Here is a 57,671-nt window from a genome sequence, read left to right on the forward strand (position 1 = left end):
TGATGGAGTCGTTGACGGCGCGTCTCGCGGATCGGGCGCGCGCGATCATCGACGAAGTCGAGGCGCTCGGCGGCGCATTCGAAGCGATCCGCACGGGCTGGGCGCAGCGCAAGATTCGCGAGCACGCGGCGGCGGCGCAGATGCGTATCGATGCGGGCGAGCAGGTCATCGTCGGCGTGAATGCGTTCCGCGCAGCCGAAGCCGATCAGGATGAAGATAACGACTCGCCCGCGTGCCTCGCCATCGACGGCGAATGCGTGCGCATGCAACAGTCGCGCAGACTCGCCGACGTCAAGCTGCGCCGCGACGATAGACGGTTGCGCGCAACGCTCGCGGCATTGACGCGCGCCGCGCGTGAGGACAACGGCAATTTGCTCGCGGCGACGATCGAGTGCATGCGCGCGCGGGCGACAGTCGGCGAATGCACGCGCGCGCTCGAGGCCGTCTGGCCGCGTCATGCGCAGGACACGAGCGATTCGCCGCACGCGCACGAAACGCACGTTCGCGAAGATGTGCAATGGCGCGCGGCGTGCGTGGAAGTTGCTCGGCTGCGTGAGAAGCTAGGCAGAAAGCCGTGCTTGTTGATGGCGAAGCTCGGACTCGACGGGCACGATCGCGGCGCGAGCGTGGTGTCGTCTGCATTGAAGGACGCGGGCTTCGACGTGACGATGACCGGCCTCTTCGCTTCGCCGATGCATGCCGCAGACCTCGCCGCGCAACTCGCCGCGCAAGAACGTTGCGACGTGATCGGCGTTTCTTCGCTCGGCGGCGCGCACATGCCGCTGGTGCTTCAGTTGATGCGCGAGCTTGAACGAAAGGGCGTGCGCGCGCCCGTGGTCGTCGGCGGCATCGTGCCCGATGCACACGCTTGCGCGCTGCGCGATGCAGGCGTGGCGGACGTCTTCGCGCCGGGCGCCACGATGCACGCGATCATCGAGCGGCTCGTGCAACTGATCGAAGTCCGCTTTTCATCGCAGCACGCCGCGCGCTATATGGCGTCCAGTGCCTTCGCGAGTCTCGCCACCGTGCCTTCGATATCGTGCAGCTTGTCGAGTCCGAACAAGCCGATGCGAAAGGTGCTGAAATCCGCGGGCTCGTCGCATTGAAGCGGCACGCCGGCCGCGATCTGCACGCCGGCGTCGGCGAACTTCTTGCCGGAGCGGATGCCGTCGTCGTCCGTGTAGCAGACGACGACGCCCGGCGCCTCGAAACCCTGCGCCGCCACGCTCCTGAAGCCTTTTTCGGCCAGCAGGGCGCGGATACGCCTGCCGAGTTCGAGCTGCTCCGCTTTGACCTTGTCGAAGCCGTATGCGTCGGTTTCCTTCATCACGTCGCGCAGCGTCGCGAGCGCGTCCGTGGGCATCGTGGCGTGATACGCGAAGCCGCCTTTCTCGTAGGCTTCCATGATCTGCAGCCATTTGCGCAGATCGCAGGCGAAGCTCGTGCTCGTCGTGGCGTCGATTCGTTCGCGCGCGAGCGGGCCGAGCATGACGAGCCCGCAACACGGCGACGCGCTCCATCCCTTTTGCGGCGCGCTGACGAGGATATCGACGCCGCTCGCTTCCATGTCGACCCAGGCGGTGCCCGACGCAATGCAATCGAGCACGAACATGCCGCCGACGGCATGAACCGCGTCGGACACCGCGCGAATGTAGGCATCGGGCAGCATGATTCCGGCTGCGGTTTCGACGTGCGGCGCGAAGACGAGATCGGGCTTGTCCCGCGAGATCGCGGCAACGACTTCCTCGATCGGCGGCGGGGCATACGCGGCCTGCCGTCCTTCTTCGACGGGACGCGCCTTCAGCACGATCGATTCGGACGGGATGCCGCCCATGTCGAATATCTGCGACCAGCGGTAGCTGAACCAGCCGTTGCGGATGACGAGGCACTTCTTGTTCGTCGCGAACTGCCGGGCGACGGCTTCCATGCCGAACGTGCCGCTGCCCGGAACCACGATCGCCGCTTTCGCGTTGTAGACTTTTTTCAGGCCGTCGGAGATGTCGCGGAGCACGCCTTGAAAGCGGCGCGACATGTGATTGATGGACCGGTCGCTGTACACGACCGAATATTCGAGGAGCCCCTCGCGGTCGACGTCGGGAAGTAGGCCTGGCACGTTCGCCTCCGGTAATACCGAATTTAGGAATCGAAATCCGATTCTGGCGAAAGCCGCGTGCGGCGGCAGAAAGGCCGCGCGCCGCTATGCAGGCACCACGCTCATGCGCGTGACTTCGTGCTTGCGAATGAGATCGTAGACATAGGCGCCGGGCACCGTCTCGTTCTTCGAAAGCGCGAGCGTGACATCGTGCAGGATCGCACGATTGCGCCTGAGTAGATCGAAGCAGCGTTCGTTCATGTCGTTCAGCAGCGTGTTGGCCTGGTCGATCGCGCGGTCGAGTTGACGTCCGGCACTCTCGCGCGGCAAGGCGGCGAGGCTGAACAGGTTGCCTTCGCGGCCGAAACCGAGCCGCGACACCATCTCGAGACTGATACGCGATGCTTCCTGCAAGTCCTGCGCCGCGCCGCTCGATGCCTCACCGAACATCAGCAGTTCCGCGTTGCGCCCGCCGAGCAGCACCATCAATTCTTTTTCGAGTTCGCTTTGCCGATAAAGATGCTTGTCCTGGGGCTTGGTGATGAGCGCCATGCCGAGCGCGCCGCCGCGCGGCAGCACGGTCAGTTCTTCCAGCACGCCCGCGCCCAGCAGCGCCGCGACGATGCCATGCCCGGCCTCGTGCACGCCGACGCGCCGCACTTCGTCCGCATCGAGCGCTTGCTGCGCGCCGCTCACGTCGCCGATACGCACGACCTTGACCGCTTCGCGCAGATGCGCCGCGCACACCGCGCTCGCGCCTTGCCTGCGCGCGATTAGCCCGGCCTGATTGACGATCGTCGACAGCGACGCGGGCGAAAGGCCCACCGTCAGCCGCGCGAGCTGATCGCAGTCGATATCCGTCGCGCGCGACGGCAGCTTGCCGAGGTAATACTCGAAGATCTTCACGCGATCCGCTACGTCCGGCAGACGCACCTGCACGATGCGATCGAAGCGTCCCGGGCGGCGCAGCGCTTCGTCGATATTCTCGGGAAAGTTGGTCGCCGCAACGACGATCACGCCTTCGTTCTTCTCGAAGCCGTCCATTTCCGCGAGCAGTTGATTGATGATGCGGTTGCTTTCGGCATCGGCGGAACCGGATGCGCCGCTCGTGCGCGCGGCAAGGCCGTCGGCTTCGTCGATGAAAATCACGACCGGGCCGCGCTTGCGCGCCGTCTTGAAGAGATGCTTGACCTTCTGGATGCCTGCGCCGTAATACTTCGCGCTGAAAAAACTGCCCGTGATCGCGATGAAATGCGCGCCGCATTCGCCCGCCAGCGCCTGCGCGAGCCGCGTCTTGCCGACGCCCGGACCGCCCGTCATCAGCACGCCGCACGGCGGCCGAATCCCCATGCGCGTGAACGACTTCGGATCGCGCAGATACGCCTTGATGTCTTCGAGCGCGGCCTTCGCTTCGAGTGCGCCGATCACGTCGTGAAAACGTATGTCGGGCGGCTCGGCGATCAGCGTGGCGTCGCCCTTCGTCTCGCGGCGGATGAACCAGAACATCAACGCGAGCATCAGCAGCGACAGCAACATGCTGGCCGAATCGCGCAACATGCCGAGCAATGCGCCGATGCCCGTCTGCGCACCGATCGATACGTTCGGCAGCCACGCGATCTGATAGTCGGGCGCGCTTTCGCCCTTGTTCGGCGCGAGCAGCAGCGACTGTGAGAACACCGCGAAGCGATCGGTGACAAAGTAGCGCGCGCCGCTTTTCGTCGATACGAGCATGGCGTCGAGCGTCACGCCGATCGCGGACACGCGCTTCTCGCGGATATCCGCGAGCATCTGCGAGACGTCCTTTTCGGTATGCGCCCACGGCGACGGATCGTGCCGCATCTGATAGACGATGCTCGCCGCCGGCAACGGATCGGCCCGCCGGTTCGCCGTGCCGTGACGCAGCGCCGCCGCGCCGACCGCGATCAGCACGGCGACGAGCGCGGCGAATGCGATCAGCCGCCGCCCGCGCGGGGTCCATCGTCCGTTCTTTCCCGGTTTCATGGGTTCGTCCTCGTATCGCATCCGTATGCGTGCCCGCGCGGCCAGCGGCATCGCACGATGCTCAGGCTACGGATGTTGCCCGCGTGGAGGATTCGCGTCCGTGCGTATAACCGCTTTGCGCGGGCGCGCCTATTCGGCGAGGCCCGACGACTCGCGGATCACGAGTTCCGGCAGCGCCGGCGATACGGACTGCGCGCCGCCCGCGCCGCCGAGATGCGCGAACAGGAGATCGACGGCCTGCGAGGCCATGTCGTCGAGATGGAGATCGACGGCGGTGAGCGGCGGGCGGCAACTGCGCGCGCGCGTGCCGTCGTAGCGCGTGACGACCTTGATGTCGTGCGGCACGCGTTTGCCCGCCTGCGCGATGGCATCGACCGCGCCCACGGCGAACGCGTCGACGAGCGCGCACAGGCCGTCCACTTGCGGATGCGCGCGCAGCAGGTCCGCGCACGCCGCGCGGCCCGCGTCCTCGCCGCCGGATTCGTCCGCCGTCGCAATCACCGGCGTCATGCCGTGCGCCTCGCAGAAGCGCTCGTAGGTCGCGCGCGCCTCGACGTACGAATTGCGCTGTTGCGCGCCGACGAGCAGCGCGATGTGCCCGCTGCCGCGCTCGCGCAAGTGGTCGAGCAACAGCGAAGTCGTTGCGGACGAATGGATATCGACGTAAGGCACGGCATCGTTGCCCGTCTGACGTCCGAGGCATACGACAGGCAGGCCGCGCTCCTGCAGATGCGCGACGTTGGCGTCGTCGGCGGTGGGTTCGATGACGATCGCGCCGTCGATATCGAGCTGCTCCAGCGGCAGGCGGCCCGCCATCACCGGCGGCACGAGCACCAGCGCGAGTCCGCGCGTGAGTGCGGCGGCGGCGGCGACGGCGGCGACTTCCATCAGGAAGCCGAGCCGCGACGCGCCGCCCGCGATCTCGAACGGCATCGACGAAATGAGCGCGATGGTATGCGCCTCGCCCGTGCGCAGCCGCTGCGCCCGCACGCTCGGACGATAGCCGAGCGCGCGCGCCGCCGCCTTCACGCGTTCGCGTGTCTGCGGGTCGACATAGCCCTTCTCGTTGAGCGCATGAGAGACGGTCGTCGTGGAAACGCCGGCCGCGCGCGCCACATCGGCGATCGTCGGGCGCTGTCTGGGCGGCGTTGGGCTCGGCATGCGGGTTCCTCGCGTGTGGCTCGATTCAGTGATGCGGGATTCTCGCACGCGGACGGCTGGCCATCCCGATGACGACAGGGCGAGCGAAAGCGCGTCCACATTAGTCGATTCCCTGTCTTGACAAGCGATAAATGACGCACCATTCTACGATCACAAATCGATTTGGGGCAGCCGCCCATTTTATTTATCGCTTTCCCAAATCGATTTGGGATGCGCGAATATCGAAACGACCGAACGGTCGTTCTCACGGCACATAGGAGACAAACCAAATGGTCCACCATCCGCCGGTACACGCTGTCGACGAGCGCCTGCCGCTCGCGAAACTCATGCTCTTCGGCTTGCAGCACGTGCTCGTCGTCGCCGCTTCGCCGATCACGGCGGTCTTTCTCGTCGCCAAGGCGCTGGGGCTGTCGTCGGCGCTGACCGTCGATCTCATCAGCGCGACATTTCTCGTGTGCGGGCTCGGCACGCTGCTGCAATCTTTCGGGCCGCTCAAATTCGGCGCGCGCCTGCCGTTCATCATGGTGCCGGGCGGGGCGCCCGTCGTGCTTTTCGTCCTGATCGCGCAGCAGACGGATCTGCAAACCGCCGCGGGCGCGACGATCCTCACCGGCTTCGTCTACTTCCTGCTCTTGCCGGTCTTCGCGCGCTGCCTGCGCTTTTTTCCGCGCATCGTGATCGGCACGATGCTGATTCTCGTCGCCGTCAATCTGATCCGGATCTACGGCGTCGTGATCGTCGGCAAGCCGGGCACGGCGGAGTTCGGCGCGCCGCTCGGCATCGGGCTCGCGCTCGCGACGGTCGGCTTCACCGTGCTGTTCGCGAAGCTCTGCAAGGGCATGCTCGGGCAGCTCGCCGTGCTGCTCGGCCTGCTCGCGGGCGCGGCGCTCGCATGGGCGCTCGGCGCGATGAGTTTCGCGGATGTCTGGTCCGGCGCGATCGTCACGGTGCCGACCCCGCTGCCTTTCGGCATGCCGCGCTTCGACGTGCTCGCGGCGCTGCCGCTGCTGATCTTCAGCGTCATCTCGATGGCCGAAGCCACCGGCCAGACGGTCGCGATCGCGGAAGTCGTCGGCAAGGAAATCGATCCGCAGACCGAAGTGCCGAAGACCATTCGCGGCGATGCGGCGATGTCCGTGCTCGGCGGCCTGTTCGGTACGTCGCTCATCATCACGAGCAGCGAGAACATCGGCATCGTGCAGGCGACGGGCGTGCGCTCGCGCTTCGTCACGGCGGCGGCGGGCGTGCTGCTCGTCGTGATCGCGCTGCTCGCGCCGCTCGGCCGTCTCGCGAACGCGATTCCCGCGCCGGTCGTCGGCGGCTCCGCACTGATCGTGTTCTCGATCATCGGCGTGATGGGCATCAACCTGCTGCGCCAGGTCGATCTTCGCTCGCGCGCCAACATGTACACGCTCGCCGCCGCGCTGACGATGGGCGTGCTGCCGATCGTCGTGCCCGGCGTCTACGGGCGCTTTCCGGGCGCGCTGCAGATCGTGCTCGGCAACGGACTCGCGATGGGCGCGCTCACCGCCGTCATCGTCAACGCGCTTTTCGAGCATCTGCACTTTCACTGGCGCGGACATGCCGCCGATCCCGCCGCGCATCTCGAAGCCGCCGTCACGACAACCGCTCCTGCCACTGAAAAACCATCATGAAGAACGAACAATTCGCGCCCGCCGCGCTTCAAGCCGACGAACTCCTGCTCCTGCCCGCGTTCGTCCTGCTCGCCGACGGACCGCAAGCCGCTCACGCCGTCGTCGTATCGAACGGAACGTTCACGGACGTCGGCCCCGCCGATGAAGTCATCGCGCGGCATCCGCATCTCGCGCCGCTCGCGCTGCCCGGCAAGCTCGTCATGCCGGGCTTCATCGACGCGCATCATCATCTGACGCAATCGTTCGGCAAGGCGCTGGCGTTCGGCGAGCCGTCGGAGATTTATCGGCGCATCTGGGTGCCGCTGGAAAACTGTCTCGACGAAAACCTCGTCTATCTGTCCGCGAAGCTGGCCGCGCTGGAGGCGTTGCGCGGCGGCTTCACGACCGTCTGCGATGCGGGCACGCGCGCGAGCGGCGATGCCTCGACGATCGCCGCCGCGACGCAGGAAGTCGGCGTGCGCTGCGTGCTCGGCCTCATCTGCAACGATCTCGCGGAGGACATCGACGCCCGCGCGCGCGCTGCCATCGTCGTGCGTGCGCAGCAGCATCTGGCGCGCTGGGACGGGCACGCGCTCGTGCATCCGTCGCTCGCGATCTCGGTGCCGGAAGCCGGTTCCGACGGCATGCTGCAAACCGCGTCCGCGCTGTGCGCCGAAGCGGGCGTGATCTTCCAGACGCACGCGAATGAGCATCTCGCGGCGGTCGAGCGTTCGATCGTGCGGCGCAAGATGCGGCCGATCGAGCATCTGCATTACGCGGGCGCGCTCGGGCCGCAGACGCTGATCGCGCACGCGACGCTCGTCACGCCGTCAGAGTTGAACCTGCTCGCGCGCACGCGCACGGCGATCAGCTACAACCCGGTTGCGAGTTCGTGGAAGGGCAATGCGGTCGCGCCGGCGTTGCAGATGGACGCGCTCGGCATCCGCTTCGGCCTCGGCACGGACGGCACGCGCAGCGACGCGTTCCGTCTCGTCGATGCCGCCGAGACCGCGCAGCGTTTCGCCTTCGGACTCGCGACCGGCGATTCGTCGTGCGGCGCGGGCGAACTGTGGCTCGATCGCGCGTTGCGCGGCGGCGCGGATGCCTTGCGGCTCGATGCGCGCATCGGCGAGATCGCGCCGGGCAAGGCGGCCGATTTTCTGCTCGTCGATCTCGACGTGCCGGAGATGCGGCCATCGTGGGATCTGACGTGGGAACTCGTGCGGCTCGCGGACCGCAGTCAGATCGACGCCGTGTTCGTCGCCGGAAAGCTGCGCCTCTGGCAAGGCTGGCCGACGCAGTGGGACGCGCGCGCGTTTCTCAGGGAAGTCGACGAAGTCGCGCGTGAAGTGGTCGCGCGCGCGCCGATCCAGCGTGTGCACGCGACGCCTTCACTGCGATCCGCGTGCGGCGCGCCTCTTTCCGCCGTGGAGTGAATGCCGTGAGTCTGACCATCTTTCTCGTTCTCGCCGTCACCGTCGCGATTGCGGCGTTCATCCAGGGCGCGGTCGGCGTGGGCTTCGCGCTGATCTGCGCGCCCGTCATCGGACTGATCGAGCCGGAATTGCTGCCGGTGTCGCTGTTGATCCTGATGCTGCCGCTCAACGTCTATCTCGCGTGGCGCGAGCGTCCCGCGCTCGACTCGAAAGGCACGTTGTGGATCACCGTCGGACGCACGGCGGGCGCGGTCGCGGGCGTCTGGATCATCACGCGCATTTCGGCGCATGACCTTAACGTGTTCATCGGCGCATCGACGATCGCCGCTGCGCTTGCGACGCTGTTCGCGCCCAGCTTCATGCCGGGGCGCAATGCGCTGATGGCGGCGGGCGCGGTGACCGGCATCACCGAAACCGCGACGGGCATCGGCGGCCCCGCGCTCGCGATGGTCTTCCAGCATTACCGCGCGCCCGCGCTGCGCTCGACCATCGCGCTGTGCTTCGCGATCGGCGAGGCGCTCTCGCTCGTGATGCTGAGCGTGACCGGCACGATCACCGCCGCCAAGTTCATGTCGGCGCTGTGTCTCGTGCCGCCGGTGATCGTCGGGGCGTTCGTCAGCCAACATGTGCATCGGCGTCTGAACGCGCGTCTTCTGCGCATCAGCGTGATGGCGTTCGCGATCGTGTCGGGCGCGGCCATCCTGTATCAGACGCTCGTTTCCTGAAGCCTTCGCCGGCCCGCAGGCCGGCTCGTCCACTTTCCGAATTCGAGACCCTTATGAAGAAGAGTCGGTTTGCGCTCGTCCTTTCGATGCTGAGCGCCGCGATGAACGTCCACGCGCAAAGCAGCGTGACGCTGTACGGCAGTGTCGATGCGGGCGTCGGTTACGTGAGCAATCTGCGCGGCGCTCGCGCGTTCATCGCGCAGCAGGGCACGTTGCAGGCGGATCGCTGGGGCATCACCGGCGTCGAGGATCTGGGCGGCGGATTGAAGACCGTGTTCAAGCTGGAGTCCGGCTTTTCGACGATCAACGGCGCGATGGCGAGCGCGAACACGCTGTTCAACCGGCAGGCGTATGTCGGACTGAGCGACGAGCGCATCGGCACGGTCACGCTCGGGCGGCAGACCGACTTTCACTTCGAAATGCTCGGGCCGTTGTCGACGGCGCAATCGCTCGGCGACTTTTCCGCGTTCCATCCGGGCAATATCGACGGACTGGGCAATACGGTGCCGGTCGAGCTGTCGAACACGGTCAAGTTTCGCAGCCGGACGATCGCGGGCCTGACGCTCGGCGCGATGTACGGCTTCACCAATCAGTCGAGCAGCACGACGGGCCGCACCATCAGTTTCGGCGCGACGTACGGCTACGGTCCGCTCAATCTCGCGGCGGCGTACTCGGAATATCACGATCGCGCGTTCAATCTCGCGAACGCGCTCGGGCTCGCGAGCTTTCAGGGCGTGCCGGTGACGGCCGCGGCGCCGGTCATTGCGGACAGCGTGCGCAATGCGGGCATCGGCGGGAGCGTGCAGATCGGCCGCGTGCAACTGCATGCGCTTTTCACGCAGGTGCGCATCGAGGAGCGCGGGCAGGCCGACAACTTCCGCACGATCGACGGCGGCGCGAACTTCCAGGTGACGCCCGCGTACATGATCGGCGCGGGCGGGTGGACCACGACGTTCGTCGGCAAACGCTGGACGCAGGTGACGATCGCGAACGTCTATTCGCTGTCGAAGCTGACGCAGATCTACGCCGATGTGATGGTCGAGCAGGCGTCGTCGGGTGCTGTCGCGAGCACGCTCGGGATCGGGCCTTCATCGTCGAACCGGCAGACGGTCGTGCTAGCGGGAATTCATCATCTCTTTTGAGCGCGATGCGAGCCGCGTCGGCGGGCTCTGACCGGCGAGTGGACGAATGCCCGACCTTCCTTCGCGCATTTCGCGCCACAATCCGGTTATGTTTCCACACGGACAGGCCATGGAACGTCGCACACAGCTTCCTCCTTTGAATCCGACGCGCGCGTTCGAGGCGACCGGACGCCTGCTGAGCATCTCCAAGGCCGCCGACGAACTCGCCGTCACGCCCGCCGCTGTCAGCCGGCAGGTGCGCACGCTCGAAGCGTATCTGGGCGTCGATCTGTTCGAGCGCGTGAAAGGGCGGCTCGAATTGACATCGGCGGGGGCGCGCTATCTCGCGGAACTGATGCCGCTGTTCGCGGCGCTGCGCGATGCCACCGGCAGCCTGCGTTCGTCCGAGCGGCGCGCGCGCGTGCTCAAGATCCGCTCGCCCGCCACATTTGCGGTGCGCTGGTTGATTCCGCGCCTCGCGAGCTTTCATCGGCTGCATGAAAACATCGACGTGCAACTGACGACCTCGCCGGCGCCGCTCAACTTCGCGCGCGAGGATATCGACGGCGGCATCCAGCTCGGCGACGGCAAGTGGCCCGGCCTGCGCGTGCAGCGTCTGATCGCAAACGAACTGGTGCCCGTCGCCGCGCCCGCGAGACAGGTCAAGGCACGTTCGCAGTTGCAGGGCGAAACGTTGCTGCACACGCTCGCGCGTCCGGAAGACTGGACGCTGTGGTTGAAGGCGGCAGGTTTTCCGTTGAACGCGCGACGCCGCGAGATGCGCTACGAAACGTCGCTGCTCGCGTATCAGGCGGCGATCGAAGGGCATGGCGTCGCGATGGCGCAGAAGGCGCTCGTGCGCGGCGAACTGGAAAGCGGGCTGCTGGTCGCGCCGTTTTCGTTCGAGCTGGATCGCGGGCGTCACACGTATTACTTCGCGTGGCCCACGGCGCGTCCGCAATCGGATGCACTGAAAATTTTCCGCCGATGGCTGCTCACGTCGCTCGACGAATGACGCTCGCGTGCCGCGGACCTTTTAACAAAAAGTCAACGGCGCCTTTCCAAAATGTCGATTGTCCGCGAGGCCGGTGAGTCCGTAATCTCGTCAGCATGATTCGTCGCAGTGGCGAGTCACGAGACAGGACAATCACAATGCCAAGAGACAGCCTCAACGGCGTGCGGGTGATCGATTTCTCGCACGTCCTCGCCGGCCCGGTATGCTCGATGACGCTCGCCGATCTCGGCGCGCACGTCGTGAAGATCGAGCCGCCCGGCGGCGAGATCGGGCGGCGCATCGGGCCGCCGTGGATCGGCGGCGAGAGCCCGGCCTTCATCAGCGTGAACCGCAACAAGTACAGCGTCGCCATCGATCTGAAAACGGATGCGGGGCGTGAGGCCGTGCGACGCATGCTGCTCGACGCCGATGTGCTGGTCGAGAACTTCCGGCCTGGCGTGATGGCGTCGATGGGCCTCGACTTCGATACTTTGCGCGAACTGAATCCGCGGCTCGTCTACTGCTCGATTTCCGCGTTCGGCCAGACGGGCGCGAATCGCAAACGTCCCGGCGTCGATGGCGTAATCCAGGCGGTCAGCGGTCTCATGAGCACGCTCGGCACGTCGAGCGCCGAGCCGCTCAAAGTGCCGATTCCCGTCGCGGACATGATGGGCGGCTATCTCGCATCGATCGCGATTCTCGGCGCGCTGCATCACGTGCGCGCAGGCGGCGGCGGGCAGCATCTCGACGTCAGTCTCTATAACGCGACGCTGATGTTGCAGCAGATTGGCTTCGCCGCGTTCTTCGCGTCCGGGCGCGAGCCGGAGAAGACGGCGAGCGCCGCGCCTTATGCGTGCCCGAACGAAGCGTTCCCGACACAGGACGGCTGGATGATGGTCGTCGCCTACCATCCGGAACGATGGCACGCGCTATGTGACGTGCTCGCGACGCCCGCACTCGAAGCCGATCCGCGCTTCGCCACCAACGACGACCGCGTGCGTCATCGCGCGACATTGCATCGCATGCTTGCCGCGCGTTTCATCGAACGCACGACTGCGGACTGGATGGAACGGCTCGCCGCGCGCGACATTCTCTGCGCGCCCGTCGCAACTTATGGCGATGTGATCGAAACGGCGGAATATGCGGAGTCCGGCCTCGCGCAGACGATCGATCATCCGGTCGCGGGCCCCATGCGCACGCACGGCTTCGCGCTCGGTCCGTCGGATCGGGCGAGCGCGCCGGACATGCCCGCGCCGCTGACCGGCCAGCACACGCTGCAGATGCTGGAACGATACGGCTTTGCCGAAAGCGAGATCGCAGGCTTGCTGAACGCGGGCGTGATCCGCGTGAGCTGCGCGCCGCGCCACGAAGACCGCAAGGTGAGCGCATGAGCGCCGCGATGATTTCGAGCGAACGGCGCGGGCGCGTCGCGCTCGTTCGGCTCGCATCGGACAATCCGCTCAATCCGCTGACCGATGCGCTGATGGATCAGCTCGTCGACATCCTGCTGCGCAACGAGACCGATCCGCACGTTCACGCAACCGTACTGACCGGCTCCCACAAGGCTTTCGCCGCCGGCGCGGACATCGCCGCAATGTCGACGCTCGATTACGCGAGCGCATTCGCGAACGACTACATCGGTCGAAGCTGGGACCGCATCCGCACGATGCGCAAGCCGATCATCGCGGCGGTCGGCGGCTACGCGCTCGGCGGCGGCTGCGAACTCGCGATGATGTGCGACATCGTCATCGCCGCCGACGATGCGCGCTTCGGTCAGCCCGAGATCAAGCTCGGCATCGTGCCGGGCGCGGGCGGCACGCAGCGTCTGCCGCGCGCGGCCGGCAAGTCGACGGCGATGCTCGCGTGCCTGACCGGCGAATCCTTCGATGCCAACGAGGCGCTGGCGTATGGGCTCGTGTCGAAGGTCGTTCCGCGCGAGCAGTTGATCGACGAAGCGCTGCGCGTCGGCGAACAGATCGCGCGTCATTCGCTGCCGGTGATCGTCGCGATCAAGGAGGCGGTCGATCGCGCGTTCGAGTCGTCGCTGTCGGAAGGGCTGTTGTTCGAACGACGGCTGTTTCACGCGGGCTTTTCGCTCGCCGATCAGAAAGAGGGCATGGCCGCTTTTCTCGAACGCCGCCAGGCCGCATTTCAAAACCGGTAATCGCCGGAACAATCAGGAGACTCAGTCGTGTCAACTCATTCGAACGATGCCGGTTCGCTGGTCGAATCGTCCGTCGACGACGGCGTGCTCGTGCTCACGCTCAATAGCCCGGCCAATGGCAACGCGCTCGACGTCGCGATGACCGAGGCGCTATCGGACGCGCTGGAGCACATCAACGACCGGCGCGACGTGCATTGCGTGCTGCTGCGCTCGTCGTCGTCGCGGCACTTCTGCACGGGCGGCAACGTGAAGGACATGCAAAGCGGCAGCGATCTCATGAGCGGCGGCGTCGAAGATGTGCGCGACCGGCTGCATCGCAGTCTGCACAGAATCACGCGCGCACTGAGCGCGCTCGATGTGCCGTCGATATGCGCGGTGAACGGCGCGGCGGTCGGTGCGGGCTGCGACCTGACGCTGATGTGCGATATCCGCGTGGCGAGCACGCAGGCCGTCTTCGCCGAGAGTTTCCTGCGGCTCGGGCTGGTGTCGGGCATCGGCGGATCGTGGTTCCTCGCGCGCATCGTCGGCTATGCGAAGGCGCTCGAACTGACGCTGACGAGCGAATTCATCGATGCAGATGCGGCGCTGAATCTCGGCATCGTATCGAAGATCGTGCCTGGCGATGCGCTCGATGGCGAAGCGTTATCGCTTGCGAAGCGCATCGCGCAAAATCCGCCGGTCGCCCTGCGCATGGCGAAGCGGCTCGTGCGCGAAGCCGCCGATGCATCGCTTGCAACGACGCTCGAAATGGCAGCGAGCATGCAGGCCATTCTGTTGTGCGGCCGCGAGCACAAGGACGCTGTCGGACGATTTCTCGAACAGCAGGCGGCGAAGAAGCGCACGCACATGTGACGCGCCGATACGGCCACGCCGTTCATCGCGCGCGGCCTCACAAAATCGAATCACAGGAGACGACCATGTCCACGACTTCAGGCGTGCGCCATGCCAGGCCCGGCATGCTGCGGATCATCGCCACATCGAGCCTCGGCACGATGCTGGAATACTACGATTTCTTCGTCTATGTCGCGCTGACATCGACGCTCACGCACCTGTTTCTTCCCTCGACCGACCGGACCGTCGCCGCGATGGCCGGCGTCGCCACGTTCGGCATCGCGTATGTCGCGCGGCCGCTCGGCACGATCATCTTCAGCCCGATGTCCGACCGCATCGGACGCAAGAAGACCTTCGTCATCACGCTCGCGATCATGGGTATCGCGACAGTCGGCATCGGCTGTCTGCCGACTTACGCGATGGCCGGCCTGCTCGCGCCGATAGGCCTCATCACGCTGCGCGTGGTGCAAGGCATCGCGCTCGGCGGCGAATACGGCTCGGCCGTCGTCTACGTGATGGAGCATGCGCCGTCAGGCCGCAAAGGCATGGCGACGAGCGTGCTGCAAAGTACCGCGAGCTTAGGTCTGCTGCTGGCGCTCGCGATCGTATCGGCACTGAAGTTTGCGCTCGATACAGCGGCATTCGATTCGTGGGGGTGGCGCGTGCCGTTCCTGATCTCGGCGCCGATCGTCGCGGTGGCGACATGGATTCGCCTCGGCATGACGGAAACGCCCGTGTTCGCGGAGATGAAGCAGGCGGGCCGTCTTTCGAAGTCGCCGTTGCAGGACACCCTATCGAGCGCGACATCGTGGAAGGCGATACTCGTCGCGATGTTCGGCGCGCAGGGCGGAACGTCGGTGTCGCTCTATACGTCCATCGTCTACATGCTGTACTTCCTGCAGAACGTGTTGAAGGTCGAGCCTTCCCGCGCGAATCTTTGCCTCGGCGTCGCTATCGTGGTGGCCGCGCCGCTGTACCCGGTGTTCGGCCGTCTGTCCGATGCAATCGGTCGCGCGCGTGTGATGCTGATCGGCATCGTGCTGTGGATACTCGCGGCGTATCCGGCTTTCGCGGGCATCAGGACGAACGCGCTCGCGGGCGGCTGGGCCACGGTGACGCTGCTCGTCGCGTTGCTCGCCGTGCTCACCGCGATGATCATGGCCCCGCTGCCCGCGTTCATCGCCGAATGTTTTCCGCCGCAAAGCAGGACCACGGGCTTCGGTTTGTCGCAACAACTCGGCAACGTGCTGTTCGGCGGCTTTCTTCCGTTGATCAGTCTTTCGCTCGTCAATCTGACAGGCAATCCGCTTGCGGGCGTCGGATATTCGATCGCCTCGCTGCTGCCGTGTCTCGCCGTCACGTTCTTCTGGGGACTGCGGCAGGACCGGCTCATCAGGCAGCGCAATCGCGATGTGCCGAGCGCCGCACATGCGGATGCGGGTCGATTCCCGGTGCGCTGAACCGGTCATGACACGAAGCGCGGCATCTTCATGCCGCGCCTCGCGCCGTTCAGGCGAGACCGCTCATCAGCGTGTACTTCACATGCACATATTCCTCGATGCCATGATGACTGCCTTCGCGACCGTAGCCGGACTGCTTCACGCCGCCGAACGGCACCGATGCCGTGCCGACCGAGCCGGAGTTGAGAATCACCATGCCCGACTCGATGTTGCGCGAGAGCCGGAACGAGCGGCCCAGATCGCGCGTGAACGCGTAGGCGACGAGACCGTATTCGCTGTCGTTGCTGCGCGCGATGACTTCGGCTTCGGTCGAGAAGCGATACACCGGGAAGACGGGACCGAAGATCTCGGTCGATGCGATCGGCATGTCGTCCGCGACATCGACGAGAATGGTCGGCGCATAGAAGAGTCCGCCTTTCGCGTGCGGGTGTCCGCCGAGCACGACCTTCGCGCCGCGTCCGCGCGTATCGTCGACGAGCTTGCCGACCTTCTCGATGGCCGCGCGATTGATGAGCGGACCGACGACGAATCCGTCCTGCAGGCCCTGATCGACCGGAATCGCTTCGACGAGCGCCTTCACGCGCTGCACGAACGCATCGTGCACGCTCGCCTGAACATACACGCGGTTCGGCGAAATGCAGACCTGTCCGCTGTTGCGCAGCTTCGCGGAAACGAGCGCCTTCGCTGCTTCGTCGAGATCGGCGTCGTCGAAGACGATGAAGGGCGCGTTGCCGCCGAGTTCCATCGTCATCTTTTTCAGCGTGCCGGCGCACTGCGAGGCGAGCAGCTTGCCGACCGCCGTCGAACCGGTGAACGAAATCTTGCGGATGCGCGGATCGTCGGTGATGAGCTTGCCGATCTGCGCGGGGTCGCCCGTCACCATCTCGAAGACGCCTTCCGGAATGCCCGCGCGGCGCGCGTATTCGAGCAGCTTGTATGCGGTAAGCGGCGTTTCTTCGGCAGGCTTCAAGAGGATCGTGCAACCGGCCGCGAGCGCGGTCGCCACCTTGCGCGTGATCATCATGAACGGAAAGTTCCACGGCGTGATCGACGCAACCGGTCCGACAGGTTCTTTCGTGACGATCACTGCGGCGTCTCTCGCGTGAGTGGGGATGGTGTCGCCGTACACGCGCTTCGCTTCTTCCGCATACCATTCGACGAAGCCGAGGCCATAGTCGATTTCACCGAACGCTTCCGACATGCACTTGCCGTTCTCGCGGCACATCAGCTCGGCGAACGCGGTCTTGTCGGCGCTGACGAGTTCGAACCATGTGCGCAGCAATGCGCTGCGCTCGCGCGCCAAGGTGCGCGACCACGTTGGAAACGCGGCGCACGTGCGGTCGATGGCCGCGCGCACCTGCGCTTCCGAATGATGTTCGACTTGCCCGACGAGCGAGCCGTCGGCGGGATTGAGTACATCGATCATGCTTGTTCTCCGAGGTGAGTTGACTTGCATGATCGGATGTTAGGGATATAACGATGCGACGAGAACGCGTGATCGTCTGCGAAGCTTGCCCGATCCTATCAACACGTCTTTATCAAAAAAAAGGATGAAAACGCACCGCAGCGACACATTTCCGGCGATCGAAAACGAAGCCGCGGCGCTGGCCCGCGTGCACGCTTCGATGGTGAGCCGGCTCCTCGAACTGGCGCCGAACGAAGGCTATAACACGACGCCGATGCCGGACATTCGCCTGTTGCGATCGAACCGGCCGCTCACGCGCACGCCCGTGCTGTACGAGCCGGGGATCGTCGTGATCGCGCAGGGGCGCAAGCGCGGCTATCTCGGCAACAAGGTCTATGTCTACGATGCGCAGCACTATCTGGCCGTCGCGCTGCCGCTGCCGTTCTCCATGGAAACCGACGCCACCGCCGACGAGCCGTTGCTCGCGGTGTACGTGCGTCTCGATCCGGTGCTCGCCGCCGATGTGCTGTTGCAGATCGACGAGCGCAACGGCGTGGTGCCGGGCGAGCCGGGCGGCATGGCCACGACGCGTCTCGATGTGGCGCTCGGCGAAACGATGCTGCGCTTTCTCGACGCGATGCGCGATCCACTCGAAGCCGCGCTACTGGGGCCGTCGCTCGTGCGGGAGATTTACTTTCGCGTGTTCATCGGCGAACAGGGCGCCTCGATGCGCGCGGCGCTCGATCTGGATGGCCACTTCGGGCGCATTTCCAGGGCGCTGCGCAAGATTCATTCGAGCTATGCCGAGACGCTGACGATAGAAACGCTGGCGCGCGAAGCGGCGATGAGTGTGCCGTCGTTTCATATGCACTTCAAGGCGGCCACGAAGACATCGCCGTTGCAGTACATCAAGTCGACGCGGCTGCATCAGGCAAGATTGTTGATGGCGCGGCAAGGCATGACCGCGGCGGCGGCGAGTGCGCGAGTCGGGTATGAGAGCGCGTCGCAGTTCAGTCGCGAGTTCAAGCGGTTATTCGGCGGCACGCCTTCGGAGGAGTTGCGGAGAATGAAGCGGCATTTTGCGGTGCCCGAGGCGGGGGAGTCGATGTATGTGTCGTCGCATTGATTCCGTGGTCGAACTCCCCATCAAAGCTCACCACGCCGCACCTGTTCGTCCCGCTTCTCCTTGCATAGCTCGATGAACCTCTGCACCGGCGCCGTCGCCGTCGCCCCGCGACGCGTGGCGATGCCGTAGGGCGCGCCGCGCCGTTCTATCCGAATCGGCAGCACGGCCATCATCCCGTGCGCCTGAAAATACTGCGCGACTTTCAGCGGCATGAGCGCCACCGTCCCCGCGCTCGCGCGCAGCAGCGACAACGTTGCGAACGTGGATGACGTCTCGATGGCATAACGCGGGAAGGGCACGTTGGCGTCGTCGAAAAGCTGTTCGAGCAGCGAGCGCATCGGCAGGGCGGCTTGCGGGACGATCCACGGATTGCCGGCGAGCTCTTCGAGCGTCAGGCGCTGCACGCTCGCCAGCGCATCGGCGCCATCGACCACGAGACACACTTCCTCCACTTCGAGCGGAATGAAATCGTAAGCCTCAGGGTGAACACTGATGCTCGGCCGCCCTATGACGAGATCGAGCAGACGCTGATCGAGCATCGACAGCAAACGCGCGCTGTTGTCCTCCCACACCTCGACCGACACGTCCGGCTGCACGTGCCGCAACGCGCGCAGGATCGGCGCGAGCCACTCGGGCATCGAACCCATCACCGCGCCGATCGCGAGCATGCCGCCGCCGCCGCGCATGATCGCCGCAAGCTCGTCGCGCAACGCGCCGATCTCCGAGCGCACCGCGCGCGCATGACGGATCACGCAGCGTCCGAGTTCGTTCGGCACGATGCCCCGCGGCGAGCGCGCGAACAATTCCGTGCCGAACATCGCCTCGATCTCGCGCAGCGACTTGGTCGTCGCGGGCTGCGAGAGCGACACCTGCTGCGCCGCCTTGCGCAGCGATCCGTGGTCGTCCAGCGCGATCAAAAGCGCGACGTGATTGCCGCGCAGCCGCCTCAATATCGCATCGATACTGGTTATCACCGATATAACTCCAGCGTCTCACCTGATCGGAAGGTTTCATTATCTGGCCGCGCCGATGCCTCTTTACACTGGTTCGGTCGATGTTCGTCACAGCCGGGCGCTCGACGGCGCGGCTCGATCATGCCGGAACACACGCGGCCTCGGCAAGCGAACCGGAAATCACGCATCCACGGGAGAGAGGCAAATTGAAAAGAATCGGACTCGATGTCGGCGGCACCTTCACCGATGTCGTGATGGTGGACGACGAAGAAGGGCGCATCTGGTCGACCAAGGTGCCGACGACGCCGAAGGACCGCGTCATCGGCACGATCGAAGGCTTTCGCCGGATTCTTGAACTGTCGGGCACGGATAGCGCCGATGTCGGGTTCATCGGACACGGTACGACGATGGCGACCAACATGGTCGTCGAAGGCACGGGCGCAAAGACTGCGCTCATCACGACACGCGGCTTTCGCGACATCCTCGAACTAAGGCGCGTGTCGCGTCACGACCGCGCCGATCTTTACGACCTGCTGTTCGACAATCCGCGTCCGCTCGTCGAGCGCCGCTGGCGGCTCGAAGTGAACGAGCGCCTGCGTCACGACGGCAGCATCGAAACGCCGCTGGATCAAGCGCAGCTCGAGGCGCTCGCCGAAGACATTCGCGCATCGGATGTCGAAGCGGTCGCCGTGTGCTTCCTGCATGCGCACGTCAATCCGCGGCACGAACGGGAAGCCGTCGATGCGCTGCGCCGCCTGCTGCCGGAGCACTTCATCTGCGCATCGCACGAAGTGAATCCCGAATCGATGGAATACGAGCGCGCCAGCTCGACCGTCATCAATGCGATGTTAGGTCCGGTCTGCGGGCGCTATATCGGCAGGCTCATCAGCGCGCTGGCGCAGCACGGCTTCGCGGGCAAGTTCCTCTTCATGCAGTCGAACGGCGGGCTCGCGAGTCCGGCGATGGTCGCCGACAAACCGATCGTGCTGCTCGAATCCGGGCCTGCGGGCGGCGTCTCGGCGGCGATCCGCAACTGCGAGAAGAGCGAGCTGAAGAACGCGATTCTCGGCGACATGGGCGGCACCACGTTCGATGTGTCGCTGATCCGCGATTCGCGTCCCGAGCTGCGCAACAAGAGCCTGCTGCACACGTACACCGTGCGCTCGCCGAGCATCGACATCGATTCGGTCGGCGCGGGCGGCGGCTCGATCGTGTGGATCGACGCGGGCGGCGGGGTGCGCATCGGACCGGAAAGCGCGGGCGCTGATCCGGGACCTGCGTGCTACGGGCGCGGCGGCACGCGTCCGACGGTCACGGACTGCAATCTCGTGCTCGGTTATATCGATCCCGACAGCTTCCTCGGCGGCGAATTCAAGCTCGATGCGCAGGCCGCATGGCGCGTCGTCGATGAAGTCATTGCGAAGCCGCTCGGCGTTTCCGTGCCCGAAGCCGCGCAAGTCGTGCGCTCGGTGGCGAACGCGCTGATGGCGCAGGCCATCCGCATCATGACGGTCGAGCGCGGCTACGATCCGCGCGAGTTCTCGTACATCTGCTACGGCGGCGCGGGGCCGGTTCACGCGGTCGATCTCGCGCACGAAATGGGCATCCGCCGGGTGGTGATTCCGCCGCTGCCGGGCCTTTTCAGCGCGTTCGGCATGACGGTCGCGGACCAGCAATACGACTACCAGCGTCCGCTCGAAAGCGATCTCGCGATGATCGACGACGCGACCCTGCACGCCGCGCTCGACGAACTCACGGCGCTCGGCATGGAAGAGCTCGAACGTCACGGCGTCGAAGCGCAGGGTGTGAAGGTCGTGCGTCTCGCCGATTGCCGCTACGCCGGCCAGCCCGATGTCATCACCGTCGAAGTGCAGGCCGAGGCGCCCGGCATCCGCGCGGCGCTCGCGCAAGCCTTCGAGGACGCGCATCTGCGGCAATGGAACTTCATCAGCAAGGACAAGCCGGTCGTGGTCGCCAACGTGCGCCTGCAACTCGTCACGACGACCGGCTGGCGCGGCTCGGTCGCGCGCGCCGATAGCGATGCGCCGCCGCAGCCGGTGCGCACGCGCGAAGTGTATTTCGATGGCCACGCGCGCACGCTGCCGGTGTTCGCGCGCACGCAGATTCCCGTCGGCGCGACCATCGAAGGGCCGGCGGTCATCGAAGAACACAGCAGTTGCGCGGTGCTGAAGGCGTCGCATGTCGCGCGCGTCGATCCCGATCTCAATCTCGTCATTGAACTGGCAGCCTGAATTCATGGACATCGTCACTTACGAAATCATCCGCAGCAGTCTCTTCGCGATCGCCCGTGAAATGAAGATCGCGATGATGCGCACCGCCGGCAGCCCGCTCATGCACGCGAGCGGCGATTCGTCGGCGGCCATTTTCGACGCCGACATGCAGCTCGTCGCGCAAGGCAACGACATCCCGACGATGCTCGGCTCGGCCGTCATCTCGACGCGCGTGTCGGTGGAAGCGGTCGGGCGCGACAACCTGCGCCCCGGCGACGTGATCGTCAGCAACGACGCGTATGTCGGCGGCGGCAATCATCAACCCGACGTGCAGTTCACGCGGCCGGTGTTCGCGGGCGGCAGGATCGTCGCGTTCGTGATGACGCGCGGGCACTGGACCGACATCGGCGGGCAGTCGCCGGGCAGCTATACCGTGACGACGTGGGACGTCTTCGCCGAAGGCATCCGCATTCCGCCGGTGTTTCTGTATCGCAACGACGAGCCGGTTCAGGACATGCTCAACCTGCTCACGCGCAACAGCCGCAACGCGCACGAATTGCTGCTCGACATTCAGGCGCAATACGCGGGCACGTTCGTCGGCGACCGGCGCATCGGCGAACTGGTGGCGAAGTACGGCGCCGATGCGCTGCGCGACGTGATGAGCCAGAGTCTCGATCACTCGGAGAAGCTGATCCGCGCGGAGATCGCGCGCATTCCGGACGGCGTGTACGAAGCGCAGGAGTATCTCGATCCGATCGAAGCGCCGGGCTGGAAGCAGGAGCGGCCGCTGCTCAAGGTGAAGATCACGAAGGCGGGCGATCACATCACCTTCGATTACACCGGCACCGGGCCGCAGGCGCGCGGCGGCATCAACTGTCCGCTGTCGGTGACGTGCAACAGCACCTGGTTCACGGTGAAGGCGCTGACCGATCCGGGCATCCCGACGAATCAAGGCTGCTATCGGCCGGTGACGATCATCGCGCCCGAGGGCAGCGTGCTCAATTGCCGCTATCCGGCTTCGGTGGTGTCGGGCAACACCGAGACTTCGCCGCGCGTGATCGATCTGCTGCTCAAGGCGCTCGCGCCCGCTGTGCCCGAGCGCATCACGGGACAAAGCAACTGCGCGTCGTGCGCGGGCATTTTCAGCGGACGCGATACCGATGCGGCGCGCATCGCCCGTACCGGTCAGGAATTCGTCACCATGCACGACGTTCACGCGGGCGGCATGGGCGCGCGCGCGGGCAAGGACGGCGTGAGCGGCGTGCGCGTCTATGTCGGCAACGCGGGCAGCCAGTCGATCGAGATGATCGAAGCGACATCGCCGCTGACGGTCGAGGAATGGTCGCTCGTCACCGACAGCGGCGGCGCGGGACGTCAGCGCGGCGGGCTGACATCGCGGCGCGTGTATCGCGTCGAATACGACGAAGCCACGTTCACCGTCTCCGGCGAGCGCGGCCGTTCCGCGCCCGAAGGCCACTTCGGCGGACAGCCCGGCACGCGCTTCCTGTGCATCGTCGAGCGCGCGGACGGCAGCAGGCACGAGGTCGCGGCGAAAGGCGGCCAGACGGTCGTGTATCGCGGCGATCGCGTGACCGTGCAGCCCGCGGGCAGCGGCGGTTATGGCAATCCGCGCGAACGTGAAGAGACACGTATCGACGCGGATATCGCCGATGGCTACGTCAGCGCCGATGCCGCCGCGCGGCTTTATGGCCGCACGCGCGAAACCATCGACGCACCGCTCGAAGTCACCGCCGAATGAGCACGGACGAAGCCATGAACCAGCCCTTGCCGCTCGCGGGCGTGTGCGTGGTCGAGATCGGCCACAGTCTCGCCGCGCCGTATGCGGGCATGATCCTCGGCTCGCTCGGCGCGGACGTCATCAAGATCGAGAGCGCGGAACACGGCGACTACGCGCGCGACTGGGGCCCGCCTTTCGTCGATGGCGCCGCCGCGCTGTTTCATGCGGTGAATCACGGCAAGCAGAGCATCGCGATGTCGCTGTCGAACCCCGACGACGCGCAGGCGTTGCGCGAGCTGATCGCGCGCCGCGCCGATGTCGTGCTGCAAAACCTGAAGGCGGGCGGCACGGAGAAATACGGTCTCGGCGGCGAAGCGATGCTGCGCATGAAGCCATCGCTCGTCTATTGCAATCTCGGCGCGTTCGGCACGGCCGGGCCGCTCTGCGACAAGCCCGGTTACGATCCGCTCGTGCAGGCGCTGTCCGGTCTGATGAGCTTCCTCGGCCAGCCGGGCGAGCCGCTGTCGCGCATTCCGGTTTCGGTCAACGACATGGGCACGGGACTGTGGGCGGCCATCGGCGTGCTCGCCGCGCTCTTTCGACGCCAGGCCACGGGTGCGGGCGAAGTCGTGTCCGTGTCGCTGTACGAGACCGCGATCAGCTGGGCCGGCATCCAGATCGCCGACTATCTCGCGTCGGGTGTGCTGCCGGGACGATGGGGGTCGGGCACGGCGGCGATCGTGCCGCATCAGGCGTTCGAATGCGCGGACGGCACGATCATGGTCGCGGCGGGCAACGACCGCCTGTTTCGACGCCTGTGCGATGTGCTCGACGTACCCGCGCTCGCCGGCGACGCGCGCTTCGTCACCAACGGCGCGCGCGTGGGCAATCGCGTCGCGCTGATCGACCTGCTGCACGTCGCGTTTCGCAAGCAGGGCATCGAGCACTGGCTCGATGCGCTCGATCGGGCCGGCATTCCGTGCGGACCGATTCAGACCATCGATCAGGTCGTCGAACACGAGCAGACCAAGGCGCTCGATCTGCTGCGCACGACCGACGACGGCGCGGCGACGGTCGTCGGCGTGCCGATTTCGTTCGGCGGCGCGCGGCCCGCGCGCACGGGCGTCACGCCGAAGCTCGGCGAACACAATCATCTGCTGGCGAAGAAAACACTGGAGACATCGTGAAACTTGCATCGCAACTGGTTGGCGCGCTCGACACGCTGACGCTCGAAGAAATCGACGATCAGATTCTCATCGTCAAGCTGAACCGCCCGGAAGTGTCGAACGCGATCAGCACGACGATGGGCGACGAGATCATCCGCGTATTCGGCGCGCTCGAAGCGAACCCCGCGCTGTATCGCTGCGTGATCCTGACGGGCGCGGGCGAGCGCGCGTTCTGCGGCGGCGCGGACCTCAAGCAGCGCGAAGGAATGACCGACGAGCAGTTCGGCGTGCAGCACTATCTGTTCGAGCGCATGAACCGCGCGCTCACATACTGCCCGCTGCCGGTCATCTGCGCGGCCAACGGCGCAGCGGTCGCGGGCGGGCTGGAACTGCTGCTCGCGTGCGACTTCGCTTATGCCGCCAGTCACGCGACATTCGGCTTCACCGAAGTGAAGCGCGGCATCATGCCGGGCGGCGGCGGCACGCAGCAACTGCCGCGCGCAATCGGCGTGCGGCGCGCGAAGGAGCTGATTCTGCGCGGCGGCAAGTTCACGGCGCAGGAAGCGCTTGCGTGGGGCGTCGTCAACCGCCTGTGCGAGCCGGGGCGCGTGCTCGCCGACGCCATCGACGCCGCGCGCGATATCTGCACGAGCGCGCCGCTTTCCGTCGCGCAGGCGAAGAAGGCGATCGACCTCGGCATGCAGGGCGATCTGCGCACCGGCCTCTATCTGGAAATCGAAGCGTACAACCGGCTGATACCGACCGAGGATCGTCTCGAAGGCATCAGCGCCTACAACGAGAAGCGCGCACCGCGATTCAAAGGCCGCTAGACCAAAACCCGGTTTCACCGGAGGAGACAGACATGACACCCGAAATCGGCAGCTTCGACAGGCCAAAGGCCGAAGCGACCTACGGCAAGATCACGCGCAGGCTCATCCCGTTTCTGTTCCTGTGCTACGTGTTTGCGTTTCTCGATCGCATCAACATCGGCATTGCGCAGCTCGACATGAAGCACGACGTAGGCTTCAGCGATCTCACGTACAGCATCGGCGCGGGCATCTTCTTTCTCGGCTACGTGCTGATGGAAGTGCCGAGCAATCTGCTGCTCGCGCGCATCGGCGTGAAGCGGACGTTCTCGCGCATCATGATTCTGTGGGGCTTGATCGCGGCGGGCACGGCGTTCGTCACGCTGCCATCGCACCTCTATACCGTGCGCTTCTTTCTCGGGCTCGCCGAAGCGGGGCTTTATCCGGGTGTGATCTTCTATCTCACGCGCTGGTATCCGGTCGAGCGGCGCGCGAAGGTGATCGCCATCTTCACCTGCGCGACGGGCATCGCGGGCCTCTTCGGCGGGCCGCTGTCGGGCGCGCTGATGACTTACTTCGACGGCTATGGCGGCCTGCACGGCTGGCAATGGATGTTCATCGTGCAAGGTCTGCCGGCGAGCGTGCTCGGCGTGGTCGCATTCTTCTTTCTCGATGACGGCCCGCAGCAGGCGAAGTGGCTCACCGAGAACGAAAAGGCCATCGTGCTCGACGACATCCGCAAGAGTTCGAGCGTGTCGACCAAGCACGCGGAACATACGTTCGGCCGCGCGCTGAAGGATTTTCGCGTCTACGTGATGGGCTTCGTGTGGTTCACGCAAATCGCGGGCGTGTTCGCCATTGGCTTCTGGTTGCCGACGCTCATCAAGAGCGCGGGCGTGTCGGGCGCGTTGCAGATCGGCTGCTATTCGGCGATCCCGTATTTCGTGAGCTGGATCGCGCTCATCGCGCTGAATCGTCATTCGGATCGCACGATGGAGCGGCGCTGGCATTGCGCGATCGCGATGGTGTGCGGCGCGGCCGGCCTCGTCGTCGCGGGGTTCACGACCGGCAATCTCGCGCTATCGCTCGCGGCGCTGTCGGTGGCGACCGCCGGCATTCTCGCGCCCAATCCGCTGATCTGGGCGATCTCTACCGATTACATCCGCGGCAGCGGCGCGGCGGGCGGCGTCGCGGTCATCAATTGCGTGGGTCTGCTCGGCGGCTTCGTGAGCCCGATGATCATCGGCTCGATCAAGACGATGACGAACAGCATGGCGGGCGGTCTGGGCGCAATCGCGCTCTTGATGGTGCTCGGCGCGATTGCCGCCGTGGTGCTCGCGCCGTCGACGTCGACGGCCGCGAGCGGGGCGGGGCATACCGATGAAAGCAGCGATGCAGTCGCGGACGCGACGATCTGAACCGGAGCAGACATGAACGAAAGAGACGTGCAGATTCGCGAAGTGGGCTTGCGCGATGGCTTGCAGATGGTGCGTACCATTCTCACGAGCGCGCAGAAGCTCGAATGGTGCGCGCGCATGGTCGATGCGGGCGTGACCGATATCGAAGTGACGTCGTTCGTGCCGCCGAAGGTCGTGCCGCAATTCGCGGACGCGGTCGAGGTCGCGACAGGCGCGCTTGCCATCGACGGCCTTCACGCGGCGGCGCTCGTGCCGAATCTGAAAGGCGCGCAACGCGCATTCGATGTGGGGCTGAACAAGGTGCATTACGTGCTGTCCGCGAGCAACGAGCACAACCTGAAGAACGTGCGGCGCAGCACGGCGGAATCGGTCGAGGACTTCGAGCGCATCGCGGCAGCGCGCGACGAACTCAACCGCGAGGTGATGCTCGGCGCGGGCGTGGCGACCGCGTTCGGCTGCACGATCGCGGGCAAGGTCGATGAACGCACGGTGCTCGGGCTCGTCGAAACGCTCATCGATGCGGGCGCGCAGGAGATCACCATCGCCGATACCGTCGGCTATGCAAATCCCGCGCAAGTGCGCGCGCTCATGCGGCAGGTAATGGCGCTCGCGGGACCGGTGCCCATCGCGTGCCACTTTCACGATACGCGCGGCCTGGGCCTCGCCAATGTGATGGCCGCGCTCGACGCGGGCGTGCGCGCGTTCGATGGATCGCTCGGCGGGCTCGGCGGCTGTCCGTTCGCGCCGAATGCAACGGGCAACATCAATACCGAAGACACGGTGTTCATGCTCGAAGCGCAGGGCTTGCGTACGGGCATCGACATAAACAGGCTGCTGGCAATCCGCGAGACAATCGCTGCGTGGCTGCCGGGCGAGCCGCTCACGGGCGCAATCGCGCGCGCCGGCTTGCCCGCGACCTTCGTCGATCGCGAGGCTGTCGTCGCGTAAAGGCTGCGCGCGGCTTCAGGACGCCGCCGCGAGCCGTTCGAGCAGATCGGCGAGCAGGCCGGGTGCGAGCACCATCGCGTCATGGCCTGTGTCGATGCTTTCCCATCCCCAATCCGGGCATTCCGATTTGACATGCTCGCGCACCGGCGCGAGCGTGTCGTACGAAGGATTCGCGCAGTGCACGTAAGTGCAGGGCAACCCGTTGCCGAGCGGCGACTGGAGTTGAAGCGGCGTGGTGTAGGTCGCTAGCGGATGCGGCGTGAGCCGCCGTTGAACCCATTCGGCAAGCGGATGATCGTCCGGAATGCCGGTGCCTTTCAGACCATTGACGGGCATTGCGATGGCCTGGCCGCTCGCCCCGACCGATGCCATGCGCTCATCGACGACGCTCGCGGGCAGCACATCGAACGCGGACTGGCCGCTTTGTGCGAGCAGGCTGTCGAGGAAGACGATCGTGCGCAGCGTGGGCGCGATGCGATCCGCGACGCCCGACGCGACAAGCCCGCCATAACTGTGGCCGACCAGCACGACCTCGTTCAACTCTTCCGCATCGATCACGTTGACGATATCGTCGATGTTCACATCGAGCGACGTCACCGATGCAATCAGATGTTGGCGTTCGCCGAGCCCGGTCATGGTCGGTGCAACGACGCGATGACCGCGCGCGATCAGTTCATCCGCGACGAATCGCCAGACCCAGCCGCCATGCCATGCGCCGTGAATCAGGACGAAGTTGAACCGCGTGCCGTTCCGTGGACTGCTCTTCAAGTCGGTCTCCTGATCGATGCGCGCACCTTGGCGAATGGAAGAATCGTCGCAGAGATGACGCGGCCATGCAACCGGTTACGACATGCGACCAGGAGCGTGAATTACTGGTTATCACCGATATAACCCGCGCATCTCACCTGATCTGATCTTTTCACTATCCGCGACTATCGATGTTTCTTAGACTGGCTTCATTGCTCGAATCGTGGCCTGTGCCGTCAATCATGGAGAGCGCGAGTGAACCCGTCCGCTGTGGAATCCGATGTCGAATCCGATCCGGCGTCAGCCGGTTCGTCGCAAGTTTCTTCGGCCGCACTCGCGCATGAGCGAGCGCTTTACTGGCGCGTCACGCTGCGCATCGTGCCCTTGCTTTTCGTGTGCTATGTGGTCGCGTTTCTGGATCGCATCAATGTCGGCTATGCAAAATTGCAGATGCAAGACGCGCTCGGTTTCAGCGACAGCGTCTACGGCCTCGGCGCGGGCATCTTCTTTCTCTCATACTGTCTGCTCGAAGTGCCGAGCGCGATGCTTCTGCGGCGAATGGGCGCGAAGCGGACCATCGCGCGCATCATGATCTGCTGGGGCATCGTCGGGGCGTGCTCCGCGTTCGTTTCGAACGTCACGCAGTTCTATATCGTGCGGCTGCTGCTGGGCGTGTTCGAAGCGGGCTTCTTTCCGGGCGTGATCTTCTATCTGAGTTCGTGGTTTCCGGAGAGAAGGCGCGGTGTCATCATCGCGTGCTTCATGGTCGGGTTTCCGGTCGCGGGTATCGTCGGCGGGCCGGTCTCGGGATGGGCGATGACGAGTCTCGCGCACGTCGCCAATCTCGCCGGGTGGCAATGGCTTTATATCGTCGAGGCGCTGCCGGCGGTCGTGCTCGGTCTCGTCACGCTGCTTCTGCTGGACGACAATATCGATAAAGCCAGATGGCTCACCGAAGCGGAGAAAGGCGTGCTTCGCCAGGGCTTCGAACGCGAGACGCAACGAAAGCGCCGCGCCGGGCAGCACGGTCATGCGAAGCTCGCCGAGGCGCTCGCGGATCCGAAAGTCTATATGCTCGCGTTCATCGACTTCGCCTTCGTGTGCGGCACGTATTCGGTGACGTTCTGGCTTCCGACCGTCCTGAAGGACTCGGGCATTACGAATCTTTCGCTGCTCGGATGGCTTTCCGTCATACCGTATGGAATGGGCGCGATCGGCATGGTCACGATAAGCCGAAGCTCCGACCGCATGCTCGAACGGCGGTGGCATGCGGCAATTGCGGGATTCGTTGGCGCTGCTGCGTTGCTGCTCGTATCGCATCCGACCAACTCGCCGGCGTTGACCGTTGCTTTGCTGACGGTGGCCTGCGTGGGCATCTTCGCGACCAACGTGCTCATCTGGTCGCTCGCGGCGGACTATCTGAACGGATCGCCGGCAGCGGCGACGAGCATCGCGTTCGTGAACTGCATCGGCTTGCTGAGCGGCTTTTGCAGCCCGTTCGTCATCGGCTGGCTGAAGACCGCGACAGGCACGCTCGTCAGCGGCCTCTATGTGATGACGGCAATCCTCGTTGCGGGCATTTTCACGATGCTGCTCGGCTTCAGACGTCATACCGAAACGCAGGCGCGCGCCGCACTGACGGCAGGAACAGAGTGAACCTCATGCATAACATCGCCATTCTCGACGACTATCAAAACACCGCGCTTCGCTTCGGCGACTGGAGCAGCTTGCGCGAACACGCCGACATCACCGTTTTTACTGACCATGTTCTCGACGAAAACGCGCTCGTCGAACGTCTGCAACCCTACGACATTCTGTGCGTGATGCGCGAACGCACATGGTTCACGCGCAGCGTGCTTGCGCGTCTGCCGAGGTTGAAGCTGCTGGCGAGCACCGGCCCGTGGAATGCAGCCATCGATATCGAAGCCGCCGATGAACTCGGCATCACCGTATGCGGAACCGCGTCGTCGCCGACGGCCGCGGCCGAGCTTGCATGGGCGCTCATTCTCGCAGCGACGCGGCACATCCCGAGCGAAGTTGCGTCGTTCAGACGAGGCGGCTGGCAGGTGTCGGTGGGCGGCGACCTGCATGGCAAGACCATCGGGCTGATAGGACTCGGCTACACCGGCGGCGCGACCGCGCGGGTCGCCCAGGCGTTCGGGATGCGCACGATCGCATGGAGCCAGAACATGACGCGCGAGTCCGCGGCCAAGTTCGGCGCGGTGCATGTGTCGAAGGAAGAACTGCTCGCATCGAGCGATATCGTTTCGGTTCACGTGCGGCTATCGGAGCGCACGCGCGATCTCATCGGCGAAAAAGAACTGGCGACGATGCAGCCGCATGCGCTGCTCGTGAACACGGCACGCGGACCGATCGTCAACGAACGCGCGCTCATCGATGCGTTGAAGGCGAAGCGCATCGCGGGCGCCGCGCTCGATGTCTTCGACGAGGAGCCGTTGCCCGCGGATCATCCGTTCCGGTCGATGGATAACGTGATTGCGACATCGCATATCGGTTACGTGACCGGCGATTCTTATCGCATTTACTATGGCGAGTCGGTCGACAACATTCGGGCGTGGATCGCGGGCACGCCGATTCGTGTGCTGACGTCCGAGAAACGCGAGATCAGCTACATCAGCCAGGTCGCGTCATAGCGCCTCACGCGTCCTCCAGACTCTCTCCACGTTCGGCGATCAGCTTGCCCAATTCGCGCGTCGATAAGACGCGTCGCATGGGATTGGTCGAACCCGACTCATCATCCGCAAGATTCTCGATGATCGTGAGCAGCACCTTGCGCGCGGTCTTGATCTCGCGATCGGTCAATCCCGTCACGCTGATCTCGTTGACCTCTTCGGCAAGCGGAACCAGTTGGTCTTTCAACGCGCGACCTTCGGCGGTGAGAAAGACGTGCGTGTTCTTCTTGTTGTCCGGACGCTGCTGACGCTCGACAAGTCCGAGCTTTTCCATCGCGGTGACGGCGGCGAAGGTCGTCGGCGCCATGACGCCCGCCTGTTCGCTCAATTCGCGCTGCGTGAGGCCGTCGTTTTCCCACAGAATCCGCAAGAAAGTCCAGTGTCCGAACGACACCGAATGCTCGGCGAGCCGCATCTGCAATGCGCGCACCATCGAGCGCGTGGCGTCCTTGACGAGGTGCGCGAGGCGGTCGTTGGGCACCGATTCGTGCCAGTGGCGCAGCATCTCCGCAGTCTCGCGTGGCGCGCCCTCCACAGTTTTCTTTCGTGTCATGGCGATTCTTTTCCGGATGCAGTTGATCTTCCCGACATCATAGCCGCGCGGCCGTCGCGCCTGCATTCGTTACGAGACGCGCTGATCTCGGTGCAAACCCGAACTTGTTCGCGCGCGCCGGCCTCCTTACCATAATGATTAGATATCGAATAAAAACCAAGTGTTTCCGGAACGGGCGATGCAATCGCCTGCGACGGAGCATCGTCCTCATGAGCATGGGAATCGGAGACGCCTTGTGGCCAAATCCACAGTCACGCAATTCATGTCGGAATCGGACGCGGCGGCAGCGCGCGTCGAGGCCACGTATCACAAGGTCACCTGGCGGCTGATGTCGTTCATCTTCGTCTGCTGGGTGCTCAACTATCTGGATCGCGTGAACGTCAGCTTCGCGCAACTGCATCTGAAGCAGGATCTCGGTTTGTCCGACGCCGCTTACGGTCTGGGCGTGAGTCTGTTCTTCATCGGCTACATCCTGCTCGAAGTGCCGAGCACGCTATGGCTCAAGAAGATCGGCGCGCGCCTCACGATCTCCCGCATCATGATTCTTTGGGGCGGCATCTCGACCGCAATGGCGTTCATGACCACGCCGGCGCAGTTCTATATCGCGCGCATTCTGCTCGGGGCCGCAGAGGCCGGCTTCTGGCCTGGCATCATCCTGTATCTGACGTACTGGTATCCGGGTGCGCGGCGCGCGCGGATCACATCGCGCTTTCTGCTGGCGATTGCCGCGGCGGGCATCATCGGCGGGCCGCTGTCGGGCTGGATCCTGCATAACTTCGTCGACGTGCTCGGCTACAAGAACTGGCAGTGGCTGTTCTTTCTCGAAGGGCTGCCCGCGCTCGTGATGGGCGTCGTCGCGTTCTTCTATCTCGTCGATCGTCCGCAGGACGCGCGCTGGCTCGACGACGAGCAGAAGAAGATCATTCTCGATGCGCTCGCCGCCGACCGCGCCGAGAAGAAGCCCGGCAAGCATACGCGCCACCAGTTGCTGGCCGCGCTGAAGGATCCGCGCGTGTATATCCTCGCGGCGGGCTGGGGCACGGTGCCCTTGTGCGGCACGATCCTCAACTACTGGACGCCGACCATCATCCGGCAGGCGGGCGTGTCGGACGTGCTCAATGTCGGCTTGCTGTCGGCGCTGCCGTACATCATCGGCGCGCTCGGCATGTTCGCCGTCGCGCGCAGTTCCGACGTGACGCTGGAGCGCCGCTGGCATTTCTTCCTGTGCACGGCGGTTGGCGCGCTGGGCGGCTTTCTGCTGCCGGTGCTGTCGGGGAATACGACGGCGGCCATCATCTGCCTGGGCATGATCTCCATCTCGTACTTCGGCGCGGCCGCGATCATCTGGTCGATTCCACCGGCTTATCTGTCCGATGACGCCGCTGCCGCAGGCATCGGCGCGATCAGTAGCCTGGGGCAGGTCGGCGCGTTCTGCGGCCCCATTGCGCTCGGCTGGATCAAGACGGTGACGGGCAGTCTCGCCATCGGGCTATCTGCGATCGCGGCAATCGTCGTGCTCGGCGGACTCGCCGTGCTGATCGGCGTGCCGGCGAACACGCTGCGCGAGCACGCGGAAAAGCACTCGTAAGCAACGATTCTCGCAGCAGCAGCGGCGCCTTCGTCATGGAGGCGCCGTTTTTTCTTGTAACGGCGTAACGCATTTCAGGGAAAACCCGCTTGCCGTCAAATGATTAGATATCTAATATAAACGTCATGGTGATCGACGCCGCGAAGGCTCGATAGAGTGAAGCGACAAGCAGGGGAGCCGGTGCAATGAACGACGAACTGTCATTCAGGACGCTCGTGGTGACGAAGAAGGATCAGGCGGCGGAAGGCATCTTCCGTTTCGAGTTGCGCGATGACACGGGCCGCGATCTGCCGCCGTTCACGGCGGGCGCGCATCTGACAGTGCGTGTGCCGAACGGGGCGAATCGCAATTATTCGCTGTGCAACGATCCGGCCGAGACGGACCGCTATGTGATCGCCGTGAAGCGCGACGCGGCGGGGCGCGGCGGCTCGATCAGCATGGCGGACGATGTCGCGGAAGGCGTTCGGATCGACGTTTCGGAGCCGCGCAACGAGTTCGTGCTCAACGAGCGCGCGCGCAGCTTCGTATTCGTCGCGGGCGGCATCGGCATCACGCCGATTCTTTCGATGATGCGTTATCTGAAAGCCACCGGCGGTCCGCGTTTCAAGCTCTATTACGTCTCGCGCGGCCCGGAGACCACGGCGTTCATCGACGAACTGTCGGGCCCGGAATGGAAGCCGCATGTGGTGATTCATCACGATCACGGCGACCTCTCGCAAGCGTTCGATTTCTGGCCCGTCTTCGAGAAGCCCGCGAGCGGCGCGCATGTCTATTGCTGCGGCCCGCGCGCGTTGATGGACGGCGTGCGCGACATGACCGGCCACTGGCCGACCGGCAGCGTGCATTTCGAGAGCTTCGGCGTGGATCAGTCGCGCGCCGCCGACAACACGCCTTTCAGCGTAAAGCTCGAACGCTCGGGCCGCTCATTCGAGATTCCGAAGGACCGCTCGATCCTCGAGATTCTTCGCGACAACGGCATCCGCGCGCCGAGCTCGTGCGAGAGCGGCACGTGCGGATCGTGCCGCACGACGCTGTGCGCGGGCGAGGCGGATCATCGCGACATGGTGCTCGGCGACGACGAGAAGCGCGATCAGATCATGATCTGCGTATCGCGTGCGAAGAGCGAAGAACTCGTGCTGGATCTCTGAAGCACATTCCCCACTGCATACGTTGGTCAGGAGAAGCGTAAATGCTCACGCATGAAGAAAACGAGTTGCTGTGCCGCGTCGAAGGCGACGCGCCGATGGGTCAGTTGATGCGCCGTCACTGGACGCCGGTATGTCTCATCGAGGAAGTCAGCGAGCCGGACGGAGCGCCCGTGAAGGCGCGTCTCTTCGGTGAAGATCTGGTGGTCTTTCGCGATACCGACGGCAACGTCGGCGTGATGGACGAATACTGTCCGCATCGCCGGGTGTCGCTCGTTTATGGGCGCAATGAAGACTGCGGCTTGCGCTGTCTCTATCACGGCTGGAAGATGGACGTGAAGGGCAATGTCATCGAGATGGTCTCGGAGCCTTCGTGCAGCGACATGACGAAGAAGGTCAAGCACAAGGCTTATGAAACGAAGGAGTGGGGCGGCTTCGTCTGGGCGTACATGGGCCCGCAGGACGCCATTCCCGAGTTCGTGCCGCCGGCCTGGGCGCCGACCGAGGACACGCGCGTGAGCATCGCCAAGGCGATCCTGCCGTGCAACTGGGCGCAGATTCTCGAAGGCGCGATCGATTCGGCGCACAGCTCGAGCCTGCACTCGTCGGACTTCGTGCCGGCACGCGTGGGCGGCGCGGAAGCGACTTCGAAGAACTGGCTGCGTCCATCGACGGACAAGGCGCCTCGCCTTCAGGTGCATCGCACGGAATACGGTTTCCGCTACGCCGCGCTGCGCCGCCCGATACAGAACGCGGCCACGCACGACTATGTGCGCTCGACCGTGTTCGTCGCGCCGGCGACCGCGCTGATCCCGCCGAACAATCTCTACAACGTGGCGAACATCAACGTGCCCTGCGACGATCACAGCACGGCGTTCTACTTCATGGCGTGGGGCCATCCGGACAAGACGCCGGAAACCGAGACGTGGCGCAAGTTCCTCGGGCAGCAGGTCGGCATCGATCTCGACGAGTATTACCGGCCGCTGCGCAATCACGACAACCGTTTCTGGCAGGATCGCGAAGCGATGAAGGCGGGCAACTTCACCGGCATCAAGGGCTTCCCGAACCAGGACATCGCCATGTGGGTGACGATGGGCGCGATCGCGGATCGCACCGAAGAGCGTCTCGGCGCGAGCGATGTCGCCGTGGTCGAATTCCGCCGCCGCATGCTCGATGCGCTCGCGGCGTTCAAGTCGGGCGAGGCGGCCATCGGTACCGGCGAAAAGGCCATTCCGCGCAGCGTCTGCTCCTTCCAGGCGATGGTGCCGAAGGACACCGACTGGAAGCAGTACGCGGCACATCCGGTCTGGGTGGAGACGGCTTCGCAGGCTGCTCCGGAGCTCGAATCGAACTATCAGGTTCAGGTTTGATGGCGATGATCCGACTCGGGATCGTAGGCCTTGGCCGCGCTTTCTCGCTGATGCTGCCGACCTTCCTCGCCGATGCGCGCGTGCAGCTCGCCGGGGCGTGCGATCCGCGCGAGACGGCGCGCGCGCAGTTCGAAGCGGACTTCGACGCGCCCGCCTTCGACGACATCGAAGCGCTCGCGCGCCGCGCCGACATCGATGCGCTCTACATCGCGAGTCCGCATCAGTTTCATGCGGCGCATACGCGGATCGCGGCTTCGCACGGCAAGCATGTGCTCGTCGAAAAGCCGATGGCGCTCTCGCTCGACGAATGCGACGACATGATCGCCGCATGCCGCGAGGCGAACGTGCATCTCATCGTCGGCCATTGTCATAGCTTCGATACGCCGTATCTGCGCACTCGCGAGCTGATCGCATCGGGCGCATTCGGCGGCGTGAAGATGATCCAGGCGCTCAACTACACCGATTATCTCTACCGGCCGCGTCGTCCCGAGGAACTGAAGACGGAAGCGGGCGGCGGCGCGGTCTTCAGTCAGGCCGCGCATCAGGTGGATATCGTGCGGATGCTCGCCGGAAGCCGCGCGACGCGCATTCGTGCGGCGGTCGGCAACTGGGACCCGGCGCGTCCGACGGAAGGCGCGTACACCGCGACGCTCTGGTTCGAGAACGGCGCATTTGCGACGCTCGCCTACAACGGCTATGGACACTTCGATTCCGACGAGTGGACCGGCTGGATCGGCGAAATGGGTCAGACGCGCAGCGCCGACGAGTACGGCGCCGCGCGGCGCAAGCTCGCAAAAGTGGCATCGCGCGAAGAAGAGGCGCGTCTCAAGGCGGCGGGCACTTACGGCGGCAACGCCTATACGCCCGCCGCGCAAGCTGCCGATGTGCGCAGACATCAGCACTTCGGGCCGCTGATCGTGTCGTGCGAGCGCGGCGATCTGCGTCCGATGCCCGATGGCATCGTGGTGTACGGCGACGAACGGCGGGAGCGCATCGAACTCGATGCGCCCGAGGTGCCGCGCGCGGAAGTCATCGACGAACTCATGGCCGCCATGCACGGCGACGCCGCTCCGCTGCACGACGGTGTCTGGGCGCGTGGCACGCTCGAAATCTGCCTTGCGATGCTGCGTTCGGGCGCTGAACAGCGCGACGTGCTCATCGGCGGCGAAACGTCAATCAAAAAGGAATATTGAATATGGGCAAGCTCAATCTGTCGGTCGCGGTGGGGAACTACGATCGCATGCGGCCGCTGGTCGATGGCGAAGTGCAGATCGACGGTGTCGATCCGACCTTCATGCTGCAGGACCCGGAAGAGATCTTCTTTCGCGCGTTTCGCCACGCTGATTACGATATCTGCGAGCTGTCGCTGTCGAGCTATAGCGTGAAGACGGCGGCGGGCACGAGCCCATATATCGGCGTGCCGATCTTTCCGTCGCGCGCGTTCCGGCATACGTCGATCTATGTCCGCAACGATCGCGGCATCGAGTCGCCCGCCGATCTGAAGGGCAAGCGCATCGGCGTGCCGGAATATCAGTTGACGGCCAACGTGTGGGCGCGTCTCTTTCTCGAAGAAGATCACGGCCTGAAGCCGTCCGATGTTACGTGGGTACGCGGCGGTTACGAAGAAGCCGGCCGCCTGGAAAAGATCAGTCTCAAGCTGCCCGGCGATGTACGGCTCGAGAACGCACCGGAGAACCAGACGATTTCGGGCATGCTCGCATCCGGCGAGATCGATGCGCTCATCGGTCCGCGCGCGCCGTCGTGCTTCACCAACGGCCATCCGAACGTCAAGTATCTGTTCGACGATCCGCAAAAGGCCGCCGCCGACTGGTACACGCGCACCAGGCTTTTCCCGATCATGCATCTGCTGGGCGTGCGGCGCACGCTTGCCGAGCAGCATCCGTGGCTGCCCGGCGCGGTGGCGAAAGCCTTCGAGAAGAGCAAGGCGCTGGCGCTCGCAAAACTCAGCGATACGTCCGCGACCAAGGTGACGTTGCCGTTCGTCGAGGAACAGTTGCGCAATGCGCGGCGTCTCATGGGCCACGATTTCTGGTCGTATGGCTTCGAGCCGAACCGCCACGTGTTGTCGCGCTTTCTCGAACGGCATCATCAGGAAGGCTTGTCCAGCCGCCTGTTGCAGCCCGAAGAGCTCTTTCATCCCGCAACGCTCGAGAGCTTCAAGATCTGAGCGTGATGTGGCCGTGGCAACGCGGCCTCACACCTTCGCTAGCGCCTCATATGCCCGTTCCGGTATCTCCGCGAGCCGGGACGGATGCACCTGGCCGCTGAGCCCGTAGAACTTCTGGAAGCTCATGATCAGCGGCGACCACTTGTCCGGATCGATCCGGTTTGCGTGACCTTCGACGAGCAGATCCGGATGGACGTGTACGCGCTGAATCCGCACTTCGATCAAGCTGATGAAGCCGCGCAACCGGTCGCTGTCTTCGCCGATGCCGTGCACTGCCGCGACGACGGCTTCGAGCTGGATCGGACATTCGAGTGCGCGTGCGGCACTGACCGTATCGGATGACACCCTCGTCATTCCAGCGCGGCCGAACTTGTCGGGTTCGTAGACGTAGCCCATTTCCCGCCTGAATTCAGGAACAGGATAAACGCCCGTCGTGCGTGCGATGCGATCGACTGCGCCTACCTCCGTCGCCGACGGAAGATTCAGCACGCATTCGCCGGTGCGAACCAGATTGCGCGCAGTCTGCGAGCCTGACGCGATACCCAGCACGCCTCGCCAGCCCAACCAGAATACCGAAGATATGGGCGCGAGATTGTCCGTGCCATTGGGGTTGACGGTGCTGACCAAAGCGACCGGCGTCCCGAGATAGAGAATGTGGGGTTCGGCGACAACGTGGGGCGCGTTCATGAGTTGTGTGCTCCGTGAGTGGATGCACCCATGATGCGGCCTGCACGCCTTGGATACGCTCCAGTTCTTGCTTCTTCATTCCTGATCGGACGACGGCCGTTGCGCGGCCGTCCATTGTCGCCACGCCGGCAACACGGTGTACGCATTCGCGACGCTACTGGCCTTCGCCACCGCTACCTACAATCCGTCACACGCTCGGTCGAACGCGAGCGAAACGGAGCGCACGGTGCGCTCATGCCATTCAATTTCCAGGACTATCGAAGATGAGCCATATAACCCGCAATGTGCAGCCCGTTATCGCCAGGCTCGGCAGAGAAGGATCAGGCGAGCTCGTGGCTTCCCGATATGCCGTGCGCATAGGCGATATCGATGTCGTGCTGATCAGCGACGGCGTGCTGCCGCTGCCGACTTCCACCATGTCCACCAACGTAAGCGAAGCGGACCGCAACGAATGGTTCGACGGCCGCTTCCTGCAACGGGACACGTTCGACTGGGCTTTGAATATCGCGCTAGTGCGCAGCGGCGAACGCCTGATCCTGATCGACTCGGGCGTAGGCGATGGTTTCGAATACTTTTCGCGTGCCGGCCGATCGGTGATGCGTCTGGAATCGGCCGGTATCGACCTGGCTGCGATCACCGATATCGTGATTACGCATATGCACATGGATCATGTCGGCGGGCTGAACGTCGATGGCGTCAAGGCGAAGCTGCGTCCCGACGTGCGGATTCATGTGTCTGCCGCCGAAATCGCGTTCTGGAAGAATCCGGACTTCAGCAGGACGGTGATGCCGGAAGCGGTTCCCCCGGCGCTTCGCGCGGCGGCTGCCAAGTTCGTGAAGCTCTACAACGAGAACATCGTGCAGTTCGATCAGTCGGTCGAAGTCGCGCATGGCGTGTCGGCGCGGGTGACGGGTGGCCACACGCCGGGGCACTGCGTCGTGGATGTCGCATCGAACGGCGAGAAGCTGACGTTCGTAGGCGACGCGATTTTCGAAGTCAACTTCGATAATCCCGATTGGCAGAATGGCTTCGAGCATGATCCCGAAGCCTGCGTGGACGTGCGTATCGCGCTCTTCGATGACGCCGCTGAAACGGGCGCGCTGCTGGCCGCTGCGCATGTCGCGTTTCCGTCGATCGGTCATGTTGCAAAAAGCGGCGAGGGTTACCGTTTCGTGCCGGTGCAGTGGGACTATTGATCGATATTTCGCGGCGTATTGCGAGTTGTTTTTGAGGGACATCCGCGTCACTGGCAATGATAGTCAGTGAGCGGCTTTCTTCCAGGTTCGACACAACGGGACTCGATATGGAATTCAACGGTCTTCTGCCAGCCGTGTGCTGCACGGCTTTGCTTGCAACGGTACCCGCTATCGCGGTCGCAGATGCCTTCACTGTCAAAGTCGATGGGCTGACTCGCGGCCGGTTCGACAATGAACAGGTGTACGGTCGATTCGGCTGTCATGGCGAAAACATCTCGCCGCGCATTTCGTGGTCGCATGTTCCGGCCGGCACGAAGAGCATCGTCATCACCATCCATGACCCCGATGCACCCACCGGCGGACTGGGCTGGACGCACTGGCAAGTGGCCAACATTGCGCCGACGCAGACATCGATTGAAAAAGGCGCGTCGGGCAATGCGCGGTCGCTGCCGGCAGGTGCGATCGAGACGCTCACCGATTTCGGCGCTTCTGCGTATGGCGGACCATGCCCGCCGCCGGGCGAATCGCATCGATATATCGTGACCGCTTCGGCTTTGAGCGTTGCGAGCCTCGATGTAAACGCGGATTCGAGTCCCGCGCTCGTCGCCTATCAGATGCACGGAAAAGTCATTGGCCAGGCGCGCTATGTGGCCCGCTATCACCGTTCGGCGCAGTGAGCGGAAAACCACGTTCGCGACGTCGCGATCGACCTGCAAAGCGACAGTCATCATCGGTCCGGCTGTATACGCTTTGTCCATCGGTCACCTATCCGAAGTGAACCGGCACGCGGGTTGCGGATGACATGCGATCAACCCACGGAGAGCACCATGAGCCAACTGACTTTGCACGATCTCGCAACCAAGATGGCGGAGATCGACTTCGCGATGCTTTCGACGCGCTCGCTGAACGGCAAGATCGCCGCGCGGCCCATGAGCAATAACCGCGATGTCGAATACGACGGCGACAGCTATTTCTTCACACTCGAAGAAACGCATACGGTGCAGGAGATCAAGGCCGATGCGACCGTCGCGCTGACTTTCACGAGCAGCGCGAACCCGGACGGCGCGCCGCCGCTCTTCGTGGCCGTCGAGGGCCGCGCGGAACTGATCCGCGAAAAGCCGGCGATGAAGGATCACTGGAACGAAGACATCGAGAAGTGGTTCTCGGAAGGCTTCGAGACGCCGGGAATCGTGCTCATCAAAGTGCGCGCGGAGCGCATTCACTACTGGATGGGCGAGGAGGATGGCGAGATCACGCCTGAGTGATCGACGTAGCCGCTGACAGAATGATCTTGCCGACGTTCATCGACGATTCCATCCGCCGATGCGCGTCTGCCGCGCGCGCGAGCGGATACGTCGAGTCCACGACGGGTTCGAGACTCCGGCCACCCGAGAAGCGGTCGAGCCAGTGCTCGCTGAAGCGCCGGACCATCGCGTGCTTGTCGGCTTGCGGGCGCGATTTCATGACCGTGCCGATGATCTGACGCACGCGGTCGGCTTCCGACGTCGCTATGTCCGTGACCCGCGCGGCCTCGACGAGTGTCCCTCGAAACACTCGGTCAGCATGTCCGTCAGGGCGCGGATTTTCGCCGACGGGTGCTGCCCCGGCGGGCGCACGACGTAGATACCGCCGGTCGGCGGCGGAAAGCGTCGCATGATGGGCACGAGTTCACCCGAAGCCACGTATGGGTCGGTCACGCCATCGGGCAGCCACGCGAGACCGAGACCCGCCACGGCCGCGGCCACGATGGCGACCGCGTTATCCGCCTTGAACCGCCCCTGCGGATGAACGGTGACGATCTTGTCGCCATCCATGAACCGCCAGCTTTCCGTCCCCTGCATGAGGGCCTCGTGCGCGAGCAGTTCGTCGGGCGTCTCGGGCGCTCCATGCGCCGCGATATAGCGCGGACTCGCGACGAGCTTTCCAGCGATAGGCCCCACGCACTTCGCGATGAGATTCGAATCCGGAAGGTAGCCGATACGGATCGCACAGTCGTATCCCTCGCCGACGAGGTCGACCATGCGGTCGCTGTAGTACGTGTGGATATGCAGCAGCGGATGGCGCCGCGCCATGTCGGCGAGAACGGGTGAAAGATGCGTCGGACCGAACGTGAGCGGCGCGGCAATGCGCAACCGGCCGCGCAAATCGCCGGCGGGCGAAATAGTCTCTCTTGCTGCATCGATCTCGGCGACGACACGCGCGGCGTGATCCCGAAATGTGGCGCCCGCTTCGGTAAGCGCGGAACCGCGCGTCGTTCTCGCGAGCAACTGCACGCCGAGATCCGATTCGAGCCGCAGCAGTCTGCGGCTGACGATGGATTTCGATACCCCTAAGCGCCGGGCAGCGGGCGAAACGCCGCCGGAATCGGCGACCTCGACGAACGTTTGAAGCTCTTCGATATCCAACTCGGCGTTCCCCTTTGAGCGACACAGCATGGTAGGGATCGAGTCTACCGTCGCAATAAAAGCAATGCCAACATCCTCTTGCCGACTGCTCGTCGGTTCATCGTCTACAGGGAAGCATGCATCGCTTCCCATCACGCAGAGGATTTTCATGACATTTCGCAATGGCCTCAATTCGCTTCTCCGCCCGGAAGACTCCGTCCTCCTCCTGATCGACCATCAGCCTTATCAGCTCGCGAATCTGAACAGCCACGACCCGCATGCCGTGGTCAATGCGTCGACTGGCCTCGCGAAGGCGGCCAGGGTTTTCGGCGTTCCGACCGTTCTCACGAGCGTACTCGCTGCGCGCGGCGGGCTTCTCTTCCCGCAGATCACGGACGTGTTTCCCGGCCAGGAAGTCATCGACCGCACCTTCATCAATACGTGGGAAGACAAGAAGGTCGTGGACGCGGTCAAAGCGACGGGGCGCAAGCAACTGATCATCGCGGGGCTGTGGACGGAGGTCTGCGTGGCGATGCCCGTGATCCACGCACTCGGCGACGGATGGGACACGACGGTCATCACGGATGCGTGCGGCGGTGTGTCGGTCGAGGCGCACCGGGTCGCGATCCAGCGCATGATCGCGGCAGGCGCGAACACGATGACCTGGCTCGCGCTGGCAGCCGAATGGCAACGGGACTGGGCGCGTACCGAAACCGCGGGCGAGTTGACCGAAGTGTTGAGTCAGCACGCTGCCGGCAGCGGCATTGCGTATTTCTGGGAACAGCAGCTTCTCAACACGCCTGTTTCCGCGTGAGTGTCACGGCCGGGCGGCAATGCGAGAGCCGCATGTGCTTTCGGTGCGCCCGGCTGTGATTCGCAAAGGGCGGCGCCGATCACGCGTACCGCTTGCTCGAACCCAGCAACTCCGGCGTGCCGATCATTTCGTTGAGTTCGTCGAACGTCATCATGTTCGGCCACATCGGTTCGGTCGTGCCGTGGTCCAGCAGACTCTTGTAATACCGCTGCAAACCATGTGCGACGAAGCGCGCCGTGCCGCCGGGAAAAATCACGATGCGATATCCGCGCCGACGCAACGCCTCGACGCTTCGCACCGGCGTCTGGCCGCCTTCCACCATGTTCGCGAGCAGCGGGATACGCTCGCCGAAGCGCTTGCATACGATGTCCATCTGTTCCGTCGTGTTGACGGCTTCGACGAAGAGCGCATCGACGCCGCACGCGAGATACGCCTGAGCGCGCTCCATGGCCGCGTCGAAGCCCTCGACGGCTATGGCATCGGTGCGTGCGAGAACGAGCGTGTCGGAAAAATGGCGGGCATCGAGCGCGGCGCGCAGTTTGCCGCACATTTCGGCGGACGGCACCAGCGTCTTGTCGGCGAGATGACCGCAGCGTTTCGGGAAGCTTTGATCTTCAAGCTGGATCATCGCCGCGCCGGCGCGCTCGAAATCGCGCACGGTGCGCTGGGTATTGAGCGCGTTGCCGAAGCCCGTGTCGGCATCGACGATTACCGGCGTACGCACGCGATCCGTGATGCGCCACAGGATGTCGACCGCTTCCTTGGCCGTCGTCAGGCCGACATCCGAGCGTCCCAACGACGTGTACGCGACCGCGCCGCCCGACAGATACAGCGCGTCGAATCCCGCCTGTTCCGCGATGAGCGCGGTCAGCGCATCGTAGATGCCCGGCGCGAGCACCGTCTCGCCCGCAGCGAGGCGGCGCTTCAGGTCCGCGCCGCGTCCGCCGGATCGCGATGCGTCCTCACGCGGCGACATGCGCTTCTCCCGCTGCCGCCGTCGATGCAGGCGCCGTGCCGTCGAGACCCGGCTTCAGCAACATGTTCATGCGTTCGGCCTGGCGCTTCTCGAAGCGCACGAATTCATCGGTGATGTAACTGCCGCGCACGCCGCCGCGCACCGAACCCGGACGCACGTCGCCGAAGTAATACTCCCACTCGGGCGGCAGCGGCGCGGAATCGGGCACCGACATCCACAGGCGCAGCAGATGACGCCGCTTCGTCTCGTCGTCGAAGTCTTCGAATTCCGTGCGGGAATGCAGCATGACGTAATTGTTCAGCAGTTGCAGATCGCCCTGTTCGAGCCACATCGGATAGCACAGGCGCGGATCGGCGGCGAGTTCGTCGAGTAGATCGAGCGCTTCGGTCAGCGCGGGCGTGAGGCGGGGCACTTCCGGGAAATCCGCCTGCGCCGCGTTCGTGTTCTTGCGATTGGCGCGCAGCGCGAAATGATCCGCCAGCGAACCGATGACCGGACAGTTGTAGAACCCCGGCCGGCCCGGCGCCTGCGTGCCCTGATAGCTGTGGAAGACCGGTCCCTTCAACACGTCGATCAGTTCCGGGCGGCGCTTGCGGATTTCCTCGACCATCGCGAACGAACTGGTGATCTTGCTCTGGCCGCCCGACCTGGCCGGATGCAGACACAGCAGGGCGACGACATCGCACGAGTCCGCGTGGAAGTCGAGCGCCGCCTTCGTGTTGTAGCCGCGGCCGTTCTTCGATTTATAGGTCGCTCCGGAGTCGCGGACATCGTTCATGATTTCGCTGGTGCGATTCTGCGTGCGCGCGACACCGACATGCAAGCCGAGTCCCCAGTAAGCCAGCTTCGCTTCTTCGACGGACCACTCGTGCACCGGAAAGCCTTTGAGCAGACACATGCCCCAGCGCCGCTGCGTGGCGCGAAACGCGCGATGCAGGATATCGGCGGAAGCGGGTTCGAGCGGGAAGTCGTCCGACGTCATGTCGAGCAGCGGCTTGCCGAGAGATTTCGCGTGGCGCATGGCCCGGTCGAAGCCTTCGGCGGCTTCGTCGCTCATTCGAAGCGTCCACGACTGGTCGCGGTCCAGGTCGGCGCTGTACCAGATTTCGGGCTTGTCCTGACGCGCACTCGCAGGCGCGGACGGCGTCACCGATGCTTCCATCATGTGTATCTCCTTGTTGGCGGCGCTTGCCGCGCTTCGTGTCGGCGGGGATCGATCCTTCATCACGCAGGATAGGCCAACGCTTCGTAAGTTAAAATGGAGTTTTTCTGATGAAGCTCGACAAAATTTCTGATGAAGATCGAAATTTTCAGTACCTTGCAAGCAGTGCTGGAGACGGGATCGCTCGCGGGCGCGGCGAAAGCGCTACATCTCACGCCGAGCGCGGTCAGCATGCAGATGAAGCAACTCGAAGCGTATGTGGGTCAGCAACTGTTCGATCGGTCGGGTCTGGAAGTGAGGGCGCTGCCGGCCGCGTACGAGTTGTCGGAGTTGCTTCACGGCATGTTGACGCGCCTCGATGCGTTCCGCCGCCAGCCGAGCTTTCAGATCGAAGGCCATGTGCAGCTGGGCATGATCGAGTCGATGCTGCCGGTCGTGCTGCCGGAGCTGCTCAAGCGCCTGAAGGCGCGTTACCCGCTGCTGCATTTGCAGACGCGGCGCGGCAAGAGCGCGGAGTTGACGAACGCAGTCAAGGCGGGCGATCTCGATGCAGCCGTGGTCGCGCAGCCGGAGCGCGGCGTGTCCCGTCTGCACTGGCAGCCGCTGCTCAGACGCGGCCTCACGCTGATGGTGCCGCCGCAGGAGCGCGAGCGCTCGCTGATCGCGCTGCTCAAGCGCTACGAGTGGATCCGCTACGACCGCAATACGATCTCCGGTGCGATGGCGGCGAAGTACATCCAGCAGCGCGTCGGCGGCAAGCCGGCGGGAGATCTGGAATTCGACAGCGTGCGCGCCATCGCGCCGCTCGTCAGTGCGGGGCTCGGCATCTCGCTCGTTCCGCTGATGGAACCGGCCATCAGCACGCTTTACCCCATCACGGTGATTGCGCCGCGCGATGCGCCGGTCCTGCAATTTTCGCTCGTCACGCGCAAAGCGGACATCGAGAGCCGGCAATTGATCGCGCTACAGGAGATTCTGCTCGCGGCCACGCGCGCGGCCGGCCGCGAGGCGTCGCCGGACAGCGCCTGACGGGCGATGCCGCTCCGTAACCGGGACGCCACTAAGTCAAAAAACTTGACGTGAAACTTGAAAACTATTCAATAAAAGTTCCGACGTCGTCGCCTTAATATGCTGTGAAGCCGTGCCTGCAGCCAGGGCAGGGCGTGCTTGCGAGCCGTCTCGTGCGTTTATCGGGCGGTCGCAACGACGGACGATACAGAGCGCGGCCCGATGAGGACGCCCACACAGTTCCGATGGCCAAAACAGGAGACGATTCGTGAGCCAACCCCAAATGCTGCGCGCCCATTCCGGAGCACGCCTCGACCGCCTGCCGATCGGCCGATTCCACTGGCACCTCGTGGGCATGATCGGGGCCGGCCTCTTCCTCGACGCCTTCGACATCTATCTCCAGAGCGGCGTGCTCGCCACGCTCGTCAAGAGCGGCTGGTCGACATTGCAAAGCAACGCCGCGTTCATCTCCAGCACGTTGATCGGCATGTGGCTGGGTTCGCTCATCGGCGGCTATATCGGCGACAGATACGGGCGCCGGATGGCGTATCAGTTCAACCTCGCCGTGTTCGGACTGGCATCGATCGCGGCGGTGTTCGCGCCGAGCATGACCGTGCTGATCGCGCTGCGCTTCGTGATGGGCGTCGGCCTCGGCGCGGAGCTGATCATCGGTTACGCGACGCTGGGCGAGTTCGTCCCCAGCCTCGCGCGCGGCCGCTTCGGCGCCATTCTCGCCTTGCTCACGAATCTGTCGGTGACGGCGACCGGCATCGTCGGTTACTGGGCGATTCCGGCGCTGGGCTGGCGTTCGATGTTCGCGCTGGTCGGTCTCGGCGCCGTCGGCATCTGGTTCATGCGCAAGTCGATGCCCGAATCGCCGCGCTGGCTCGAATCGCAAGGACGTCACGAGGAAGCCGACGCGCTGCTGCGTTCGATCGAAGCACGCTTTCCGGACGTTCCCGCATGGAATGCCGAGTCCGCGCCCGTGACGGCAGCATCCGCCGATGCAGCGCCTGCCGCGGCACCAGGCTATCCGGAACTGTTCAAGGGCCGGCTGCTGTCCCGGACCGTGCTCACGATGATCATGTCCACGGTCAACATGTCGGTGCTCTACGGTCTCATCGCCTGGTTTCCGACGTTCCTCGTCAAGCAGGGCATCACCGTAACGTCGACGCTCGGTTATACGGCGGTCATGGGCATCGGCACGCCTGTCGGCTGTCTGATCGGCATGGCGCTGACGGATCGCATCGGACGGCGCGGGAGCATCGTCGGCGTGCTGGCGCTGGAAGCCGTCGCAACGGCGCTTTATCCGATGGTTCATTCGCCCGTCGAACTGATGGCGACCGGCGCCGTCATCATGATGTGTTCCGCCTGCATCACGTCGCTCGCGTTCGCGGTCTACATTCCGGAGCTGTTTCCCACGGAACTGCGTATGCGCGGATCGTCGCTGTCCGCCGCTGTCGGACGGCTTGCGTCGGCTGGCGCGCAGGGCGGAATCGTGGCGATCTTCGGCATCGGCGGGATCTTCGGCGTCACGAACTTTCTGATCGGATTGATCGTGCTGCAGATCGTCGCGTTGCTCGTGCTGGGCGTGAACACGCGGGCGCGGACGCTCGAAGAGATCGAGCCGGATGCAGCCGCGCAGACCGGACTTGCGGCGACGTCATCGAACTTGCACGGACGCAGCGCGAGCGTTTCGCCGCAGCAATAGCGATGTAGTTCTCGAGAGGCGTCGTCTCATGCAGGACGGTGTCTTCCGACGCGTAATCAGAAGATCTCGCTCATGCCCATCGCGGGACCGGTCACCGAGAGCCGGCCCTTTTCGATACGACCCGCGATGCGGCGCAGGAAGCTGCGATCCGTCGTACCAGTAGCCGGTCTGGGCGAGGTTCCAGAAGTCGCTTTTGTCCTCCTGTCTCGCTGAACGTCGAACCGTTCGATAGCGCTTGCCGCAGTCCATCCGCACCGCGAACCGCATGACTTGTCACGACCGATGAGCATGCGCCGTTCGCGCTCCCTGCTCGACTCACTCGCTGAAAACACTGTCCGCCAACACTCCGCTCGCCGCGAGTTCGATGCAACTCGCATCGCCATCCGGCAGGGTTATCCCCGATCCATTCGAAACGAAAACATGTAATCATATATATGAATTCGATGGAGACGATCATGCAGGCCGATGGCCGGTTACCCCGTTATCAGCGCTTGCGGGACGAAATGGTTGCGCTGATCGCGGCTCGTGATTGGCGCCCGGGCGAAGCGATCCCGACCGAGCAGGCGCTTTCCCAAAGCTACGGCCTCGCTGTCGGAACGGTGCGAAAGGCTGTCGATCTGCTGGTTGCGGAAGGCCTGCTCGAACGCTTTCAGGGAAGAGGAACGTTCGTGCGTCGCGCGAATTTCGACGGCTCGCTGTTTCGCTTCTTCCGCTTCCAGACGCGGCAAGGCGAACGGCGCATCCCCGAAAGCCGGATACTGCGCCGCGACGTGGTGGACGCGCCATCGGCGGTGGCTGCGAGGCTCGAGTTATCGGGCACTGCGCGCGTGATCCAGATGTCGCGCGTGCGGCTTATCGACGGCGTTCCGTTGCTCGCCGAAGAAATCTGGCTGCCCTACGCACGTTTTGCTGCGTTCGCGAAGATGGACGTGAGCGAAATCGGCGATTTGCTTTATCCGGTCTACGAAGCGCAGTGCAATCAGATCGTGGCGTCCGCCACGGAAACCCTCACCGTCGAAGCCATCGGCTCGCGGCACGCGAAGCTCTTGAACATCGAACCGGGGACGCCTGCGGTCGTCATCGAGCGGCTTGCATACGGCTACGACCGGCAGCCGCTCGAGTGGCGCCGTTCGCGCGGTCCCGCCAGCGAATTCATCTATCAAGCGGAGATCCGCTAGCCATCGCGCGGTGGCGGAAACAGGCCGTCCGGGCACGGAACGGCGATGGGAGACGGCATGTTCAGTTGGTTCAGGGAAATAACGGGCAATGAGCGCCGGACGTTCTGGGCGTGCTTCGGCGGCTGGGCGCTCGATTCGCTCGACGTGCAGATGTTCAGCCTCGTCATCCCGGCGATCATCACCGAGTGGTCGATCAGCCGCACGCAAGCGGGGCTCGTGAGCGGCGTCACGCTGGTCGCATCGGCGCTCGGCGGGTGGATCGCGGGCATGCTGTCGGATCGCTACGGACGCGTCAAGACACTGCAATGGACGGTCGCGTTCTTTTCCGTGTTCACGTTCCTGTGCGCGTTCGCGCAGAACTATCCGCAGTTCCTCGTGCTGAAGACATTGCAGGGTTTCGGCTTCGGCGGCGAATGGGCGGCCGGCGCCGTTCTGATGGCCGAGACCATCCGCAACGAGCATCGCGGCAAGGCTATGGGCAGCGTGCAGAGCGCATGGTCCGTCGGCTGGGGCGCGGCCGTGCTGCTCTATGCGCTGATGTTCTCGCTGATACCGGCGGCGACGGCATGGCGCGTGATGTTCGCGATCGGCATCGTGCCCGCGCTGCTGATCCTCTACGTCCGGCGCGGCGTGCAGGAGCCGGGCCCGCCGCCCCGTTCGGCGCGCGACACGCGAGTTCATCGCGATGAGGCCGCACCGGGCGTGGTGGCCGGCATTTTCTCGCCGGGCATGCTGCGCATGACGTTGATCGGCGCGCTGCTCGGCGTCGGCGCGCACGGCGGCTATTACGCGCTGATGACCTGGCTGCCGACGTTCCTCAAAAGCGAGCGTCATCTGTCCGTGCTGGGTACGGGCGGCTATCTCGCCGTGGTGATCGTCGCGTTCTTTTGCGGATGTCTCGTGAGTGCGCAACTGCTGGACCGCATCGGCCGGCGCAAGACCATCCTCACGTTCGCGATCTGCTGCGTCATCACGGTGGTCGCGTATCTGTTTCTGCCGCTCGGCAATACCGCAATGCTGTTCTTCGGCTTTCCGCTCGGATTCTTTGCGGCGGGCATTCCGGCCAGTATGGGCGCGTTGTTCAACGAGCTGTATCCACGCGGAATGCGCGGCACGGGTGTCGGCTTCTGCTACAACTTCGGCCGCGTCGTATCGGCGGGATTCCCCGTGCTGGTCGGACATATGTCCGCGAAGATGTCGCTTGGAACGGCCATCGGCATCGATGCGGGGCTGGCTTACGCGATCGTCGTACTGTCCGTGCTGATGCTGCCGGAAACGAAAGGCCGCGTGCTCGGCGACGCCGCTCCCCACGCGGACGACGCCCGTCCGCTCGCTCACGCGCAAAGGCATTGACCGGCGAATCATCGATGGAGACATATTCATGCTTTCTGCGACGCAGACAAACGTGAGCCGGGAGATCGCATCGATCGATACGCACGCTCATGTGTTCAGTCGCGGTCTTCCGCTCGCCGAGCATCGCCGCTATGCGCCGGATTACGACGCGCCGCTGGATGCGTACATCGCGCAACTCGACGCGCACGGCATCGCCCGCGGTGTGCTCGTGCAGCCCAGCTTTCTCGGCACCGATTGTGGCTATCTGCTCGATGCGTTGCGCAGCGCGCGCGACAGGCTGCGCGGCGTGGCCGTCATCGCGCGCGATTGCAAGCCGGCCACGCTGTCCGGCATGTTCGATGCGGGCATTGTCGGCGTCCGGCTGAACCTCATCGGCCATGCCGATAACCCGCTCGATCATTGGCTGAGCGCGCGCACGCTGGCTCATGTTCGTGAGCTCGGATGGCACGTCGAGGTTCACGCGCAAGCGGCGAGACTGCAGCGCATCGTCGCGCCGCTTCTGGAGGCGCAAGTGAATGTCGTCGTCGATCATTTCGGCAGGCCCGATCCTGCTCTCGGTGCGGACGACCCGGGCTTTCGTCATCTGCTCGAACTGGCGCGGACGCAGCGCGTGTGGGTCAAGGTATCCGGGGCATATCGGAACTGGACGCAAAGCAGCAAGGGTAACGATGAGACGCGTCGCGCATTCGATCTTCTGAAGGAAGCCTTCGGCGCGCAGCGGCTCATGTGGGGCAGCGACTGGCCTCATACGCAGCATGAAACACCGGATCGATTCACGAGATCGCTGGAACTACTGCATGCGCTGATTCCGGACGAGAACGAGCGCAACGTCGTCCTCGCGGAGACTTCCGCGAGCGTCTACATGTTCGATGAGCAGGCGGCAAGTCATCGATCACCGGGCAGGATCGATTGACGAGTACGCCCGGCCAAGCACTTCAAACCAAAGAACCATTCCATGACCAGTCTAGATATCGATTTGTTGCTGACCGCGCTGATCAGCGTGTTGGTGCTCGTCGCGCTCATCGTGTCGCGCATCAAGATGCATCCGCTTCTTGCGCTGCTCGTCGTTTCCATCGGCGTTGGATTCGCAACCGGCATGGAGCCGGGAAGTATCGTCAAGCATCTGACCAATGGCGCGGGCAAGACGCTTGGCGCGGTGGGCGTCGTCATCGCGCTGGGTGCGATGCTCGGCAAGATCCTCGCGGACGCGGGCATCACCGAGCAGATCGCCGAGGCCATTCTGAGGCGCGCTTCGGACCGGATGATTCCGTGGGCGATGACCGTGGTCGCGTTTGTCGTAGGTATCCCGATGTTTTTTGAAGTCGGCCTGGTCGTCATGCTTCCGCTGATCTTCAGCGTGGCCCGCAAGCTGGAAAGCCACGCGCGCTTCAAGGGCTCGGCGTATGTGTATGTCGGCGTGCCTGTGATTTCGGCGCTTGCCGCCATGCACGGCATGGTGCCGCCTCATCCAGGACCGTTGACCGCGATCGCCACGCTTAAAACCTCCGTGGGTCCGACCATGTTGTACGGCTTCCTGGCGGCCATTCCCGCGATGATTCTGGGCGGCCCGCTCTATGGCGCCTTCATCGCGCCGCGCATGAGCACGAAGCCCGATCAGGCGTTGCTGGATCAATTCACCGTCGTCGAACAGTCCGGCCATATTGAGCGGCCCGGCGTCGCGCTCGGCGTGCTGGCGGCTTTGCTGCCCGCCATCCTGATGCTGGTGCATGCCATCGCGGAAATGGCGTTGCCGAAGGGCGCACCGATGCTGCATGTGGCGAGCTTCCTCGGCAATCCGCTGATCGCCATGCTGCTCGGCGTACTGTTCGCGGTCGTGGCGCTCGTCCTCGCGCGCGGCGGCGATGCCGAGAAGCTGCGTCACGCGCTCGGCGCCAGTCTCAAGCCGATTGCCTCGATCATCATGATCATCGCCGGAGGCGGCGCGTTCCAGGAAATGCTGACGAGTGCGAAGGTGGGCGAGGCGATCGTCCATCTGACGCAGCACGTTGCCTTTCCGCCTTTGATCCTCGGATGGCTGATCGCCATGTTGCTGTCCGTATCGACCGGATCGGCGACGGTGGGCATCGTCGGCGCGGCGGGTTTGCTGGCTCCGCTGGCCGGCGCCGATCCAAGCCTCAACTTGCCGTTGCTGGCGTTGTCCATCGGCTGCGGTTCGCTGTTCTTCAACTATGCGAATCACGCCGGCTTCTGGATGGTCAAGGAATCGTTCGGCATGACGATGGGCGAAGCCACCAAGACGATCTCCGTGGTGCAATCGATCGTGGCCGTGGTTGGGTTGGTGATGGCGCTGATTTTCAACGCAGTCTTTCACGTTCAGTGAATGCGATTGCGCGGCCGGGGCCGTGTGAGTTGCAGTGATGGAGCCGTTCGAACGAAGAACATCCTCGCGGTGTACATTGGCAGCGTCGCGAGTGACGGAGACACGACGATGTCGGCGCTGGCAAACATTCGAAGATTCGCAGCCGCAGTCTCACTGACGTTCGTCGCGCTGGCAGCGCACGCGCAGACGAGCGACTTCTGGGGAACGCGCCTGCCCGACCAGCCTACGCAGTTCATCTTCGGCTACGGCTCGCTCATCAACACGCCATCGCGCAACGAGACGGCCGGCAAGTCGGTAGCGGCGATTCCCGTGCGCGTGTCGGCGGCATTCGGCTACGTGCGCAGCTGGAGCGATCGCTCGGGTTCCGGCTTCACCGCGCTAGGCTTGCGTCGTCCACTGGAGGGCGAAGCGCCGATGACGATCAACGGCGTGATCTATCCCGTCGGCAATGACATGTCGGCATTCGATCAGCGCGAGAAGGGCTATGTTCGGGTCGAAGTGCCGCGCGCGCTGATCGAACCGGTGTCGTGGCAGGCGCTGCCGTCGCAGGGCACCGTCTGGGTCTATGTACCGAAGGCCGAAGGCCAGCAGCCCGGAGAAGGGCTGCCGCTTCCGGACGCCAGCTTTCCGATCGTCGAATCCTATGTCGATATCGTCATCGAAGGCGGTCTCGAATACGGGCCGGAATTCGCGCGCGAGATCATCGAGACGACGCGCGACTGGAGCGCATACTGGCTCAACGACCGCACGCTCGCGCGCCGTCCGTGGGTGTTCGACAAGCAGTTCGCTCAAGTCGATGCGCTGCTCGCGGCGACCGCGCCATGCTTCGCGCAGCGGACCTTTTCCGAAGAGTACGCCGCAAGGAGCGCGGCCATCGCGAGAAGCAAAAAATCGCTTGCGTGCGGCAATTCGTAACGTTATCGTGCCAGTGTTCTCGAATGCAGCGCGGGAGAGACCGTCATCCTCATGACGGCGCCGACGGAGCAACCGCCCCGGAAACTCTCAGGCCAAAGGACCGCGCCGCAGGAACGATCTGGAGAGAGGCGCGCCGCGCCCACCGAAGGGGATTTCCCGCCACGCGGGATCGAAACTCTCAGGTAAATGGACAGATGGGGCAGGGAGCCGGAATGGACGCATAGCGCGTCGCCCCGGCACATGCTCACCGCAATCTGGACCATGTCATGTCAAGGACCGTTCTGGCTGGAACTGGGTTGACATGATCTTGCTGCGCGGAATTTCTGATCCGACACCTATGGCAAAGCGAAAGTAGAGAGGCGACTGGCGACAATGGCAACTTGCAGAACTGCGTGGAACGGCCGGTTTTGAGAAAGTCGACTGACCGCTCGGGGTCGCTCTCGGCTGATTTGTTCGACGATTTGACCAATGCCTGGTTCTCCGCATGGCTGAAATCGTGGGCCGGTTCGCCGCCTCGACGAGATGACCGTTAAACGACGTCGCCAGCATCTGCTGCCGGTCCAGTTCCCGGCCACGGCCAGCAAGAGCCATCATTCGCATGGCCCGCGAAGTCGGGAAGTCGCGGCGTAGGCGTGGTGGAACTTCGCGACGCACCACAGGGCGCACAGGCGCTCGCCAGAAAGCTTTCGCGTCCGTAAGCGGGATCCCCGCTCAGATCGGTTAGCGTGGTCACGCGATCTCTCCATTCGGGCGTCAAACCGGGACCGCCTTAGCCACAAACGACACGAACGGGTAGACAGAGTGACTTAATCATCTGTCTCCCAGAACGCAATTCGTATTTCCTGCAGCATGCCTGCTGTTGTCACCTGACGCTAATGCCACTGTTTCACCGTGAGCGATGCACTCACACACGCGTTCGGGGTTGAGGCACGATGGCTTATCGGCGTCAGCCTCTTGGCGACGTTTCTCCTCGAACCCCTTGACAACGCAACGATCTGGAACGCTTTACGTCGGTCAAGTGCACGCGTTGTGGGAAGCAGCAACCCGGACAGCGTCGTTCTGACCGACGATCTGTCGACGATGTCTCTGCCACGATGCGAAGGGCCTAGTCGCGATGCACTCGAACGTCAGCAGTTTTCATTTCGTTGATTTCGGCGAGCCTCATCATCGCGCCGCAGCCGACAGCACGAAGCGTTCACCGAGCCCTACCGAGCGTCACTCAGGTGTTGCTCTGTTTCGCGCGGTTTTTCGGCGGTTGCTTCGGCCTCTCTCCGGTTTGCCGACTTGGCCAACTGATCATAGGGGCGATTCCACGGGCTCGACACCGGTTCACTGTGGTAAGTCATCCCGGATGTCGCCGCACCGTGTGACCCACCGCTGCCATTCCCTCCATTGCCGTTGCCGCCGGCAATTGCCGCTGTACTTCCGAGCAGGTTGAACGAAGCAACTATCAAGCACGCACGTACCGCGTAAGCTGCCAGTTTCATCTTCCTTCTCCAGAGTTGACGACGCGACAAGCAGCCGTCCGAGGGCGTTCGACTTGTCGTGTCCATCTTCTATACGAGCGATCCGGGCGATTGGATGAGAATTTTACGGAGGCGAGATCTCTTTCGACCGGGCAAATCATCATGAGCGAGAGGGAACCTTCCCTTCAGATGCAGAATGCCGTCGTGAAGGCAAGTATAGCGACGCCCAATGCCGCGCCTACATCAGGCGTGCAGCAAGATCTCGTTATTACTGATCCTGCCTTGCGTTTGGCGTTACACCTGGTCCGGCCGGGTCCGGAATACCAAACCGGGGAAGAAGCTCTCCGTGGGTTTTGTATCGCGCGTGTTCAATGGACGCGACAACGTCGCACCGAAGATCCGCGAGGTCATGACCCATCGCAAATAGCTGAACCTAGGGTTATCCCGGATACAGCAAGAATTTGTTGTTCAAACGCTCATTAATCTTAAGCGGGCGCTTACCTATACTGAAGTCACTGAAGCGCAAACAGGGCTGTTTGCGAAAAACAAGACTCGGAGGTAAGTATCATGAAACTCGCAACTATCGTCGTCGCCGCTGCACTCGCTCTCCCGGCAGTTTCTTCTTTTGCTCAGAGCCAACCCGTGACCCGCGCGCAAGTTAAGGCAGAACTGGTCCAACTCGAACGCGCTGGATATAACCCGAGCATGGATCGCGTGACGTATCCGGCCAAGATTCAAGCAGCCGAAGCGAAGGTCGCGGCGCAGAATGGGCAAACGGGCTTCGGCGGCGTGGCTGACACCGCGTCGGCTTCGGGCGGCCCAGCTCACACCGGCAATAGCATCGCTCCGGTCTATTTCGGTCACTAATCGACCGGCAGAGCCAAGAGGCTCTTGCTCAATACAAGAGGACTGGCCGCTGCGGTGGTGCTACCGACGGCCAGTTTGCCTAATCGCACCTCCGCCACCGGCGTAGCCGATGGCTTGCCCAGCACTTAACTCGTCCTGGGCCTTTTTGCGTAGGCGTGTTTAGAGGATAAGGACAGCGGCGAAGTCTCTGGCGCTAGCAGGAGCGCGAATTACGTTGATGCGCGCGTTGCCCAGTGACGCGATAGAAAATCTGGCAGCTGCCGTGAACACGATGCCGCACGCCGCGATTCTTTGTATCGAGGCACGAGCGGGTAGGCGAGGGCCATATCTGCAAGGTTCATGCACTTGTCGCGCGGCGCATCTAGAGAATGAAGCCTAGCCGGACGGCAGGTTCGCGTACCGCAGGGATCTGAACGGCCGCTCGCTTTACGAAGCGTGGCTCGATATCGAAGCTTGAACATCAGGCGTGAGACATCCGAGGCCGATGAGCGTCTTTTCGACGGCCACGTCCAGCGGCGTATGCGGCTCGCGCCCGAGCGTCTGGACGAGCCGCGCGTTATTCAGATGCACAGGCGTCGTCCATAGATAGCGCATTTCCTGAAGCTCCCTGAATGTGACATTGAACGGCGCGGCAAGCGCGAGCAGCCACCACGGAAAGCCCACGACAGCGGGCGCGCGCCCTGTGCGGCGCGCTACTACACGACGGATCGCGTCGGCAAAGCCGGTGCCGTCCTCGTCCCAATGACCGCTCATGTGAAAGCGCGCGAACGCATCGAGCGAATGGCGGTGCGCAAGCAGTTGAACCATCGTGCGAGCTACATCGGGCAGATACGCCCATTGATGCCCGATGCCGCGCGCACCGGGATTGCTGATCTTCGCCGCCGGCTTTCCGGGCTTCACGAGTCCTTGCGCGAGCCAGTTATTGCCCGCCTTCGGCCCGAAAAAATCACCCGCGCGCACGATCAGCACTCGCGCTCCTTCCTTGCTCGCGCGTTGCAGACGCGCTTCCATTTCCACGCGAATCGCGCCCTTGCGCGTGACGGGATGCTGCGGCGCGTCTTCGTCGATGAATGGAAACGCGTCCGGGCCGAAGTTGTAGACCGTGCCCGGCAACACGATGGTAGCGCCTTGCGCCTTCGCCGCCGCGATGGTGTGGTCGATCATCGGCAGCACCAGTTCGGCCCAGCGCTTGTAGCCGGGCGGATTTACCGCGTGCACAATCACGGATACGTTCTGCGCCGCGCGCATTACGTCGGCCGGGTTCATCGCGTCGCCTTGAACCCATTCGATGCCGTCGATGTTTGATGCCCCCGCGCCACGCCGCAGCCCGCGCACGCGCCAGCCCGCTTCGCGCAATTGCCGCGCGACTTCCCCGCCAATGCCGCCCGTCGCCCCAAGTACCAGCACTGTTTCGCCTTGCGCCATGTCACGCTCCATAAGTTGTCGGTAAAGCCATTCTCCGCGCTTCGCACGCACATTAAAATTGGCGAACTTCGTTGATCCGATATACAAAAACGTATGGCAGACGACATTGGCTGGGAGCTTTACCGGACGTTCCTCGCAGTGCTGCGCGAAGGCTCACTGTCGGGTGCGGCGCGCGCGCTCGGCATCACGCAGCCGACGGCGGGGCGCCACGTTGAAGCGCTCGAACGGGCGTTGACGGTAAGTCTGTTCACGCGCTCGCAGAACGGGCTTCAGCCGACCGACGTTGCGCTTGCATTACAGCCGCACGCCGAAGCGATGCAGAGCACGGCGGCATCGCTCAAGCGCGCAGCGAGCGGCCACGCGGGCGCCGATGGCGCGGGCGTGCAGGGCGTCGTGCGCGTGTCGGCGAGCGAAGTGGTCGGCGTCGAAGTGCTGCCGCCGGTTATCGCCGCGCTGCGCGAGCGGCATCCGCGATTGATCGTCGAACTGGTGCT

The 57,671-nt window shown here is 64.1% G+C and carries 50 protein-coding genes, 1 pseudogene and 2 riboswitches (2 of these 53 cut by a window edge); of the genes and pseudogenes, 37 read left to right on the plus strand and 14 right to left on the minus strand.

The features are described 5' to 3' along the window. Positions 1–1,106: the 3' portion of a methylmalonyl-CoA mutase gene (gene scpA, locus AWB77_RS29755; RefSeq protein WP_244158698.1), read on the plus strand. Its footprint begins 1,111 nt before the window's first position; the window shows 1,106 of its 2,217 coding nt (coding positions 1,112–2,217); its start codon lies beyond the left edge, outside the window; its stop codon occupies positions 1,104–1,106. Here scpA and AWB77_RS29760 read toward each other — a convergent pair. From AWB77_RS29760 to AWB77_RS29770, 3 genes are all read right to left on the minus strand, one after another. Beyond that, positions 989–2,113, minus strand: coding sequence for an aminotransferase class V-fold PLP-dependent enzyme (locus tag AWB77_RS29760; RefSeq protein WP_061138064.1), 1,125 nt, complete (start codon positions 2,111–2,113; stop codon positions 989–991). The genes scpA and AWB77_RS29760 overlap by 118 nt on opposite strands. 84 nt (positions 2,114–2,197) lie before the next feature. Continuing rightward, positions 2,198–4,093 carry an AAA family ATPase gene (locus AWB77_RS29765; RefSeq protein WP_061138112.1) on the minus strand — a complete coding sequence of 632 codons (1,896 nt, stop codon included), beginning with the start codon at positions 4,091–4,093 and terminating at the stop codon, positions 2,198–2,200. A gap of 129 nt (positions 4,094–4,222) precedes the next feature. Next, positions 4,223–5,254, minus strand: a complete 1,032-nt coding sequence (locus AWB77_RS29770; protein WP_061138065.1) for a LacI family DNA-binding transcriptional regulator — start codon at positions 5,252–5,254, stop codon at positions 4,223–4,225. A gap of 269 nt (positions 5,255–5,523) precedes the next feature. Between AWB77_RS29770 and AWB77_RS29775 the strand changes: the two genes are divergently transcribed. The 9 genes from AWB77_RS29775 to AWB77_RS29815 all read left to right on the plus strand — a co-directional run bounded on the left by AWB77_RS29775 (position 5,524) and on the right by AWB77_RS29815 (position 15,619). Further along, on the plus strand, positions 5,524–6,909 hold the full coding sequence (locus tag AWB77_RS29775; RefSeq protein ID WP_061138066.1) for a uracil-xanthine permease family protein: 1,386 nt from the start codon (positions 5,524–5,526) through the stop codon (positions 6,907–6,909). After that, entirely contained in the window at positions 6,906–8,324 is a 1,419-nt protein-coding gene (locus AWB77_RS29780) for an amidohydrolase family protein (RefSeq protein WP_061138067.1), read from the plus strand. The genes AWB77_RS29775 and AWB77_RS29780 overlap by 4 nt, the downstream gene beginning before the upstream one ends. A gap of 5 nt (positions 8,325–8,329) precedes the next feature. After that, the gene (locus tag AWB77_RS29785; protein WP_061138113.1) at positions 8,330–9,049 is read left to right on the plus strand and encodes a sulfite exporter TauE/SafE family protein; all 720 of its coding nucleotides are present in this window, start codon (positions 8,330–8,332) and stop codon (positions 9,047–9,049) included. Between the two features lie 53 nt (positions 9,050–9,102). Then, on the plus strand, positions 9,103–10,191 hold the full coding sequence (locus AWB77_RS29790; RefSeq protein ID WP_061138068.1) for a porin: 1,089 nt from the start codon (positions 9,103–9,105) through the stop codon (positions 10,189–10,191). A 109-nt stretch (positions 10,192–10,300) separates the two neighbouring features. Next, the gene (locus AWB77_RS29795) at positions 10,301–11,185 is read left to right on the plus strand and encodes a LysR substrate-binding domain-containing protein (RefSeq protein ID WP_061138069.1); all 885 of its coding nucleotides are present in this window, start codon (positions 10,301–10,303) and stop codon (positions 11,183–11,185) included. Positions 11,186–11,322: 137 nt separating this feature from the next. After that, entirely contained in the window at positions 11,323–12,555 is a 1,233-nt protein-coding gene (locus AWB77_RS29800; RefSeq protein ID WP_061138070.1) for a CaiB/BaiF CoA transferase family protein, read from the plus strand. Then, positions 12,552–13,328, plus strand: a complete 777-nt coding sequence (locus AWB77_RS29805; RefSeq protein WP_061138071.1) for an enoyl-CoA hydratase-related protein — start codon at positions 12,552–12,554, stop codon at positions 13,326–13,328. Before AWB77_RS29800 ends, AWB77_RS29805 begins: the two co-directional genes overlap by 4 nt. Before the next feature lie 27 nt (positions 13,329–13,355). Then, on the plus strand, positions 13,356–14,180 hold the full coding sequence (locus tag AWB77_RS29810; protein WP_061138072.1) for an enoyl-CoA hydratase-related protein: 825 nt from the start codon (positions 13,356–13,358) through the stop codon (positions 14,178–14,180). 65 nt (positions 14,181–14,245) lie between these two features. Continuing rightward, a complete protein-coding gene (locus AWB77_RS29815) occupies positions 14,246–15,619 on the plus strand; it encodes an MFS transporter (RefSeq protein WP_061138073.1) in 1,374 nt (457 codons plus the stop codon). A 49-nt stretch (positions 15,620–15,668) separates the two neighbouring features. Here the strand turns inward: AWB77_RS29815 and AWB77_RS29820 are convergent, their stop codons facing one another. Continuing rightward, a complete protein-coding gene (locus AWB77_RS29820) occupies positions 15,669–17,045 on the minus strand; it encodes an NAD-dependent succinate-semialdehyde dehydrogenase (protein WP_061138074.1) in 1,377 nt (458 codons plus the stop codon). A 124-nt stretch (positions 17,046–17,169) separates the two neighbouring features. Here AWB77_RS29820 and AWB77_RS29825 point away from each other — a divergent pair, with 124 nt between their 5' ends. Next, positions 17,170–18,150, plus strand: a complete 981-nt coding sequence (locus AWB77_RS29825) for an AraC family transcriptional regulator (protein ID WP_082852782.1) — start codon at positions 17,170–17,172, stop codon at positions 18,148–18,150. 20 nt (positions 18,151–18,170) lie between these two features. Here AWB77_RS29825 and AWB77_RS29830 read toward each other — a convergent pair whose 3' ends face one another. Then, positions 18,171–19,124: a LysR family transcriptional regulator gene (locus AWB77_RS29830; RefSeq protein ID WP_061138075.1), complete on the minus strand. Its 954-nt coding sequence runs from the start codon at positions 19,122–19,124 to the stop codon at positions 18,171–18,173. 185 nt (positions 19,125–19,309) lie between these two features. Between AWB77_RS29830 and AWB77_RS29835 the strand changes: the two genes are divergently transcribed. The 6 genes from AWB77_RS29835 to AWB77_RS29860 are packed head-to-tail and all read left to right on the plus strand — an operon-like array spanning position 19,310 to position 27,410. Further along, positions 19,310–21,355 carry a hydantoinase/oxoprolinase family protein gene (locus AWB77_RS29835; RefSeq protein WP_061138115.1) on the plus strand — a complete coding sequence of 682 codons (2,046 nt, stop codon included), beginning with the start codon at positions 19,310–19,312 and terminating at the stop codon, positions 21,353–21,355. Between the two features lie 4 nt (positions 21,356–21,359). After that, positions 21,360–23,093, plus strand: coding sequence for a hydantoinase B/oxoprolinase family protein (locus tag AWB77_RS29840; RefSeq protein ID WP_061138076.1), 1,734 nt, complete (start codon positions 21,360–21,362; stop codon positions 23,091–23,093). A gap of 14 nt (positions 23,094–23,107) precedes the next feature. Next, positions 23,108–24,259: a CaiB/BaiF CoA transferase family protein gene (locus AWB77_RS29845; RefSeq protein ID WP_061138116.1), complete on the plus strand. Its 1,152-nt coding sequence runs from the start codon at positions 23,108–23,110 to the stop codon at positions 24,257–24,259. Then, the gene (locus tag AWB77_RS29850) at positions 24,256–25,068 is read left to right on the plus strand and encodes an enoyl-CoA hydratase-related protein (protein ID WP_061138077.1); all 813 of its coding nucleotides are present in this window, start codon (positions 24,256–24,258) and stop codon (positions 25,066–25,068) included. The genes AWB77_RS29845 and AWB77_RS29850 overlap by 4 nt, the downstream gene beginning before the upstream one ends. Positions 25,069–25,100: 32 nt before the next feature. After that, complete coding sequence (locus tag AWB77_RS29855; RefSeq protein ID WP_061138078.1) at positions 25,101–26,462, plus strand: MFS transporter; 1,362 nt, start codon at positions 25,101–25,103, stop codon at positions 26,460–26,462. A 12-nt stretch (positions 26,463–26,474) separates the two neighbouring features. Continuing rightward, on the plus strand, positions 26,475–27,410 hold the full coding sequence (locus AWB77_RS29860; protein ID WP_061138079.1) for a hydroxymethylglutaryl-CoA lyase: 936 nt from the start codon (positions 26,475–26,477) through the stop codon (positions 27,408–27,410). Between the two features lie 15 nt (positions 27,411–27,425). Here the strand turns inward: AWB77_RS29860 and AWB77_RS29865 are convergent, their stop codons facing one another. After that, positions 27,426–28,178 carry an alpha/beta fold hydrolase gene (locus AWB77_RS29865; RefSeq protein WP_061138080.1) on the minus strand — a complete coding sequence of 251 codons (753 nt, stop codon included), beginning with the start codon at positions 28,176–28,178 and terminating at the stop codon, positions 27,426–27,428. Between the two features lie 234 nt (positions 28,179–28,412). On the opposite strand from AWB77_RS29865, the gene AWB77_RS29870 reads away from it, so the two are divergent. Beyond that, positions 28,413–29,813, plus strand: coding sequence for an MFS transporter (locus AWB77_RS29870; protein WP_061138081.1), 1,401 nt, complete (start codon positions 28,413–28,415; stop codon positions 29,811–29,813). A 5-nt stretch (positions 29,814–29,818) separates the two neighbouring features. Beyond that, positions 29,819–30,811 (plus strand): D-2-hydroxyacid dehydrogenase family protein, encoded by a 993-nt coding sequence (locus AWB77_RS29875; RefSeq protein WP_061138117.1) that lies wholly within the window; start codon positions 29,819–29,821, stop codon positions 30,809–30,811. A gap of 4 nt (positions 30,812–30,815) precedes the next feature. Here AWB77_RS29875 and AWB77_RS29880 read toward each other — a convergent pair whose 3' ends face one another. Then, the gene (locus tag AWB77_RS29880) at positions 30,816–31,403 is read right to left on the minus strand and encodes a MarR family winged helix-turn-helix transcriptional regulator (RefSeq protein ID WP_061138118.1); all 588 of its coding nucleotides are present in this window, start codon (positions 31,401–31,403) and stop codon (positions 30,816–30,818) included. A gap of 262 nt (positions 31,404–31,665) precedes the next feature. Between AWB77_RS29880 and AWB77_RS29885 the strand changes: the two genes are divergently transcribed. From AWB77_RS29885 to AWB77_RS29905, 5 genes are all read left to right on the plus strand, one after another. After that, entirely contained in the window at positions 31,666–32,991 is a 1,326-nt protein-coding gene (locus AWB77_RS29885) for an MFS transporter (protein WP_061138082.1), read from the plus strand. Positions 32,992–33,176: 185 nt separating this feature from the next. Then, positions 33,177–34,139, plus strand: a complete 963-nt coding sequence (locus AWB77_RS29890) for a PDR/VanB family oxidoreductase (RefSeq protein ID WP_061138083.1) — start codon at positions 33,177–33,179, stop codon at positions 34,137–34,139. A 41-nt stretch (positions 34,140–34,180) separates the two neighbouring features. Beyond that, positions 34,181–35,506: a Rieske 2Fe-2S domain-containing protein gene (locus tag AWB77_RS29895; RefSeq protein ID WP_061138084.1), complete on the plus strand. Its 1,326-nt coding sequence runs from the start codon at positions 34,181–34,183 to the stop codon at positions 35,504–35,506. Next, the gene (locus tag AWB77_RS29900; protein WP_061138085.1) at positions 35,506–36,699 is read left to right on the plus strand and encodes a Gfo/Idh/MocA family protein; all 1,194 of its coding nucleotides are present in this window, start codon (positions 35,506–35,508) and stop codon (positions 36,697–36,699) included. The genes AWB77_RS29895 and AWB77_RS29900 overlap by 1 nt, the downstream gene beginning before the upstream one ends. A gap of 2 nt (positions 36,700–36,701) precedes the next feature. Beyond that, positions 36,702–37,694 carry an ABC transporter substrate-binding protein gene (locus AWB77_RS29905; RefSeq protein ID WP_061138086.1) on the plus strand — a complete coding sequence of 331 codons (993 nt, stop codon included), beginning with the start codon at positions 36,702–36,704 and terminating at the stop codon, positions 37,692–37,694. A 27-nt stretch (positions 37,695–37,721) separates the two neighbouring features. Here the strand turns inward: AWB77_RS29905 and AWB77_RS29910 are convergent, their stop codons facing one another. Further along, positions 37,722–38,381 (minus strand): flavin reductase family protein, encoded by a 660-nt coding sequence (locus AWB77_RS29910; RefSeq protein ID WP_061138087.1) that lies wholly within the window; start codon positions 38,379–38,381, stop codon positions 37,722–37,724. 263 nt (positions 38,382–38,644) lie between these two features. Between AWB77_RS29910 and AWB77_RS29915 the strand changes: the two genes are divergently transcribed. The 3 genes from AWB77_RS29915 to AWB77_RS29925 all read left to right on the plus strand — a co-directional run bounded on the left by AWB77_RS29915 (position 38,645) and on the right by AWB77_RS29925 (position 40,842). Beyond that, a complete protein-coding gene (locus AWB77_RS29915; protein ID WP_061138088.1) occupies positions 38,645–39,577 on the plus strand; it encodes an MBL fold metallo-hydrolase in 933 nt (310 codons plus the stop codon). Between the two features lie 107 nt (positions 39,578–39,684). Continuing rightward, positions 39,685–40,254: a YbhB/YbcL family Raf kinase inhibitor-like protein gene (locus AWB77_RS29920; protein WP_061138089.1), complete on the plus strand. Its 570-nt coding sequence runs from the start codon at positions 39,685–39,687 to the stop codon at positions 40,252–40,254. 150 nt (positions 40,255–40,404) lie between these two features. Beyond that, positions 40,405–40,842 carry a pyridoxamine 5'-phosphate oxidase family protein gene (locus AWB77_RS29925; RefSeq protein ID WP_061138090.1) on the plus strand — a complete coding sequence of 146 codons (438 nt, stop codon included), beginning with the start codon at positions 40,405–40,407 and terminating at the stop codon, positions 40,840–40,842. Here the strand turns inward: AWB77_RS29925 and AWB77_RS29930 are convergent. Next, positions 40,829–41,059, minus strand: a pseudogene (locus AWB77_RS29930) (zinc-binding dehydrogenase); the annotation flags it as partial. The gene AWB77_RS29925 and the pseudogene AWB77_RS29930 sit on opposite strands and share 14 nt — an antisense overlap. 26 nt (positions 41,060–41,085) lie before the next feature. Further along, a complete protein-coding gene (locus AWB77_RS29935; protein WP_061138119.1) occupies positions 41,086–41,982 on the minus strand; it encodes a LysR family transcriptional regulator in 897 nt (298 codons plus the stop codon). Positions 41,983–42,130: 148 nt separating this feature from the next. Between AWB77_RS29935 and AWB77_RS29940 the strand changes: the two genes are divergently transcribed. Beyond that, a complete protein-coding gene (locus AWB77_RS29940; protein WP_061138092.1) occupies positions 42,131–42,775 on the plus strand; it encodes a hydrolase in 645 nt (214 codons plus the stop codon). A 79-nt stretch (positions 42,776–42,854) separates the two neighbouring features. Here AWB77_RS29940 and AWB77_RS29945 read toward each other — a convergent pair whose 3' ends face one another. Both AWB77_RS29945 and AWB77_RS29950 read right to left on the minus strand, forming a co-directional pair. Next, a complete protein-coding gene (locus AWB77_RS29945) occupies positions 42,855–43,751 on the minus strand; it encodes an isocitrate lyase/PEP mutase family protein (protein ID WP_061138093.1) in 897 nt (298 codons plus the stop codon). Continuing rightward, entirely contained in the window at positions 43,738–44,916 is a 1,179-nt protein-coding gene (locus AWB77_RS29950) for a TauD/TfdA family dioxygenase (protein WP_244158701.1), read from the minus strand. The genes AWB77_RS29945 and AWB77_RS29950 overlap by 14 nt, the downstream gene beginning before the upstream one ends. Before the next feature lie 129 nt (positions 44,917–45,045). Between AWB77_RS29950 and AWB77_RS29955 the strand changes: the two genes are divergently transcribed. The 7 genes from AWB77_RS29955 to AWB77_RS29985 all read left to right on the plus strand — a co-directional run bounded on the left by AWB77_RS29955 (position 45,046) and on the right by AWB77_RS29985 (position 53,419). Then, positions 45,046–45,942 (plus strand): LysR family transcriptional regulator, encoded by an 897-nt coding sequence (locus AWB77_RS29955; RefSeq protein ID WP_061138094.1) that lies wholly within the window; start codon positions 45,046–45,048, stop codon positions 45,940–45,942. A 247-nt stretch (positions 45,943–46,189) separates the two neighbouring features. Beyond that, positions 46,190–47,632 (plus strand): MFS transporter, encoded by a 1,443-nt coding sequence (locus AWB77_RS29960; protein ID WP_208601582.1) that lies wholly within the window; start codon positions 46,190–46,192, stop codon positions 47,630–47,632. Positions 47,633–48,087: 455 nt separating this feature from the next. Then, entirely contained in the window at positions 48,088–48,810 is a 723-nt protein-coding gene (locus AWB77_RS29965) for a GntR family transcriptional regulator (RefSeq protein WP_061138120.1), read from the plus strand. Between the two features lie 57 nt (positions 48,811–48,867). After that, positions 48,868–50,163: an MFS transporter gene (locus AWB77_RS29970; RefSeq protein WP_061138121.1), complete on the plus strand. Its 1,296-nt coding sequence runs from the start codon at positions 48,868–48,870 to the stop codon at positions 50,161–50,163. A gap of 28 nt (positions 50,164–50,191) precedes the next feature. Next, the gene (locus AWB77_RS29975) at positions 50,192–51,076 is read left to right on the plus strand and encodes an amidohydrolase family protein (RefSeq protein ID WP_061138096.1); all 885 of its coding nucleotides are present in this window, start codon (positions 50,192–50,194) and stop codon (positions 51,074–51,076) included. Positions 51,077–51,118: 42 nt separating this feature from the next. After that, a complete protein-coding gene (locus AWB77_RS29980; protein WP_061138097.1) occupies positions 51,119–52,504 on the plus strand; it encodes a GntP family permease in 1,386 nt (461 codons plus the stop codon). A 108-nt stretch (positions 52,505–52,612) separates the two neighbouring features. Then, a complete protein-coding gene (locus AWB77_RS29985; protein WP_061138122.1) occupies positions 52,613–53,419 on the plus strand; it encodes a gamma-glutamylcyclotransferase family protein in 807 nt (268 codons plus the stop codon). A gap of 21 nt (positions 53,420–53,440) precedes the next feature. Beyond that, positions 53,441–53,532, plus strand: a riboswitch (glycine riboswitch). A gap of 3 nt (positions 53,533–53,535) precedes the next feature. Further along, positions 53,536–53,615: riboswitch (glycine riboswitch) on the plus strand. 1,009 nt (positions 53,616–54,624) lie between these two features. Here AWB77_RS29985 and AWB77_RS35460 read toward each other — a convergent pair. Further along, on the minus strand, positions 54,625–54,906 hold the full coding sequence (locus AWB77_RS35460; RefSeq protein ID WP_157694943.1) for a hypothetical protein: 282 nt from the start codon (positions 54,904–54,906) through the stop codon (positions 54,625–54,627). 546 nt (positions 54,907–55,452) lie between these two features. On the opposite strand from AWB77_RS35460, the gene AWB77_RS29990 reads away from it, so the two are divergent. Continuing rightward, a complete protein-coding gene (locus tag AWB77_RS29990; protein WP_061138098.1) occupies positions 55,453–55,752 on the plus strand; it encodes a DUF4148 domain-containing protein in 300 nt (99 codons plus the stop codon). A 426-nt stretch (positions 55,753–56,178) separates the two neighbouring features. On the opposite strand, the gene AWB77_RS29995 is transcribed toward AWB77_RS29990, so the two are convergent. After that, entirely contained in the window at positions 56,179–57,177 is a 999-nt protein-coding gene (locus AWB77_RS29995) for an NAD-dependent epimerase/dehydratase family protein (protein ID WP_061138099.1), read from the minus strand. 93 nt (positions 57,178–57,270) lie between these two features. Between AWB77_RS29995 and AWB77_RS30000 the strand changes: the two genes are divergently transcribed. After that, positions 57,271–57,671 carry the 5' end (the start) of a LysR family transcriptional regulator gene (locus AWB77_RS30000; protein WP_061138100.1) on the plus strand. The gene runs 496 nt beyond the window's last position, so only the first 401 of its 897 coding nucleotides appear in the window; its start codon is at positions 57,271–57,273; its stop codon lies off the right edge, out of view.

It is taken from the genome of Caballeronia fortuita (assembly GCF_001544835.2).
In the GTDB taxonomy this organism is placed as follows: domain Bacteria; phylum Pseudomonadota; class Gammaproteobacteria; order Burkholderiales; family Burkholderiaceae; genus Caballeronia; species Caballeronia fortuita.

Bases quoted from the DNA above. Each gene is read 5' to 3' on its own strand.
- AWB77_RS29990 (WP_061138098.1), top strand. From the start codon at position 55,453: ATGAAACTCGCAACTATCGTCGTCGCCGCTGCACTCGCTCTCCCGGCA.
- AWB77_RS29995 (WP_061138099.1), bottom strand. From the start codon at position 57,177: ATGGCGCAAGGCGAAACAGTGCTGGTACTTGGGGCGACGGGCGGCATT.
- AWB77_RS29965 (WP_061138120.1), top strand. From the start codon at position 48,088: ATGCAGGCCGATGGCCGGTTACCCCGTTATCAGCGCTTGCGGGACGAA.
- AWB77_RS29820 (WP_061138074.1), bottom strand. From the start codon at position 17,045: ATGATCGATGTACTCAATCCCGCCGACGGCTCGCTCGTCGGGCAAGTC.
- AWB77_RS29780 (WP_061138067.1), top strand. From the start codon at position 6,906: ATGAAGAACGAACAATTCGCGCCCGCCGCGCTTCAAGCCGACGAACTC.
- AWB77_RS29895 (WP_061138084.1), top strand. From the start codon at position 34,181: ATGCTCACGCATGAAGAAAACGAGTTGCTGTGCCGCGTCGAAGGCGAC.
- AWB77_RS29940 (WP_061138092.1), top strand. From the start codon at position 42,131: ATGACATTTCGCAATGGCCTCAATTCGCTTCTCCGCCCGGAAGACTCC.
- AWB77_RS29855 (WP_061138078.1), top strand. From the start codon at position 25,101: ATGACACCCGAAATCGGCAGCTTCGACAGGCCAAAGGCCGAAGCGACC.
- AWB77_RS29985 (WP_061138122.1), top strand. From the start codon at position 52,613: ATGTCGGCGCTGGCAAACATTCGAAGATTCGCAGCCGCAGTCTCACTG.
- AWB77_RS35460 (WP_157694943.1), bottom strand. From the start codon at position 54,906: ATGAAACTGGCAGCTTACGCGGTACGTGCGTGCTTGATAGTTGCTTCG.
- AWB77_RS29915 (WP_061138088.1), top strand. From the start codon at position 38,645: ATGAGCCATATAACCCGCAATGTGCAGCCCGTTATCGCCAGGCTCGGC.
- AWB77_RS29950 (WP_244158701.1), bottom strand. From the start codon at position 44,916: ATGATGGAAGCATCGGTGACGCCGTCCGCGCCTGCGAGTGCGCGTCAG.
- AWB77_RS29905 (WP_061138086.1), top strand. From the start codon at position 36,702: ATGGGCAAGCTCAATCTGTCGGTCGCGGTGGGGAACTACGATCGCATG.
- AWB77_RS29770 (WP_061138065.1), bottom strand. From the start codon at position 5,254: ATGCCGAGCCCAACGCCGCCCAGACAGCGCCCGACGATCGCCGATGTG.
- AWB77_RS29845 (WP_061138116.1), top strand. From the start codon at position 23,108: ATGAACCAGCCCTTGCCGCTCGCGGGCGTGTGCGTGGTCGAGATCGGC.
- AWB77_RS29800 (WP_061138070.1), top strand. From the start codon at position 11,323: ATGCCAAGAGACAGCCTCAACGGCGTGCGGGTGATCGATTTCTCGCAC.
- AWB77_RS29975 (WP_061138096.1), top strand. From the start codon at position 50,192: ATGCTTTCTGCGACGCAGACAAACGTGAGCCGGGAGATCGCATCGATC.
- AWB77_RS29765 (WP_061138112.1), bottom strand. From the start codon at position 4,093: ATGAAACCGGGAAAGAACGGACGATGGACCCCGCGCGGGCGGCGGCTG.
- AWB77_RS29880 (WP_061138118.1), bottom strand. From the start codon at position 31,403: ATGACACGAAAGAAAACTGTGGAGGGCGCGCCACGCGAGACTGCGGAG.
- AWB77_RS29815 (WP_061138073.1), top strand. From the start codon at position 14,246: ATGTCCACGACTTCAGGCGTGCGCCATGCCAGGCCCGGCATGCTGCGG.
- AWB77_RS29825 (WP_082852782.1), top strand. From the start codon at position 17,170: ATGAAAACGCACCGCAGCGACACATTTCCGGCGATCGAAAACGAAGCC.
- AWB77_RS29805 (WP_061138071.1), top strand. From the start codon at position 12,552: ATGAGCGCCGCGATGATTTCGAGCGAACGGCGCGGGCGCGTCGCGCTC.
- AWB77_RS29890 (WP_061138083.1), top strand. From the start codon at position 33,177: ATGAACGACGAACTGTCATTCAGGACGCTCGTGGTGACGAAGAAGGAT.
- AWB77_RS29885 (WP_061138082.1), top strand. From the start codon at position 31,666: ATGTCGGAATCGGACGCGGCGGCAGCGCGCGTCGAGGCCACGTATCAC.
- AWB77_RS29840 (WP_061138076.1), top strand. From the start codon at position 21,360: ATGGACATCGTCACTTACGAAATCATCCGCAGCAGTCTCTTCGCGATC.
- AWB77_RS29900 (WP_061138085.1), top strand. From the start codon at position 35,506: ATGGCGATGATCCGACTCGGGATCGTAGGCCTTGGCCGCGCTTTCTCG.
- AWB77_RS29955 (WP_061138094.1), top strand. From the start codon at position 45,046: ATGAAGATCGAAATTTTCAGTACCTTGCAAGCAGTGCTGGAGACGGGA.
- AWB77_RS29790 (WP_061138068.1), top strand. From the start codon at position 9,103: ATGAAGAAGAGTCGGTTTGCGCTCGTCCTTTCGATGCTGAGCGCCGCG.
- AWB77_RS29920 (WP_061138089.1), top strand. From the start codon at position 39,685: ATGGAATTCAACGGTCTTCTGCCAGCCGTGTGCTGCACGGCTTTGCTT.
- AWB77_RS29875 (WP_061138117.1), top strand. From the start codon at position 29,819: ATGCATAACATCGCCATTCTCGACGACTATCAAAACACCGCGCTTCGC.
- AWB77_RS29980 (WP_061138097.1), top strand. From the start codon at position 51,119: ATGACCAGTCTAGATATCGATTTGTTGCTGACCGCGCTGATCAGCGTG.
- AWB77_RS29860 (WP_061138079.1), top strand. From the start codon at position 26,475: ATGAACGAAAGAGACGTGCAGATTCGCGAAGTGGGCTTGCGCGATGGC.
- AWB77_RS29945 (WP_061138093.1), bottom strand. From the start codon at position 43,751: ATGTCGCCGCGTGAGGACGCATCGCGATCCGGCGGACGCGGCGCGGAC.
- AWB77_RS29775 (WP_061138066.1), top strand. From the start codon at position 5,524: ATGGTCCACCATCCGCCGGTACACGCTGTCGACGAGCGCCTGCCGCTC.
- AWB77_RS29795 (WP_061138069.1), top strand. From the start codon at position 10,301: ATGGAACGTCGCACACAGCTTCCTCCTTTGAATCCGACGCGCGCGTTC.
- AWB77_RS29910 (WP_061138087.1), bottom strand. From the start codon at position 38,381: ATGAACGCGCCCCACGTTGTCGCCGAACCCCACATTCTCTATCTCGGG.
- AWB77_RS29925 (WP_061138090.1), top strand. From the start codon at position 40,405: ATGAGCCAACTGACTTTGCACGATCTCGCAACCAAGATGGCGGAGATC.
- AWB77_RS29970 (WP_061138121.1), top strand. From the start codon at position 48,868: ATGTTCAGTTGGTTCAGGGAAATAACGGGCAATGAGCGCCGGACGTTC.